This is a genomic window from Streptomyces sp. NPDC058579 (assembly GCF_042718575.1).
Taxonomy (GTDB): Bacteria; Actinomycetota; Actinomycetes; order Streptomycetales; family Streptomycetaceae; genus Streptomyces.
The window spans coordinates 1-47,415 of the sequence record NZ_JBHXPI010000049.1; the positions used below are offsets into that span (position 1 = coordinate 1).

39 protein-coding genes, 2 tRNA genes and 3 pseudogenes are annotated in these 47,415 nt (G+C 69.0%); 26 read left to right on the forward strand and 18 right to left on the reverse strand.

Going from position 1 to position 47,415, the window contains the following annotated elements; all coding sequences use genetic code 11:
* Nucleotides 1–48 precede the first annotated feature (48 nt).
* Complete coding sequence (locus ACFWRO_RS32525) at nt 49–699, reverse strand: DUF4360 domain-containing protein (RefSeq protein WP_384516789.1); 651 nt, start codon at nt 697–699, stop codon at nt 49–51.
* Between the two features lie 705 nt (nt 700–1,404).
* Here ACFWRO_RS32525 and ACFWRO_RS32530 point away from each other — a divergent pair.
* The 4 genes from ACFWRO_RS32530 to ACFWRO_RS32545 all read left to right on the forward strand — a co-directional run bounded on the left by ACFWRO_RS32530 (nt 1,405) and on the right by ACFWRO_RS32545 (nt 3,201).
* A complete protein-coding gene (locus tag ACFWRO_RS32530) occupies nt 1,405–2,064 on the forward strand; it encodes a DUF4232 domain-containing protein (RefSeq protein WP_384516791.1) in 660 nt (219 codons plus the stop codon).
* Nucleotides 2,065–2,261: 197 nt separating this feature from the next.
* Nucleotides 2,262–2,582, forward strand: a complete 321-nt coding sequence (locus ACFWRO_RS32535; protein WP_384516794.1) for a hypothetical protein — start codon at nt 2,262–2,264, stop codon at nt 2,580–2,582.
* Nucleotides 2,583–2,868: 286 nt separating this feature from the next.
* Nucleotides 2,869–3,069, forward strand: coding sequence for a cold-shock protein (locus ACFWRO_RS32540; protein ID WP_384516796.1), 201 nt, complete (start codon nt 2,869–2,871; stop codon nt 3,067–3,069).
* A gap of 58 nt (nt 3,070–3,127) precedes the next feature.
* Nucleotides 3,128–3,201: transfer RNA gene (locus ACFWRO_RS32545), tRNA-Met, on the forward strand.
* An 87-nt stretch (nt 3,202–3,288) separates the two neighbouring features.
* On the opposite strand, the gene ACFWRO_RS32550 is transcribed toward ACFWRO_RS32545, so the two are convergent.
* Both ACFWRO_RS32550 and ACFWRO_RS32555 read right to left on the reverse strand, forming a co-directional pair.
* Nucleotides 3,289–3,816: a transglycosylase SLT domain-containing protein gene (locus ACFWRO_RS32550; protein ID WP_384516798.1), complete on the reverse strand. Its 528-nt coding sequence runs from the start codon at nt 3,814–3,816 to the stop codon at nt 3,289–3,291.
* A gap of 926 nt (nt 3,817–4,742) precedes the next feature.
* The gene (locus ACFWRO_RS32555; protein ID WP_384516801.1) at nt 4,743–5,897 is read right to left on the reverse strand and encodes a hypothetical protein; all 1,155 of its coding nucleotides are present in this window, start codon (nt 5,895–5,897) and stop codon (nt 4,743–4,745) included.
* Between the two features lie 473 nt (nt 5,898–6,370).
* Here ACFWRO_RS32555 and ACFWRO_RS32560 point away from each other — a divergent pair, with 473 nt between their 5' ends.
* The 3 genes from ACFWRO_RS32560 (at nt 6,371) to ACFWRO_RS32570 (ending at nt 8,511) form a co-directional block, all read left to right on the forward strand.
* Entirely contained in the window at nt 6,371–7,099 is a 729-nt protein-coding gene (locus ACFWRO_RS32560) for a hypothetical protein (protein WP_384516804.1), read from the forward strand.
* A gap of 209 nt (nt 7,100–7,308) precedes the next feature.
* Entirely contained in the window at nt 7,309–7,449 is a 141-nt protein-coding gene (locus ACFWRO_RS32565) for a hypothetical protein (RefSeq protein WP_384516807.1), read from the forward strand.
* Nucleotides 7,450–7,527: 78 nt separating this feature from the next.
* Nucleotides 7,528–8,511 carry a competence protein CoiA family protein gene (locus ACFWRO_RS32570; protein ID WP_384516810.1) on the forward strand — a complete coding sequence of 328 codons (984 nt, stop codon included), beginning with the start codon at nt 7,528–7,530 and terminating at the stop codon, nt 8,509–8,511.
* A gap of 258 nt (nt 8,512–8,769) precedes the next feature.
* On the opposite strand, the gene ACFWRO_RS32575 is transcribed toward ACFWRO_RS32570, so the two are convergent.
* The 3 genes from ACFWRO_RS32575 to ACFWRO_RS32585 form a co-directional block, all read right to left on the reverse strand.
* Nucleotides 8,770–8,887: transfer RNA gene (locus ACFWRO_RS32575), tRNA-OTHER, on the reverse strand.
* A gap of 959 nt (nt 8,888–9,846) precedes the next feature.
* Nucleotides 9,847–11,142 carry an MDR family MFS transporter gene (locus tag ACFWRO_RS32580; RefSeq protein ID WP_384516813.1) on the reverse strand — a complete coding sequence of 432 codons (1,296 nt, stop codon included), beginning with the start codon at nt 11,140–11,142 and terminating at the stop codon, nt 9,847–9,849.
* Complete coding sequence (locus tag ACFWRO_RS32585; protein ID WP_384516816.1) at nt 11,142–12,284, reverse strand: PLP-dependent cysteine synthase family protein; 1,143 nt, start codon at nt 12,282–12,284, stop codon at nt 11,142–11,144. The genes ACFWRO_RS32580 and ACFWRO_RS32585 overlap by 1 nt, the downstream gene beginning before the upstream one ends.
* Before the next feature lie 285 nt (nt 12,285–12,569).
* Here ACFWRO_RS32585 and ACFWRO_RS32590 point away from each other — a divergent pair, with 285 nt between their 5' ends.
* A complete protein-coding gene (locus tag ACFWRO_RS32590) occupies nt 12,570–12,719 on the forward strand; it encodes a hypothetical protein (RefSeq protein WP_384516819.1) in 150 nt (49 codons plus the stop codon).
* An 869-nt stretch (nt 12,720–13,588) separates the two neighbouring features.
* Here the strand turns inward: ACFWRO_RS32590 and ACFWRO_RS32595 are convergent.
* Nucleotides 13,589–14,152, reverse strand: a complete 564-nt coding sequence (locus ACFWRO_RS32595; RefSeq protein WP_384516821.1) for a hypothetical protein — start codon at nt 14,150–14,152, stop codon at nt 13,589–13,591.
* A gap of 859 nt (nt 14,153–15,011) precedes the next feature.
* Here ACFWRO_RS32595 and ACFWRO_RS32600 point away from each other — a divergent pair.
* The 3 genes and pseudogenes from ACFWRO_RS32600 to ACFWRO_RS32610 all read left to right on the forward strand — a co-directional run bounded on the left by ACFWRO_RS32600 (nt 15,012) and on the right by ACFWRO_RS32610 (nt 17,355).
* Nucleotides 15,012–15,296, forward strand: coding sequence for a hypothetical protein (locus ACFWRO_RS32600; protein ID WP_384516824.1), 285 nt, complete (start codon nt 15,012–15,014; stop codon nt 15,294–15,296).
* 87 nt (nt 15,297–15,383) lie between these two features.
* A pseudogene (locus ACFWRO_RS32605) lies at nt 15,384–15,464 on the forward strand (AAA family ATPase); the annotation flags it as partial.
* Nucleotides 15,465–16,662: 1,198 nt separating this feature from the next.
* On the forward strand, nt 16,663–17,355 hold the full coding sequence (locus ACFWRO_RS32610; protein ID WP_384516827.1) for a hypothetical protein: 693 nt from the start codon (nt 16,663–16,665) through the stop codon (nt 17,353–17,355).
* 56 nt (nt 17,356–17,411) lie between these two features.
* Here ACFWRO_RS32610 and ACFWRO_RS32615 read toward each other — a convergent pair whose 3' ends face one another.
* Both ACFWRO_RS32615 and ACFWRO_RS32620 read right to left on the reverse strand, forming a co-directional pair.
* Entirely contained in the window at nt 17,412–18,206 is a 795-nt protein-coding gene (locus tag ACFWRO_RS32615) for a DUF4253 domain-containing protein (protein ID WP_384516830.1), read from the reverse strand.
* 428 nt (nt 18,207–18,634) lie between these two features.
* The gene (locus ACFWRO_RS32620; protein WP_384516833.1) at nt 18,635–19,294 is read right to left on the reverse strand and encodes an MSMEG_1061 family FMN-dependent PPOX-type flavoprotein; all 660 of its coding nucleotides are present in this window, start codon (nt 19,292–19,294) and stop codon (nt 18,635–18,637) included.
* A 292-nt stretch (nt 19,295–19,586) separates the two neighbouring features.
* Here ACFWRO_RS32620 and ACFWRO_RS32625 point away from each other — a divergent pair, with 292 nt between their 5' ends.
* Nucleotides 19,587–20,024 carry a transposase family protein gene (locus ACFWRO_RS32625; RefSeq protein ID WP_384516836.1) on the forward strand — a complete coding sequence of 146 codons (438 nt, stop codon included), beginning with the start codon at nt 19,587–19,589 and terminating at the stop codon, nt 20,022–20,024.
* Nucleotides 20,025–20,522: 498 nt separating this feature from the next.
* A complete protein-coding gene (locus ACFWRO_RS32630; protein WP_384516839.1) occupies nt 20,523–21,620 on the forward strand; it encodes a barstar family protein in 1,098 nt (365 codons plus the stop codon).
* A gap of 898 nt (nt 21,621–22,518) precedes the next feature.
* Here ACFWRO_RS32630 and ACFWRO_RS32635 read toward each other — a convergent pair.
* On the reverse strand, nt 22,519–23,667 hold the full coding sequence (locus tag ACFWRO_RS32635; protein WP_384516842.1) for an ROK family protein: 1,149 nt from the start codon (nt 23,665–23,667) through the stop codon (nt 22,519–22,521).
* Nucleotides 23,668–24,309: 642 nt separating this feature from the next.
* Here ACFWRO_RS32635 and ACFWRO_RS32640 point away from each other — a divergent pair.
* The 4 genes from ACFWRO_RS32640 to ACFWRO_RS32655 all read left to right on the forward strand — a co-directional run bounded on the left by ACFWRO_RS32640 (nt 24,310) and on the right by ACFWRO_RS32655 (nt 29,239).
* Nucleotides 24,310–25,338: an ABC transporter permease gene (locus ACFWRO_RS32640; protein ID WP_384516845.1), complete on the forward strand. Its 1,029-nt coding sequence runs from the start codon at nt 24,310–24,312 to the stop codon at nt 25,336–25,338.
* Between the two features lie 2 nt (nt 25,339–25,340).
* Entirely contained in the window at nt 25,341–26,273 is a 933-nt protein-coding gene (locus tag ACFWRO_RS32645) for a carbohydrate ABC transporter permease (RefSeq protein ID WP_384516895.1), read from the forward strand.
* Between the two features lie 108 nt (nt 26,274–26,381).
* The gene (locus ACFWRO_RS32650) at nt 26,382–28,040 is read left to right on the forward strand and encodes a hypothetical protein (RefSeq protein WP_384516848.1); all 1,659 of its coding nucleotides are present in this window, start codon (nt 26,382–26,384) and stop codon (nt 28,038–28,040) included.
* On the forward strand, nt 28,037–29,239 hold the full coding sequence (locus ACFWRO_RS32655; protein WP_384516851.1) for a Gfo/Idh/MocA family protein: 1,203 nt from the start codon (nt 28,037–28,039) through the stop codon (nt 29,237–29,239). The genes ACFWRO_RS32650 and ACFWRO_RS32655 overlap by 4 nt, the downstream gene beginning before the upstream one ends.
* A gap of 195 nt (nt 29,240–29,434) precedes the next feature.
* Here ACFWRO_RS32655 and ACFWRO_RS32660 read toward each other — a convergent pair whose 3' ends face one another.
* The 3 genes from ACFWRO_RS32660 to ACFWRO_RS32670 form a co-directional block, all read right to left on the reverse strand.
* Nucleotides 29,435–30,952 carry a SpoIIE family protein phosphatase gene (locus ACFWRO_RS32660; RefSeq protein WP_384516853.1) on the reverse strand — a complete coding sequence of 506 codons (1,518 nt, stop codon included), beginning with the start codon at nt 30,950–30,952 and terminating at the stop codon, nt 29,435–29,437.
* 568 nt (nt 30,953–31,520) lie between these two features.
* Entirely contained in the window at nt 31,521–31,814 is a 294-nt protein-coding gene (locus ACFWRO_RS32665) for a YkvA family protein (protein ID WP_384516856.1), read from the reverse strand.
* Nucleotides 31,815–32,313: 499 nt separating this feature from the next.
* Nucleotides 32,314–33,087 (reverse strand): restriction endonuclease, encoded by a 774-nt coding sequence (locus ACFWRO_RS32670; RefSeq protein ID WP_384516858.1) that lies wholly within the window; start codon nt 33,085–33,087, stop codon nt 32,314–32,316.
* A gap of 130 nt (nt 33,088–33,217) precedes the next feature.
* Here ACFWRO_RS32670 and ACFWRO_RS32675 point away from each other — a divergent pair, with 130 nt between their 5' ends.
* Nucleotides 33,218–33,613: a hypothetical protein gene (locus ACFWRO_RS32675; RefSeq protein ID WP_384516861.1), complete on the forward strand. Its 396-nt coding sequence runs from the start codon at nt 33,218–33,220 to the stop codon at nt 33,611–33,613.
* A gap of 189 nt (nt 33,614–33,802) precedes the next feature.
* On the opposite strand, the pseudogene ACFWRO_RS32680 reads toward ACFWRO_RS32675, so the two are convergent.
* Together ACFWRO_RS32680 and ACFWRO_RS32685 are read right to left on the reverse strand one after the other, a co-directional pair.
* Nucleotides 33,803–34,264, reverse strand: a pseudogene (locus ACFWRO_RS32680) (pentapeptide repeat-containing protein); the annotation flags it as partial.
* Between the two features lie 346 nt (nt 34,265–34,610).
* Complete coding sequence (locus ACFWRO_RS32685; RefSeq protein WP_384516863.1) at nt 34,611–35,462, reverse strand: LysR substrate-binding domain-containing protein; 852 nt, start codon at nt 35,460–35,462, stop codon at nt 34,611–34,613.
* 81 nt (nt 35,463–35,543) lie between these two features.
* On the opposite strand from ACFWRO_RS32685, the gene ACFWRO_RS32690 reads away from it, so the two are divergent.
* Complete coding sequence (locus ACFWRO_RS32690) at nt 35,544–36,038, forward strand: cupin domain-containing protein (protein ID WP_384516866.1); 495 nt, start codon at nt 35,544–35,546, stop codon at nt 36,036–36,038.
* Nucleotides 36,039–36,133: 95 nt separating this feature from the next.
* On the forward strand, nt 36,134–36,493 hold the full coding sequence (locus ACFWRO_RS32695) for a DoxX family protein (protein WP_384516868.1): 360 nt from the start codon (nt 36,134–36,136) through the stop codon (nt 36,491–36,493).
* Nucleotides 36,494–36,598: 105 nt separating this feature from the next.
* Here the strand turns inward: ACFWRO_RS32695 and ACFWRO_RS32700 are convergent, their stop codons facing one another.
* Entirely contained in the window at nt 36,599–36,880 is a 282-nt protein-coding gene (locus ACFWRO_RS32700) for a hypothetical protein (RefSeq protein WP_384516871.1), read from the reverse strand.
* 1,058 nt (nt 36,881–37,938) lie between these two features.
* Here ACFWRO_RS32700 and ACFWRO_RS32705 point away from each other — a divergent pair.
* Complete coding sequence (locus ACFWRO_RS32705; protein WP_384516874.1) at nt 37,939–38,346, forward strand: transglycosylase SLT domain-containing protein; 408 nt, start codon at nt 37,939–37,941, stop codon at nt 38,344–38,346.
* 447 nt (nt 38,347–38,793) lie between these two features.
* Here the strand turns inward: ACFWRO_RS32705 and ACFWRO_RS32710 are convergent, their stop codons facing one another.
* Complete coding sequence (locus ACFWRO_RS32710) at nt 38,794–40,194, reverse strand: MFS transporter (protein ID WP_384516877.1); 1,401 nt, start codon at nt 40,192–40,194, stop codon at nt 38,794–38,796.
* Between the two features lie 141 nt (nt 40,195–40,335).
* Here ACFWRO_RS32710 and ACFWRO_RS32715 point away from each other — a divergent pair, with 141 nt between their 5' ends.
* Entirely contained in the window at nt 40,336–41,307 is a 972-nt protein-coding gene (locus ACFWRO_RS32715; RefSeq protein ID WP_384516880.1) for a helix-turn-helix transcriptional regulator, read from the forward strand.
* Nucleotides 41,308–42,165: 858 nt separating this feature from the next.
* Here the strand turns inward: ACFWRO_RS32715 and ACFWRO_RS32720 are convergent.
* Complete coding sequence (locus ACFWRO_RS32720) at nt 42,166–43,644, reverse strand: glutamate--cysteine ligase (RefSeq protein WP_384516883.1); 1,479 nt, start codon at nt 43,642–43,644, stop codon at nt 42,166–42,168.
* Between the two features lie 730 nt (nt 43,645–44,374).
* Between ACFWRO_RS32720 and ACFWRO_RS32725 the strand changes: the two genes are divergently transcribed.
* From ACFWRO_RS32725 to ACFWRO_RS32740, 4 genes and pseudogenes are all read left to right on the forward strand, one after another.
* Nucleotides 44,375–44,653, forward strand: a complete 279-nt coding sequence (locus ACFWRO_RS32725) for a hypothetical protein (RefSeq protein WP_384516886.1) — start codon at nt 44,375–44,377, stop codon at nt 44,651–44,653.
* Between the two features lie 283 nt (nt 44,654–44,936).
* Nucleotides 44,937–45,074, forward strand: a pseudogene (locus ACFWRO_RS32730) (Tn3 family transposase); the annotation flags it as partial.
* A gap of 366 nt (nt 45,075–45,440) precedes the next feature.
* Complete coding sequence (locus tag ACFWRO_RS32735; RefSeq protein ID WP_384516889.1) at nt 45,441–46,547, forward strand: hypothetical protein; 1,107 nt, start codon at nt 45,441–45,443, stop codon at nt 46,545–46,547.
* A gap of 430 nt (nt 46,548–46,977) precedes the next feature.
* Nucleotides 46,978–47,229: a DUF6422 family protein gene (locus ACFWRO_RS32740; RefSeq protein ID WP_384516892.1), complete on the forward strand. Its 252-nt coding sequence runs from the start codon at nt 46,978–46,980 to the stop codon at nt 47,227–47,229.
* Nucleotides 47,230–47,415: the final 186 nt, after the last annotated feature.

Here is a 47,415-nt window from a genome sequence, read left to right on the forward strand (position 1 = left end):
TGCCCGCCCGGGGCCCACGGTGTGAGCTCAGCTATCGGCGTGCTGCTGCTACTTCCTGGGGCATTCCTTCCATGCGAGGTGGTAGACGGTGTTGATGTCGCCGTCGGTGGAGTCCATGGTCATGTAGCTGGTGGTGGCCGGGTTGGAGGTGCCGGCGTTCACCCGGAGCTCGGTGTTGATGTTGAAGTTCCGCTGCACACCGCAGGGCGCCCACACCAGTTGTGCCCAGTCGGTGGTGTCGGTGGCCTGCCAGTTGTCCTCGTACGGACCTCGGAAGGTGTGTGTCCGCGAGGCGGTGTTCGGCGAGCCCTGGAAGTAGTACGAGGCCTTCTCGGTGCTGCTCGCGCCGGGTTGGAGCGAGGCGTAGCCGCGGTAGTCGGCGCTGGCGATGGCGTAGGTGAAGCCCTGGGGAACGTGCACCAGGAGGTTGAGCTGGCAGTTTCTGCGGGCGGCGGTGGGGGAGGAGTTGCCGCCCGCCTGCGCGAGGTAGTCGCTGTAGGTCACGGTGAAGGCGGTGTTGTCCTCGGACACGGCGATGGCGGCGGTGCCCAGGGGGCAGCCGGAGCCGTTGACCGTCGCGATGTCGATGACGATCCTGTCCGGGGGCGGGTCGGTGATCGACGACGGGCCTGCCTGCGCGGGCAGGGCGGAGGCGAACAGAGCGGTGATCGCTCCGCTCACCAGCAGCGGGACTCGCATGGTTCTCCCATCCAGTGCTTCTTGGTGCCGGGCGAGCGCGGGCGCAGGGGTGCGCCCGGTCGCGGGGCTGGGGGGTGCGGCGCGCGCCGCAGGGGCGGGCGGCCGTCACGGACCTGGTGCGGTGGCTCCGGGGCGCTGGCAGTTCGGGCAGGGGTGGTGCGATCGGCAACAGTTGAAGCATCATGTACATGCCAGACGTGTTCCCTGGGCGCCCCACCGGTGCGGGCGGGGGTGCTCGAATGCTAGAAGCCCGCGCACGAAAGGGCAGGGCGGACCCCAGCCAACAAACACCCCCAGAACACCCTCACTTTTGGCGCGGAAAGGCGGGTCCCACCGCTGACACCCGCCTCTTTCGGGTGAGCGGGAGGTCGTAGACAGCCATGAGGGCGGCGTCCTGCTGTGCCAGGTGATGTACCACCCTGGTCGCCGAGGCGCGCTGCCGCGCACGGCGCGCCGGTGTACCAGCGGCCGCTCGCATGGGCCGACCGAGGGCCGCCGGCCAGTGGGGACGACGGCACGGCACGGCTTGGGGGCAGGGCAGGGCAGGGCAGGGCGCCGGGTGCTGACTTTGCGGGAGTCGTCAGGAACCCATGGGACGAACCGTGGTGGATTCGGCAAGGCACTGTCACCGAACCGTGAAGCGCCCGCGCGAACCTGGTGTCCACCACAGCACAGTTCGAGCGCCACCATCGGGGGAGTACCGCCATGAGTACCGTTCGCAGAGCCGCCGCCGCCCTCCTCGCCGTGTCCGCACTGACCCTGACCGCCTGCGGCCCCTCCGAGGACGGCGCCGCGGGCGGGACCGACGTGCCGACGACGGCGACTCCCGCCTCCCCGCCGCAGCCCGCCAAACCGTCTGCGCCCGCCAAGCCGTCGGGACCCGCGAACCCGTCTGCGCCCGCCAAGCCGACCACACCCTCCAAGCCGGTCCCGCCGACGGTCGATCCGGACTACGACGTCTTTCCCTGCAGCACCTACGACGTGACGTTCACCGCGAGCCGCGCTGAGCCCACGACCAGCAGCTACCTGTTGAAGATCACCAACAAGTCCGGCAAGCCGTGCCGGGTGCTCGGCCACCCCGTCGTGACCTTCGGTGACCTGGATGGGCAGGCGACGGAGCGCGGCCCGGCCCCCGGTATCGAGGAGGCCATCCGGCTCGCACCGGGTCAGTCCGCCTACGCCGGTCTCATGGGCGGCCTGAAGGACGCCGAGAGCGAGACGGTCTCCTCGATCGCGATGACCATGAACACCGAGTCCGACCTGGAGCAGCTGCCGCTCAAGGCTTCCACGCCCGGGCTGAACGTGTCCGACGACAACTCAGTCACCGCGTGGATGGACAACGCCGAGGACGCACTCAGCCTGTAGTTAGGTGCCCACCCAGGCGCCTCCGCCATGCGGTGGAGGCGAGCGCGGGTGGGTTCCTTGCCGGTTGCTTGCGCGGCGACGGTGTGGGCCGCTCTCGCGGGGCGGGTTCGTCGGCCGCCGTGGACTTCCGGCAACCTACGTCGTTGCCTCGGCGTCCCATTCCATGACGGACGGTTGCCGATCATCAGGGAGAGCGCATGGCGAACAAGGCGCAGACGACGGACGCGGCGAGCGAGAAGGACCGCGAGAAGTGGATGGCGCGTTTCCAGGTACGGCTGGCCATGCAGCCGGGCGTCGACCGGGCAGTCGTGCTCCAGGCGGTCAAGGAGGTAACGGCGCACTGTGCGGAGACGGGAGAACACCCGCGGACCGCCTTCGGCGACCCGGACGCCCACGCCGTGCAGGTCGCCGCGCGGCTGGTGCCGGCGGACCGGGCGGCGCGCGAGAGCCGGCGCAACACGGGGGTGGACACGCTCGACTCCGTGCTGAAGAGGGCCAGGGACATCGCCGGTCTGTGACCGGTCGAAGCGTCTGGCAGGTGCCGTACAGCGTGCTCAGGCACGGAACACACCTGCTCGTCGTTCCCCACCCTGGAAATACCCGGATCGCCACGCTCGGGTGGGTTCCACGGTGCCGGTGTCGACACCGCCCACGGTGCGCCCGCGGAACCTCACGTGCATCGGGACGGTGATCGAATAAGGGGGACGCGGGCGGGGTAGAACGGACGCCGGGTGGCTTCCCACAGGGGAACGTCCCCCGCCTTACTCCGGCCGGCGCCCCCGGCACGTTCGAAGGACACACAGCATGGCCAGTGGCATCGTGAAGTGGTTCAACGCCGAGAAGGGCTTCGGGTTCATCGCCCAGGAAGGCGGCCCGGACGTGTTCGCCCACTACTCCAACATCACGGGCGACGGGTACCGGGAGCTGGTCGAGGGTGAGACGGTCACCTTCGACGTGACGCAGGGCCAGAAGGGCCCCCAGGCCGAGAACATCGTCCGCGGCTGACCTGACGGGGAACCGTGTGCGACCCCGCGCGATCCACTGTGTAGAGTGGACTTACCGACGCGGGGTGGAGCAGCTCGGTAGCTCGCTGGGCTCATAACCCAGAGGTCGCAGGTTCAAATCCTGTCCCCGCTACGAATGCAAGGGGCCCGGCATAGCCGGGCCCCTTGTCGCGTTCCGCGACACGGCTGCCAGAGCCAGGAGCTGCCTGGGAACGGGCGATCAGTAGGCGGAGTCGACCTTGTCGATGGAGCCGTACTTGTCGGCCGCGTAGTTGGCGGCCGCCGTGATGTTCGCGACCGGGTCGGTCAGGTCATGCGGGGTGCCGGCGACGTGGTAGGCGTCGAAGGTCGGCTGGATGACCTGGAGCAGGCCCTTCGACGGCGTGCCGTTCTGCGCGTTCACGTCCCAGTTGTTCTGGGCGTTCGGGTTGCCGGAGGACTCACGCATGATGTTGCGGTGCAGGCCCTCGTAGCTGCCGGGGATCTGCTCGGACTTCATGATGTCCAACGCTTCCTTGATCCAGCCGTCGAGGTTGTCGGCGTACTGCTTCTTCGCCTTCTTGGCCGCCGGAGCATCCGCCGCTGACACCTGGGACGCCGAGACGTTCGCCGACACCGGGGCTGCCTGAGCGGGCGACGGGATCAGCGTGAGCGCCGCCGCTGCGGCACCCGCGGTGGCCATGCCTGCGACGGACAGCTTGCGGAATCGGGCGAGGCGGCTGGTGGTGTTCTGCGTGGGGGCGGTCATACGCGAGTAACTCTCCATCTGACGACGACGTGGGGATGCCGACCGAATGCGGTGGCGGCGGAAGCGCAGCAGCGCTCCGCGAGGTGGCTGGGGCCGTCGAGCGAACGTGCTCTGCTGTCCGACCCCGCACCGGGATCCCCGGAACGACAGCCATGGTTAGGGGCGCTCGGCGCCAAGCGCAAGGATGTGACGTACTACCCCACTGCATAGCAAATGCCTGAAATGGCCTGTCGCGATCCACCTGGGCACGGGATCGCGGGACGCCCGCGTACTACCTCCCTTAGGACGTGACGTGGCTCCTGTGCGGGGCATCACAGCCACGGCTCCTGCCCGGACGACTACGTCACTCACCGGTCGATCCGACTCACGCTCCGTACGCGACCGGGGCGCCGCCCTCGCGCGCCTTGACGGACCGCTCGATGTTCCTCGTAGCCGCCCGGACCTTCGAGCCCGCACACGCCGACTTCGCCGAGGCTGTGGCCCTCCTCTATCGGGACCCCTGCTGAAGAACCGCTGCTCGTAGCGCGTGGCGCCAGTGCCGATTCTCTTGAGGCGGTTGATCCCGCACTCGACCGCATGGCGCTCGCGGTAGTCGGCCGCACGGCACACCGTGGAGTCGATGCTCAGGTCCCACGTGATTGCACCTGCTCCGTCGACCAGGCCTGGAGCCGGCTAAGGATCCGGTGCCAGGTGCCGTCCCGCTGTCATCGGCGGAACAGGTCGCAAACCCGGCCCCACGGCCCGCACCGCGGGCACGTCCCGCCACGGCACAGCGGTCCGGACTCGACACCGTATGCCGTCGATCAGCTGCTGCCGAGGCCGGGCCGGCGGCCGCCCAGCTTTCGTGCCCTACGGCAACAACGGCTCCAGCACCGCCCTAAAACCAAAGGCCATCCATCGCTCAAGATCCACTCTCGATGCACGGCCTAGCGGTCAGGCTTGCGGAAGAGGGCGAGCGACTTCGTGAGGGTTTTCAGCGGTGAGGTGCCCTGCTCGGCCCTAGCCGGTGCGGGTGTCCTGGGTGTGTTGTTGCCGCTGGCGGCTTCGGCGAGCGCGGCGTGTGCCGACTCGGCCGCCTCACGGTAGAGGTCGCAGGATGCCGTCATGGCCTTGAGTGCTTCGGCGTACCAGGTGACCATGGCCCGTGCGTGGACGAGTTCCTCGTCGGGGTTGAGCAGGTGCCAGCCTTGGCGTAGTCGTGTCAGAACCTGTTCGGCGCCGGTCGGCAGCGGTCGTGGCAGCGAGGCGAACTCCACGATCTTTTCCAGGAGTCCGGACGGCTCGGTACCGTCGAGGAAGACGTTGCCTACCGTGAAGCGTTCCGCGTCGTAGCCCAGGGTCTGCGGTGCGGGGGGCAGGACGACGGCCCCGCCGCGCGGTAGCCCCACACCCAGCTCACGCTTCATCGCGAAGTCGGCGATCAGCGCCTGCTCCGGCGTGGCCCGGTGCTCGATCACTTGGTGCTTGAGGCTCGGTGGCAAAAATGCCGTGACCGGCCGCCGCCCCAGCGCGTCCGGCGTCATCGCCTCGTGCACCACGACATGGATGAACCAGCTCTGCCGGGCGCAGTCCCGCAGCAGGCGCCGCAACTCGCCATCGTCCTTGGGCAGGTAGTTCGTCGTTCGCAGACGCCCGCCCGGCACCCTGTCGTGATCCCAGGCGACCTGGTCGCTGTCGGGCCAGAACACGGTAGCGGGTGAAGGCCAGCTCGCCTCCCACGCCCGCTCCGCCTCGGCGACCAGCACCCAGGCGACCTCGCTCTCGCTGTCGCTGCGGCGGGACTCAGGCTCATAGGTCGTCAGCTGAGCGCGCACCGTGACATCGCCCTTGACGCGCCAACGTGCCTCGAACAGGCGGCGGGCCGAGGGGCCAGGGTCGGCGGACTCGTCCCGGGGGAACAGATCGGTCGAGCGGGCCGCCTCGACGGGGTCGAGGTCGAGGAAGTCGTCGATCACTCTGGCCGCCTTGAGAGCGAGCAGATTGCGTCGGACGTCACGCTCGGCCTCGGGACCGAGGTGACGCCCACGTCCGAGCCATGTGGTACCGGGGACAGTGGTCGATGAAGAGCTGCTCTTGGCCATGGAACCGTCCAGTGGGTGATCGGGGCTCGACCAGTATGGTCCGCGGCCCGAGCGGCAGAGTCCACCACCCCGGACCGGCCCGGCGGGACACGCTTCCTGGTGTGAGCTCCCATTGATGTCGGCCAGAGCCCGTCACATGCCGTGTCTTGGGACCCCATAGCGAGACCCAACCCCCTACGCGTGCTGCGAGGGAACCGGCACGCTGCCCGGACGTCGTCGACGAGGACGGCGAGCACCTGATACTCGGGCATATCGAAGATCGCGCAGTTGACCGCCCAGCCCTGCGCCTGTCCGACCGGGCAGGTTGCGACGTGCGGCACCGGGTCGCCAAGCGCCCCGAGTAAATCCGTTGGCACCGGCAGCCGTCAGACGACAAGACTGCACTGGTGAACCCCCCGCCGCCGTTGCCCGGCCCGCTCCCTCTGCCAGTACAGGACCCGCGTGCCCGCGACGTCGCTCTCGACTTTGCGGGCATGCACACCTTGGTTGCCGACCTGGTTCTGCCCAGCGACGCGTCGATGTACGTCATGAGCGCGCTGGAAACGGCCCGCGAGCTCATCCGACACTCCTACTACCGGTACGAGTTCGCCACCGTCGCCGTCACGCATTCCCTGTTCGCCCTGGAGCACCTCCTTGCCGAGCGTCTGGCCGTCAACGAACCACTCCAGAAACTCATCGAGCGGGCCACCGATGCAGGGCTCATCGCGGCCGAACTCGCCACGGAACTCGACCGCAGCCGACTACTGCGCGACAAACTCACGCAGGGCACCGTCACAAGTGCCTCCCTCGGCCCGGCCGGGGCCATCGACATGGTGCGTGCCGTCTTCGATGCCGTTTCCCTACTCCTTCGCCCAGCAACTGAGGTAGAAGCGGCAGTGGTCGACAGGAGCGGAGGCCAGCCTGAAGACCTACTCGCCCGGCTGTGGGAGGAACACCGGCGCGCGCTGTACCCCGAGAGCTTCCGCGGCGTCGACATTGAGGGCGTGGAGCTGATCCTCCTGGACGCCGACGTCGCCGGCCTCGTCCTGAGAGAGCTGAACGGCGGGCTCGACGACAGTGGCATCGCCATCCTCTGGGCGTGCATCGCCGACCTCGACAAGATCGCGCCCCTGATCAACTCGGAGTACTGCGCTTCCTACTTCGCGAAACTTCGGACCATGGCCCAACTCGTAGCAGCACGCTACATTCCCACCGCGACCTGACCGGCGGAGTCGTGCGCAACGCTGCGCGCAAGCCGATCTGACCGCGTCGGGCTCGTGACATGGCAGCGAGCGGCCGCTGTTGGGTAGGAGCAGCTCACCGGCGTTCGGCGGTGGCGGCAGCTTGTCAGCACACGCTGCGCTCTCAGTCCGCGCTGAGCGGTCTGAAGATCCCTTCCGCTCGCCGGCCATGCTGTCGTATCGTCCAAGACATGGACTCGGCCGTCATCTTCGAGCACCTGGCGCTCGGCGCTGGGTGCTCCGCGCACATGACCCTGGAGGCGCCCGCCTGCGGCCATCAGCGCGGTCTCGTCTCGGCGGTATCGACGACAGCCTGGACGCGGCATCCATGAAGTAGCGGCTCGACACGGGGACCAGGGCCGCCCCGGCTGCGGCGGCCTGGGCGGCCTCGCCATGCGGGGGAGGGCACGGTGCAGGACGACTTACTTGTGGTCGGCTTCGACCTGGAGACTCGGCGAGAGGTGCACATCGCCGAGGGGCCGCCTGAGCTGTGGAAGCGGCTCGGGTACGGCGGCACGGGCCGGCTGGTGTGCTTCTACTGCTTCCACGGGTTCGAGGCCCCGATGGGGACCCGGGTGCCGCTGGTGACGCGCGGGCGGTTGGGCGGGAAGGTCCGTCGGCACTTCGCGCACCCGCCCGGCCAGGCTCCGGACGGCGGCCACGGCCCCGAGACGGTCTGGCACATCACGACCAAGCACACGCTGGCGGCGTGGGCACGGTCGAGGCCTGGGGTTGCCAGGGTACGGCTGGAGCAGTGGACGCCGGACCGTGACCGGCGGGCCGACGTCGAGGTGTTGCTGGAGGACGGTACGAAGATCGCGCTGGAGGCGCAGCGCAAGCTGATGACCGATGACGGCTGGAGGCAGCGTCACCGCGACTACGTCCGCCAAGGCGTGGTCGACGTCTGGTTCTGGCGGCCGCGGGTGCATTTCCCGCACATCGTGCTCGACGAGGGCCTACCGGTGTGGTTCTACTCCGTCTCTCAGCGGCAGGCGGCGACATCGCTGGGCCGCCCGCACCGGCAGGTGGGCGAGTGGTGGAAGGTGCCTGACCTGTCGATGTACGGGCTCCACCATCCACCGTGCGCGCTGGACGAGCTGGAAAGGGTGACGATGCCCCTCGACTCGCTGGGCCTGGCGTCGCACGGTGCGGTGCTGCCGGAGGACGTGCACAAGCGGATGCTCGACTCTCAGAAGAAGGCGCGGGAGGCACAGCAGCGCCGGGACGCAGTGGCCCGGCACGCTCAGGCCGTCCGCGCGGCCCATGAGCGGGCGTCCCGGGCGCCTGCCCCCGCGCCCCCGCCCCGGGTCTCTGCGGACACCCTGGTGTGCGAGGCGTGCCGCCGGCCGCTCGACCCTCTCCTGACGAAGGCTCGCCGCCACATCCTGTGCTGACACACCATTAGGCGAGCGGGCCGAGCACCTGGTCGTCGCGGGGGACGGAGTGCGCGTACGTCTCGGTTCACTCGTGCTGCCACCCCAGGCGCCCAGCATCCCGTCCGGCGTAGGCCATGGCGTCCGGCGGTCACCCGCACCCTGGCGGATCGAGTGCCGTGCGGGCCGGTCCGCGATTCTTCGCAGGTATGTGGACCGGCCATCGAAAGGCGCGATGCAGAGCATGAATACGTGCGGCCGGCATGTTGCGTTCGGCTGCGGCGCCGGCGGGATTCGAACCCGCGGACGAGGAGGGGCATGCCCGCCCGATCCCCATCAGTCGACGTGAGGGGGCATCGCTCACGCCGATCGCATTGGGCCGCTCTGCCACGGCTCCGCAACCTGCGGGGACTGCGCAGTCCCGCTCCGCTCAGAGTAGAGAGAGCCTGCCCGGCAGGACGAGTCCTTTTACTGATGCCCCGGGCCCCGGGCCCCGGGCCCCGGACCCCGGACCCCGGGCCGGCGGTGGCCGGCCCGCTAGCCACGTACCGTCGTCGTCGCGACCGGCCCCTGTTCGGACGCGCCGGCGGGCCAGGCGCCGGCGGACGCTCGACGTTGTGGCGGTCACTTCGGCAAGCACCTTGGCGCTCTCGTAGCCGATCCCGGCGACGGCGTTGGCGCCGGTGGGCCCCAGGGTCGGCTGCACCGTGGCTGAGTGCGGCGCGGTCCGGCACGGGGCCGCCGTAGGGGGCCGTCGGTGCGACCGGTGCGACCGGGGTTGCTGGGGGAGCGGGCCTCGGGCCGCAGCGCGCCCACATGAGCTGTGCCCAGTAGGGGTGTCGGTGGCATGCCACTTGTCCCGCGAGCCGGTTCCAGAACGCGTCGTGGGGCGAGCGCAGCCAGTCCGTCCAGAACGGCGCGATCCGGCCCCGCGATCAGCACGGCCGGTCCCCTCGCGCTGAGTTGGCCCACCGGCCCTGGTCTGATGGCCGCGCGCGAACCACTGCCGCGAGTCGGAACGTTCGCTCCTGCGGCGTACAGCATCGGCAGCGCGCCATCGCCGTCGCCGTCGTTCTGCGTGAGAAGCCTTCTGCGCAGGGTTGGAACGTGCTCAAGAGAACGCACGTAGCGCCCACAGCACACGTCATGCACTGTGGCCTCTGGCCTGTCTCGGGGCGGCGCAGGATTCCATGGTGCAGCCAGCATTCGAGCTGACCAGTGGCGTACTGGAAGAAGTCGCACGGTGGCCCGTGCCTTCCGCCCAGGGACGGTCGTCGAGGTTCATTCCCGAATGTGTGCACGGCGGTACGGGGGCGGGCGCTTCGTGGGCGCCCGCCCCCTGCCGCGGGTGTCAGGTCAGACGGTCAGAGGCTCCGGGCGGGCATCTGACGGGGGTTCGGCCAGTCGGCCGGTGCGGTGCAGCACGTACAAGGCGGCGGTGCACACCAGGCCGAGCGCGGTGAGCGCCAGCCAGGGGAGCGCGGACAGACCGGCTTTCCGTGCGGCGTCGAGAGCCGCTCCGATCAGCAGGTTGCCCAAGGTGATGCCGACTCCGCAGACGGTGTTGTAGAGGCCGTAGTGCGTGGCCACGAGGCGGTCCCCCGAGAGTCGGACGATCGTGTCCATCTCGAAGGGGTACGCGATCATCGTGCCCATGGCGAGGAGCAGTGCCGCGAGCGTCGGCGCCACGGAGGCCAGCAGCCACAGGCTGATGCCTCCGCCCGGTACGGGAACCGCGGAGGCGACGAGCAGGGGCACGAACCCGATGCCCATCGTGAGCAGACCCCAGGTGAGAGCCCGCCCCGGCTCCATGCGGGACTTGCACCAGGCGGTCACCTTCGTCTGGAGGAGGATTGTGCTCAGCCCGGACACGGCGAAGAGGACGGCGACCGCCGCCGTGCCGAACGTGCCCTCACCGCCGAGACGTCGGACCTCCAGGGGAAGCGCCAGGTAGACCTGGAAGGACATGACGTACGAGCCGATCATGGCCATGGAGAAGAGGAGGAACGGGCGGTTGGCGAGAATGCCGCGCCACTCGGCCAGCACGGTCTGTCCCTCCCTCCCCTTCGTCTCCTTGGCCCGGCGCGCCGGAAGGGCGCGGATCTGCACCACGCTCAGCACGGCGAAGATGCCCGCCGCGACCAGGCACGTGACGCGGAAGTCGACCCCGGTCAGCACCATGCCTACCAGGGGCCCGAGCAGGATGCCGGCTTGGTAGAAGACGTTGAACAGGGCGAACGCCTCCACTCTGCGCTCACCCGAATCCGCGGCGAGGTAGGCGCGGGTGGCCGGGTTGAACAGCGCGCCGGCCAGACCGGTCGCCGCTGAGGCGGCGATCAGCGCGGGCACGGACTCCACCAGTCCCAGGGTCGCGAAGCCGGCGGTGCGCAGGGCGAGACCGGCGATGATCATCGGCTTGTAGCCGAGCCGGTCCGCGAGCGTGCCGCCGACCAGGAACATGCCCTGCTGGCTGAAGTTGCGTACACCGAGGATGAGTCCGACCAGCCAGCCGGCGAGCCCGAGGGGGCCTGCGAGGTGGGCAGCGAGATAGGGCATCAGCATGTAGAAGCCGAGGTTGATGGTGAACTGATTCACCATCAGCAGGCGCACGCTGCGTTCGTACGAACGGAAATCGGAGAGAGTGCCCTTCATCAGGCCCGCTCCTCCGCGGCGTCCGTGACCTCGGAGTCGGCGACGTCGTCGGCTGCCGGGTCCTCATCGGTGAGGGTGAGGGGGTCGACGACGGTGGTGCACCGCGTCCAGCGGGTGACCTCCTTCTCGTCCAGGCTGCCGATGACGTCGGGCTCGTGCGCGGGCGGGCCGTCGAGGAGGCCGTGGGCGGCGCAGTAGTCGTCGTCGTACACGGTGCTGAGGTAGCGCTGCGGTCCGTCGGGGAAGATCGCGGCGATCCGGGTCTCCTTGGGCAGAGCGCGGGAGAGCCAGCCCGCGACCAGGGCTACGGCGCCGACGCTCCAACCGCCGGTCGCGTAGTGGGAGGTCGCGAGCTGACGGCAGCTCCACACCGCCTCACTCGGGGCCACCCAGTGCACCTCGCTGAACTGGTCGTACGCGACGTTGCGCGGGTAGATGCTCGAACCGAGGCCGCGCATCAGCCGGGTGCGGGCGGGCTGGCCGAAGATCGTGGAGCCGATGGTGTCGACGCCGACCAGGGTCAGGTCCGGGTAGAGCTGGCGCAGGACACGGGAGACTCCGGCCGAGTGCCCGCCGGTCCCCACGCTGCACACCAGGACGTCGATGTGGCCGAGTTCGGTGGCGAGTTCGAGGGCGAGCGGTGTGTACGCGGTGGTGTTGTCCGGGTTGTTGTACTGGTCCGGGCACCAGGAGCTGGGGTGCTGTGCGAGGAGCTGGGTGACCCGGTCCCGGCGGGCCTGCTGCCAGCCGCCGGTGGGGTGCGGCTCGGAGACCACGTTGACCTGGGCTCCGTACGCGGTCAGCAGTCGCGTCATGGACATCTCGAGGCCCGGGTCGGTGACCAGGGTGACGGGGTGTCCGAAGACCATGCCGGCGAGGGCGAGGCCGAGCCCGAGCGTTCCGCTGGTGGACTCGATGATCCGGGCGCCGGGGCGCAGGTCGCCACGGGCGCGGGCCCGCTCGACCATGTGGAGGCCAGGGCGGTCCTTGATGCCGCCGGGGTTGAAGCCCTCCAGCTTGGCCCAGAAGCCGCGGCCCGCCGGGGCGAGCGGCTCCGAGACGTGGAGGAGAGGAGTGTTGCCGACCAGCCCGGACAGGGCGGAGCGGGTCGGAGGTGTGACGTCGGTGGTCGAGGAGTGCATGTTCCGCTCTCATGTCAGTGGTGCGCGTCGAGTACTCGTTCGGGAGACGGCCGCGTCGTGCGCGGCCGGGAGCCGAACGGTCTAGATGCGCCACCGACAGATGCGGATCTGCGTCGAGCGGCCTGGTCGGGCCGTCGCCGCTCGGTCGCCGGGCGGGTTCCGGACCTGGGCTGCCGGCGCGATCGGGGTGTCGCCGAAGGGCGCGGGGAGCGCGATGACATCGGGCACGTGCCGCGTCCCGAGGTGGGTCAGGGATGAGAAGCCCGGCGAAGAACAGTCGGCGCCGTGGTTGTGGTGCCGGTGCTGCGGGGGCCGGTCTTCCGCGCGCTCGGCATCGAGGCTGAGCGCCGCGGTGGCGACGGCACCACTGTCTACGGAGTGGTGGTGCCCGGCTTCCCCGAGAGGCGCGAAGCAGAGGAACGCCGACAGCAGTAGAGCGCCGATCACAGTGGCGAACAACGGCGTGTTGGGATGGCGAGGCACAGTTCCTCCGGGTGGGGCCGTACCGTCTCGGCCCCATGTCGGTGGAGGGAGCGGTACCCGCGAGAGTCAGGGCATGGGGCAGAACGCGCCGCTCGGCTCGCCGCCCGGGGGCGCGGTCGCGCGGGGCAGCGGGGAGTGGGCGGCGGGGCGTTCTACACCTGAAGGATTGTCGAGGCTCTCGGGGCGGTCGACGGCGTTGCGCGCGCCTCGACCGCATGGGTGTTGGTCCGGATGGAAGGCACTGCAAAGCAAGGCGCATCGGGCTGTCGCGAGGAGCACGGCGTATTGGGTGCCAGTTTTCCCTCCGACGGCCTTGGCGTGCATTCGTGTGCCGGGTGCGCCGGACCGTGGTCGCCGGAGATTCGCTCAATGCTGTGGGAAGCGCTGGTCGTCGCGGGTGACGCAACAACCGCGGCCCTGTCCACGTCCACTCCGTGCCCGGCCATCAGGCCGAACAGGAGCGCGGCCAGGCCGAGTAGACGTCGCAACCCCGCTGAAGAGCGGTGGTGCGGCGCACGCGAGCGCGACCGGGCTGTAATCACGCCGTGATCTTAACCATCTCTTCGGGGTGGTTCGGAATTCCATCCGGAACATGGCGTGAACAAGTCGTGTAGACGCTCGTTCGATTGTCTGATGTGGAGGGGTCGGACAAGTTCTTCACTAAGCAACTAAGAACAAGATCTACGCCTGAACAATGACCCTGTGGCGAGTTCCTCCGGCCTTCATCGCGCCCTCCGCGGCTGGACTGGACGCTCTGTGGAACAAGCTCGACGCAACCCGGCTCGACACTGGCGGGTGCCGGGCGTCGGGTCGGTGCGACGTCAGGAACGGAAGGGGTTGCGCAGGTAGGTCAGGTCCAGCTCGCCGGTGTTGTCGAAGTATGTGGAGACCAGCAGTGCGGGATCGGTGACGATCACCCCCGCCTGGAGCGCGCTGCCGTCGTTTCCGTCGTCCCAGGCCCATGGTGCGTGTGCCGCGTTGTCCGTGCCGCCGGCGAGGGCGAGGCCGAGTCCGAGCGTACCGCTGGTGGACTCGGCGCAGGTCAGGTCGACGAGTCCGTAGGTCGCGGCGCGGTCGTTGCCGCCGGCGGGTACGGAGCCCTCTCCGCGGCTCGGACGGTAGACGATGCCGTCGCCGCCGGGGAACTCCGCCCCGTCCCAGGCGCAGGCGCCGTGGCCGCGGGCCTCCTGGAAGCTCGTCGGGTGATCGTCGCTGTCGAAGCCCTGCATCACCACGGAGGCGTCGATGTTCTCCTGGCCGTCGGTGAAGGGGCTGCCGGGCGGCGTGTACGAGTAGAAGTTATCGTGGGCGAGCGTGACAACGGCCTCCAGCCTGCCGTACGCGCTGTCATCCTTGCGTACCCTCCACCTGCCCCTCCATGTCATTCTCGTGCGAGAACAAGTTGAGCGGGGAGTCCTTCCAGTCCCGGGGGTGGAAGAAGGCGTACGTCAGGTACCAGTGGGTGCTGGTCTCGGCGACCGAGTAGTAGACCGTTCCCTTCAACGCGCCGCATGGGCCCCGAGGTTGTCCCAGTTCGAGCGTGTTCCAGTTGCCGTCGAAGTCGACGGGAGCGAGGTAGTCCGCCCGGTAGTTCGACGACGAGCTGTCCTGGTAGTGGATGGGGGCCCAGCGGTAGGCGAGTTCGTGATCGCGAGGCGCGGCTGGGCGGGTGCCGGTGCGAGGAACAGAGCGGCGAGGGCGGCAGCGGACACAGTCGTGAGAACGGTTCTCCAGCGTGGCATGGACCCCTCCAGGATTCGGGAACGTCCGTATCCCGAATGCCGGTTCGCCGCAGTGACAGACAGTCCGGCGACTGTTCACCCACGCCCCACCAGCCACGGCGCTACTCACCGTCGGCCGTTCACTTGGTAGCACCCCAGCGACCTCCGCGCCTACGTGAGCTTGGCCTGTGGATTCCCGGTTGACGCCGCGGTCAAGGCCCGCACGGGCGCCTCCGTACAGCGCGCCCCGGTTCACCATCTACGCCGAAGGGGGGACGCTGAGCCCCGCACGATCGGCCGGCTCGGCGAACTCATCCAGGGCGCCTGTGCCGCCCTCCAGGGCCTCTGACTGTCCGAGGCCGCACCATACAAGGTGAGGTGGAAGTCGGTGAAGCGAACGAATCCAGATGGGCTTTTCCGTTGTGCGGAGCGCCGGGGTGTCTGCCGGTGGGCCGCAAGAGTTCGTCGGGACGGGTCGCTACGATGACCTGGTGACAGGCGTGACGGTGGCAGGGGCCGGGTCATGAGTTTCTTCAGTGGAGTCGAGGACCTCGAACTCTTCCTTTCGCGCAGCCGTGTGTTGACGGTTGCGTCGGTACCGGTCTGTGTCGGCGCGATGGTCTTCTTCCTCAGAGAGGAAGGCTGGCGCTTCAGCCTGCTTCTGTGCGGTGTGCTTCCGTTGATCGCGGCCTACCTTGGGATTCGTGGTAAGCGCGAGATCCGCGGAGGGCTGGCCGCAGCGGGGGTCGCTCTCGCCGCGGTCACACTTCCGTTGGCCCTCGTCCTGGCACGACTCGAAGGGGCGTAGGAGGGTTTTCCGGCCCCCGCGGCTGAAGTTGGGGGCGCTTCTCGAAGGACCGCAGCGGCTGGTTGTCCGCGTCCGCGCTTCGATCTGCTGCTCTGCATCGACGAACTCGGCTGCAGGGAACTCGACCGCCGGGGCGCCGAACTCCTCTTCCAGGTCCTGCGCGAACGCTGAGGACGCTCCGTGAAATTGGCTCTGACCGCGCTTGCATGAGCGGTTGATCTTGTCGGTCGTGGGTGGCTGGTGGGGCATCCTGGTGCGACGGATGATGTCGAGGCGACATGGCAGTCGTGGCTGTCCGGACTCGCTCCGTCGAAGCGGGCCGCGGCGGAGTCGCTTCGGACGCAATTCGAGGCTCTCGGTGCGGCTGACGCTCCGGATTGGGCCAGGTCGGAGATCGATGAGAACCAGCCGCAACTGGCACGCTTCGTGCTGCCGTTCCCTGTGGCGTGGTGCGATCGACGGCTGGGCAGGCCCCGGAGCCATGGAATAAGTGGCGGCGGCTCGGCGCCTGCTGGAGGCACGGGCGGACAACGACGACCTGGTGCTCCTGGCTTGGGCCGTTGCGTACGAAGCCGTCTTCGCTGCGGTCGACGAGCTCGATTGCGGCGGGGACGTGAACGTGTCCGGTACTGATGTCGGCTGGCTGGTCATGGGGGGGGGAGGAGACCTCGGTCAGGACTGCGATGTCGGCGTCCTCGTGGCTGGCGATCCACTGGGCCTGGCGGGGCGAGCGTTCCTGGGAGGCGTGCTGGGCGTTGAACAAAGCAGCCGCGCGGCGTCGGTGGCCGGCTGGTGCGCGGGTTTGTCGGAGGCGAGCAGGGACAGCTGCTCCGCGGCGGGGGTCATCGGTCGGATCCGTTCTCGTCGAGGAAGACCTCGTTGTGCATGTCCAGGTTCTGCCCCGCGCCAGTGGCAGCAGGCCCACGCCGAGCCTGCTGGTATCACGCGCAGAATCTGCGCAACCCGGCAGAGGTCACACGGTGACCCCGCCGACGGGTGGTGCACTCCGCTTGATGGCCTGCGTGTAACTGCGCTGTCCGCTTCAGCGGCATATGCTGCGTGGCCTTCAGCCGGTCCTGGAACAACCGGCCGACCGCACGGTACGCGAGCGAATGCGACGTACTGCACCGCACGTTCGTCCCGAACCGGGCCTTAGACGTCGTCTCATTTGGTGAGTCTGATCCAGCGGTGCCGGCCCAGTCGTTGTGAGAACTCGACGCCTTTGCGAGCGATGCGGTGGGTGATGCCGCGTCTACCGTGCCCATGAAGATGGCACTCGGAAGGCCGGACCGGCCGTTGCTTCGGCGCTATCGTCTGCCGGACAAGATCTGTACGCCCGGGGGGTGTCTTGAGACAGCGGTTTCTCATGAGCGCCGCAGCCACGCTGCTGGTGGCGCTGGCTGGTTGTACTTCGGGGGCGGAACAGCCGCGGGAGGCCTCGAAACACGCGGCCGTGAAGCCCTCGGTCGCTCCACGACCGACAGTCAAGCAACGGCCATACGACAAGATGCCGGCGCGGCCGCTGGGCAAGGCGGCGGCTGGCGGCGGTGACCGTGCTTTCCTGCGCGCGGCATTCGCGATCCAGACACCGGCAGGACACGAGGTTCCACCAGCCGAGGAGGTGGTCGTGATCCATCGCCTGGACGCCAAGAACGGGGAGTTGGCCTGGATGCGTGACGGGCGCACCTTCTGCTACGGCAAGATCCGGGAAGGCTACAGCTCGTACACGTGCGGCCAGCTCCCTGAGACGGCACCGGCGCCCGGACTGCTTCTCACGCTCCCGGGCGAGCATGACCGGGTGACCAGCGAGGACAATCTCGACGAGGTCCGCAACGTGAGCTTCGTGATCGCCGAGGGTGGCCCGGAGCGTTTCGACCACGTCAAGCGCAGTAAGGGGATGGGGCCGGTGCATCAGGCGGTCGCGAAGTTCCCCTCCGGCCGGATGGTCACCTTCCTCACATTCGACTACCCCGGGCACGGATTTGAGTTGGACCCGGAGGCCGAGATCTGCAGGAGCGACCAGAAGGTCTGCTTCCCCTCCGAGCCCGTGCCGTACTGACAGGACGGTGTGTGCGGCAGTTGGCCGCACACCGCCCTATGGGGCTCCAGTCTGTTTCAGTCCCACCAGAGTGACCACATCGTCGAGCGGGCCATCGTGTCGCCGGTCTCCACCGGATCGTGCACGGTGTCAATGCAGTAGGCGTGCAGTTCCGCGGCAGCCTGCGCGGCGCCCCGCGGGTCCAGGGGCGGCCGGTCGACGACCAGCTCCAGGTAGGGGCCCATGGCGAAGAAGAGCTCGGCGCCCCACTGCTCGTGCCAGCGACGCAGGAGCGCGGAGGCGTCGAGGGGTGTCAGGCCACGGTTGCCGTATCCGGACCAGTTCCACGTCGTGTAGACGAATGGCAGAAGCACCGGAACCTCGTAGCCGCCGCGCGCGCCCACGAGGTGCACCCACCGCAGGTCCTTCTCGAAGAAGTCCCGGGTGCCGGTCGCCCACTGCGACACCCCTCGCAGCGGCCGTTCCACCGGCGGTGCGAGCAGTGGTGCCAGCCGGTCGGGGTCGTAGTCGGACCGCCAGAGGTCCGGGTCGTCGTCCACGTTGGCGACCTCCTCCACCGCCCACCGGCAGGCCGACACCAGTATGGACGCCGCCCTCGCGTCGTGGTCCTGGCAGACGGCTTCGCCGACCCACTGCTCCAGCACACCGGCGTCGCGCCCCGACTCTCGGCGCCCCTCGGCCATACCGGTCGGCGAGCTCAGTGTGATGTACGGCCACCAGCCGGTCTCGCTATGCCGGCCGCGCCACTCCTCCCACACCTCCCGTGCCCGCTCGCGCGGCACGCGCACTCCGAGGACCTCGACACCCGCCGCCGTCACAGCCCGTTCGACCTCAGCTGTGGGAAAGCGCATCCGCAAAAGACGAAGGAGATCATCGGAGGAAAGAAGCGGCCGGTGAAGGAACGATGTCATGAGATCAGGACCCTAAACGCCACCGGCACGACTCGCACCCCAGCACCTCCACCTCGTCGCGGCAGTGGTCCGGCCGAACCGAGACTCCCTCCGGACCGGTAGCTCTCTAACGAAGGCAGCCGTCGTCACCGCTGACGCAAACCACCTCACCCTGAGCCTGGCGACCCTCCATCGCTGCCTGAACGAGTCCAGGACGCGTGTGCCCCTCCCGCACGAGGCGAAGGTTCGAGCGCCACTGTCTGTACCGCCGGGCTTCGCGCTCCTCACCAAATGAGAGGGGGTCTTACGGGCTGACCCGCGATTGATCTTGGGGCGTGCTGGTCCGGGGGTTCGGCGGGCTGGTGGTGTGGCAATGGCTGGTCGGCCTGTTACTCGTACCGGTACTTCAGCGAGTCCGCCTCCGCCTGCTCGATGTCGGCGATCGTCAGCTCCGGCATTTGCAGCTGGGCCAGCGTGACCTCGGCCGAGGTTGGCTGGGCGTCCGCCGGCAGCCACTGCTCCGGCTTCCAGGCTCCGCTGCGCAGGAGCGACTTGGGGCAGTGCGGGTAGACCTCCTCGATCCCCAGCACCAGCGCACTGGCTGGTGGCTTGCCCACGGCGGTCAGCTGCGACAGCAGTTCCGGGCGGGTGGAGACGCAGGCCCGGCCGTTCACCCTGAGCGTCGTGGTGCGCCCCGGGATGACGAACAGCAGTCCGGCCCGTCCGGTGGCGATGACGTTCTGCAGGGTGTCCAGACGCTTGTTGCCGGTCGCGTCCGGTATCGCCACCGTCCGTGTGTCCAGGACGGCGACGAACCCGGCGGGGCCGCCGCGCGGGGAGACATCGCAGTTGCCCTCGGCGTCGGCGCTGGCGACCAGGACCAGTGAGGAGCATCCGATCAACCGCCGGGTCTGCTCGGTGAGTTCGGTCATCTGCTTCCGCATGGCCGTGTCCTTGGGCAGTTCGTAGACCCGGCGCAGCGCCTCCTGATCCGGCACGGCGTCGAGGCGGAGCGAGTCAAAGGCACTGCCGGCAAAGAGCGTTGTCATGCCCCCGACCCTAATGGGCCGACCTGCGATTGATCTTGGTGGGTGAGTACGCGGACAGAGGGAATCCCGCGCGAGTTGTCTGGTGCGTGAAGATCAGACAGGCCCGCGCGGCCATGTCCCGTCCTGCCTTCTGCGGGCTGTCGCGCCAGCATCTGGGCGAGTTGGTCGCGGAACTCGCCCCGCGTCGGGTGGCACGCTGTGAGTCCGGGCGCCATGAGCGATGTGAGGGCGACCGTCGGCGGGAGGCGGGGGCCGAGTCTAAGTACGAGCTGGTTTTCACGACCGGCTCCTGGTGACACTGGTCCATCTGCGGACTGGGCTCACCCAGGAGGCGTTGGGCGTGCTCTACGACGTGGGGTCCTCCACGATCGGCCGGGCGATCGGGGAGGTCCGCCCGCTGCTGGCGGACCGTGGGTTCGCTGTTCTCGACCGCCCCGGAATCCGGCTGCGCACTCTGGCGGAGGTGTTTGCCGACCCCGCGGCCGAGGGCGTCACCTTGCGGATCGACGGGATGGAGACCCAGGTGCGCCGCCCACACGCAGGCCGTGGCGGCCGAGGGGCCTTCATCTCCGGCAAGCGCAGGCAGAACACCGTCAAGACCACCACGATCAGCGACGGTCAGGGCCGCGCCCTGTGGTCCGGAGCCCAGCGCCCAGGCCGGATGCACGACCAGCCCGCCGTGCGCACCGAGGGCATCGCCGAGCAGTTCCACCGGCATCCTGACATGTGAAGGTCAAGGTCGACGACGGCTACCGCGGCTTGGCCAACGAGTTCCCCGACCAAGTCAGCGCCCCGCCCAAGAAACCGAAGGGCATAAAGGCCCCGAACGAGGGGCCCGTTACTGAGCGGTGCGGCTGGCGCGAGATGAAACGCCGCCAGTCCTCCCGCCGGATCTGTGTCGAGCACGCTAACGCCGAAGTCCGGCAGTGGCGCCCGCTCCAGTGGTACACCGGCCGCCGACGAGACCTATGGTGAGACTCACCTCGCCGTCGCCGCTTTGGTCTCCGACCGCGCCGCCAAGCGGCCCACCCAGCACAAACCCAGCACCGAGCTGGTGCACATTCGCATCGATGCCTGCTGAACCACAACCCAGGCGAACCCGCAGGCCAACACACCCCAAGATTCGAGAGAGATGACATCGAGTCGTTCCGACTGACACCGACACGTGCGCCGCCAGTCAGGAACGGCCCTTACGGCCCTGGCCTCGTCGTCCGAACGTGGTCGCGGCATGATTTCCGCTGTGCATGAAGACGAGAAGGCGCGCGGGAGCGCGCCCTACGCGCTGACCGAGACGGAGCATGGCCATGTCTGGGGCGTCTGTGCCGAGGTGGAGGGGCTGTTCGGAGATTCCCAGCGCGGGACGTACGAGCTGTTCGGCTGGGTTCCGGAGGGATCCGGCGTGCCTGCTTGGGCCGGCAGCAGGGTGTGGCTGGTGCCGGAGGACGAGGCGTTCGATGCCTGGCTGCTGGAGGACGCGGAGAGTTTGGGGCAGCCTCCCGGGATGGACAGTCTGGTGCTCACCGGCCTGGACGACTACGAAGGTCCGCCCGAGGGGTACAGGGGTCGCGTTCGCGTGCACGACGGGCATCGCTGGCTGGGCTCCTGCCGGGAATTTACCCGCATCCTGTCGCCCGACCAGATGCCTGCACCGATTGTCCTGCGAGGGCTTGCCCAGAGTGATCAGCTCAGGGCGGCATTGACGAAGGGCACCCGGCGGGCGCTGGATCTGGAGGAGGCCGCGCTGGAAATACGGGACGGCCGAGGCGAGCTGCTCACCGATCGGCTGCTGTGGGCCACGATCAGCGCCTGGCGCCCATCCTCCTGCGGAGCGGACCTGATCGACCTTGAGCTCGACGGAGGCCGTTTCACACCGGTCCCCGAATACGCTCGGCCGATCTGGGAGCGGTGGCTCGCTAGACCACCGGCCGCCGTGAACACCTGGGCCGGTCTCGACACCCGCCGCCGCGGGGCCTGGCATGGCCTTGTGCGCGAGCGGGCCTGTCGACGATCCCACCGTGACCGGCCAGCCGGCCACGCCTACGAACTCGACGGCCGGTACATCACCGACGAACCAGGTCTCTATCTGGCGCTCGGCGAGGCGGTCAACGGCCCCGGCGGCTACTTCGGCGGCTGTCTCGCCGCCCTCGACGATTGTCTGCGCGGCACCTTCGGCTACACCGCCCCCGCCGCCTTGCTCTGGCGAGACGCCGCGACCGCGCGCGAGCACCTGTCCCACGCCCTCACACCGGACGGCCAGCCCTACGACCTGTTCACCGCGGTCCTTGAAACCCTGGCCGAGGGTGGCATGGACGTCACCTTGGCATGAGCCGCTGTCAGATCGGTGCCTTCGACCCTACCCGTCGCCCTCCTCCCTCTGGCGATCGTTCCGAGCAAGCTGCCGGCTTCGGCATTCGCAATTCCTTTGGTTTCCGGCCCCTGGCCGAAGGGCGCGGGTTCCCGCATGACGCCTCGGATGGGCTGCGCAGGGACTTCTTGGCCCACGGCGACCCGGGCGACGTGCACGGAACCACCTGGCTGACCTGGCCTGAGGTCGAGGCCACCGACTGGCAGGAGACAGACGCCTCCGGCACTCGAAGCCGCGCCGCAGCCGCGGGGACCCACACCAACTGGGGTCGGTCTGGCGCGTGATGTCCTTCCTCAGCAAGGTCCACGGCCCGGACACCGTACGCCTCGTCGTCTGGTTCCGCTGACACCCGACTGAGCGCTCCAGTTGGCGAACGGTGCCAGCTGGAGCGCTCAGTTACACCCGAAATGGCTTGTCCCAAGGTCGGACGTCGACCAGGATCGCCTCATGATCATCAGAAAGGGCCATGCCTTCTAGGCGCCCCGCTCTGCTCTCCACCGCTCGCCATGCTGTCGGCTGTTTCCACAGCCACCGCCACAGCCAAAGTCACAGCCACCGCGGCCTGCGGCCGGCACCCGGTCCAACAGGCGACAGCGGCCGGGCACATGATGGTCGTGACTACGCGACCAAGCTGGCCCCGCCTCCCCGCCCACGGGGCAACCCTGGCCCTGGGAATGCTGCGTCTGCGCCGAGGCGCTGCGGTCGTAAGGGCAGCTCCGTCCACCAGCCCGGCTTATCGACCCGGCAGTCCGCCGGTACGCGACCCGGTAGGTGAGGGCCTGCACTTTATGCAATCTGTCAGAGTTAATACCTCGGGCGGGGCCGCGCTGCGACGGCTGCCTTGTGCCGGACGCGGCCGCTATGCGGTAGTGACGTCCGGTCTGTTGGCCAAGGCAATGTCGGATTCCGAGTGCTCGAGCGCCAGTCTCGCCGCGCCGATGGCCACCGAGTCGCTGCCCAGGCCGGACGCCACGACCTTGGGCGGGTAGAGGCAGGCGCGGTTCAGGTGTTCCTGGATCGGCTCGACCAGCGGGGCTCCACCGCTCGCCAGCGAGCCTCCGATGATGACCATCTCCGGGTCGAACGGGCCCACGACCGTCACCAGGCCCTCCGCAAGGCCGACGGCGAGCGCGGTCACGGCCTCCGCGGCCCGTGCGTCGCCCGCGGCGGCCTGTCCGAAGGCGAACTCCGCGGCCTGTGCCGGCGAGCGCAGCTCTCCCGGCTCGACCGCCATGGCGTAATCCAAGACGGAACCGAAGACCTGCCACAGACCGCTGGCGTGCTCCCCGATCTCGCCGGAAGCCGAGTGGGCCCCGCGGTACGGCTTGCCTCCGATCAGCATGCCCAGCGACATCCGGTTGCCCGCGAAGAGGTACAGCACGTCCATGCGGTCGACGGCCGCGCCGCGCCACTGCTCGGCCAGGACGGCTAGCCGGACGTCGTTCTCGACGACGACGGGCGCCGAGATCCTGCCCGACAGTTCGTCCTGCAGGGGGAGACCCGACCATCCCGGCAGGACGGAGCTCTTCACCACGCGCCCGGTGCCGTCGACCACTCCGGTGGTGCCCACCCCGACGGCCATGGGGCGGCGGCCCAGCTCCTGCGAGCACTCGGCGATGAAGCGCTCGATCGCGTCCAGGCGCTCGTCCACGGTCATGTCGGGGAAGATCGCCGCCTTGCGGGACTGGGTGACCCGCCCGCCCAGGTCGACCCCGACGGCCTGCAGCCGGTAGGCGCCCACGCTCACTCCGAGCACGCTTCCGGCCGACGCGCGGAACCGGTAGAGCTTGGCGGGACGGCCGCGTTGACCGCGCTCCTGGCCGCACTCCTCGGCCCACCCCTGCTCCAGCAGCTCGTCCATGATCGTCTCGACCGTCGGCCTCGAGACCTGTACCTGCTGGGCCAGCTCGGTCAGGGTCGCGGCCTTCATGCTGTGCCGCAGGACGCGGAGGACGGCGGCGGAGTTCAACCGTCGCAACAGGGAAGCGTCACCGCCGTGCTGGTTCATGCAGGCATCCTACTTACGAAAGTTCACAGGGAAACCGTTTGCGCTGCGGATTTCGTGATCGCCTACCCGGGCGAAGCCTGCGAGCCCCCGGAGGGAAGGCCGCGCAGGGGTTCTGTAGGCCGCGCAGGGCGCAGTCGTGACCGTCGAGGAAGAGTGCCCGGCGAGGTCCGAGGGTGACTTAGCCAAAGTGTTTGCGTATAGGTCTTGACCATGGCGCGGCCCGCCCTGTTGACTCCTGCCGCATCGGCACCGAGCCCGAACGTGTCGAGCCGACGCCGCGTTCCAGGCGGCGGCCCGCTGGTCACCGGCGAGGCGATCGGCGGCAACCCGTTCCGGATTGGCTGAGGCGGCGACACCTGTGATGAGCACGACGAATGCGTCCGCGACCCGGCACGGCCCGGGCACGATACGGACCCTCCCGACGGAGCCCCTGAGGTGTCGGCCCCGCGCAGGCCGGGCGGTGGTGACGCGCGACCCGGTCGGCCCGCGCGTCCCGCCGGGATCCCGAGGACCGACGCAAGCACCGTCGGGATCCCGAGGACCGACGCAAACACCGTCGGCCCCGGGCGTCTCTCTCCTCACCCACGCCACAACACCCCGGCCGCCCGCCGGAGTTCTCCCCGCTCCCACTCGCCGCAGGAGGTGAACGTGTCGGCCACCCCATCGGCTTCGCCCCGTACGGACACGCCACACCCCGCTCCACCGCCCGACCGACATTCACGTTCACGCGACGAGGCCCGAGAGGCGGACGGTCGGCCCGCAGCCCGACGGCGCCTCCGCGACCGCCTGAAGCGCGACCGTATGCTCCTGCTTCTGTGCGTGCCCGGCATCCTCTACTTCGCGGCGTTCTTCTACCTGCCGCTGGCGGGCAACGTCATCGCCTTCCAGGACTACCAGACCTACCTGGGCTACCGGCAGAGCCCCTTCGTCGGCTGGGCCAACTTCACCGCGCTCCTGGAACAGCCCGAGTTCTGGTCCGCCGTGTGGAACACCCTGGAGATCAGCTTCGTCCAGCTGTTCCTCTACTTCCCGGCGCCGATCGCCCTCGCGCTCTTCCTCAACTCCCTGATCAGCAGCAGGACCCGCCGGCTCATGCAGACCGTGGTCTACCTGCCGCACTTCCTGTCCTGGGTCGTGGTCGTGGGAATGTTCCAGCAGGTCTTCGGCGGCGCGGGCACGGTGACCAGCCTGCTCAACGACAACGGCATCCCCGTCGGCAACATCATGAACAACCCCGACACGTTCATCCTGCTGCTCACCTCCCAGGCCGTCTGGAAGGACGCAGGGTGGGGCGCCATCATCTTCCTCGCGGCGATGGCCTCCATCGACAACTCGCTCTACGAGTCGGCCGCCATGGACGGCGCCGGCCGACTGCGCCGGATGTGGCACATCACGCTGCCCGGCATCCGCCCCGTGATGATCATGCTGCTGATCCTGCGCCTCGGCGACATCCTCTCCGTCGGCTTCGAGCAGATGCTCCTCCAGCGTGACGCGGTCGGCGCCGAGGCGGCGGAGGTGCTCGACACCTACGTCTACTTCCACGGCGTCGTGGACGGCGACTGGGGCATGTCCACCGCCGCAGGCCTGATGAAGGGCGTCATCGGATTCATCCTGATCGTCCTCGCGAACAAGCTCGCCCACCGCCTCGGTGAGCAGGGGGTCTACCGATGAGCATGCTGTCAATCTCGACGATCCTCGACAGGAGCCGACGCGGCCGCCGCCCCGCCGAGCGCCCCGTGTGGATGGAACGGCCCACCCCGTGGGGCCAGGGGCTCAAGCTGCTGGTCAGCGTCGCGATGATCGTCGCCGTCGGCTATCCGTTCCTCCTCGCCATCGGCACCAGCCTGGCCACCAAGGCCGAACTGGCGGCGAACGGCGGCTACGTGCTGCTGCCCACGGATCCGACCCTCGAGGCGTACCGGGTGGTGCTCTCCGGCGGCGTGGTCACGCGCGCGGCGCTGGTCAGCATCGGCATCACCGTCGTCGGCACCGCACTGAGCCTGGTGTGCACGACCTGCCTCGCCTACGGTCTCTCGCGCCCCGGGACCCTGGCCGGCAAGCCGCTGCTCCTCATCGTGGTGGGAACCTTCCTCTTCACCCCGGGCATCATCCCCAACTACCTGGTGGCGCAGGCCCTCGGACTGCTCGACACGTACGGCGCGATGGTCGTCCCCATCATGCTCAACGCCTTCAATGTCATCGTCGTGCGGGCCTTCTTCCAGGGCATCCCGGAGGAACTGCACGAGGCCGCCCGCCTCGACGGGGCAAGCGACCTGAAGGTGCTGCTGAAGATCGTGCTCCCCTTGTCCAAAGCGGTGATCGCCGTGGTCGGCATGTTCTACGCGGTCACCTACTGGAACAGCTTCTTCAACGCGATGCTCTACATCAACGACCCCGAGAAGCTGCCGCTCCAAGTCGTCCTGCGCTCGTACGTCCTCCAGGGCGACACGTTCAACGCCAAGGCGATGGGCGTCAGCGTGCTCCCGGCCAGCACCTCGCTGTCGATGGCGGTACTCATCCTCGCCGTTCTGCCGATCGTCGCGGTCTACCCGTTCCTGCAGAAGTACTTCACCAAGGGCGTCCTCACCGGCGCGATCAAGGCCTGAACCTCCGCCCGCCCTCCGGCCACGGCCGTCCCCCTGGCCCGTCGCCCCCTCCCACCCTCCCACCCCTCTCCCGTCCCCTCGGCTGCCGATCTTCGCTCAAGGAGAGCCATGTCTTCCAGAAACCTCAACCGTCGTGGATTCCTCGGCGCGGCCGGTGTCGCCGGCCTCACCGTCGCGGGAGGCGGCGGCCTTGCCGCCTGCACCAGTGGAACGGCCACCTCCGGCGGCGGGGCGGCAGCTTCGGCCAGGCTGAAGCTGCCGGCCTACGTGCCGGCGAAGGTCGCCGCGCCCGACCTGGCCGGCAACGGCCAGGGCCTGGACCCGGCGTACCTGCGCTACCCCGCCGACCCGGCCCGCAGCGTCTCCGCGATCCCCGGGGACGGACGGCCGGTCACCGTCCTGACGGAGACGTTCACCACCGCGGCCCCGGCGATGAACCGCAACGCCTACTGGCAGGAGCTCAACAAGCGGCTCGGGTCGGAGCTGCACATGACGATCGTCAACGGTCTCGGAGCCGAGGACGTCTACCGTGCGAAGTTCAACGCGACCGTCGCGGGCGGCGACCTGCACGACCTGATGTGGTTCCCGCCGAACCAGGGCCTGAAGAACGTCCCCGCCCTCCTCGCCGCGAAGTTCCACGACCTGACGCCATACCTCGGCGGCGACGCCGTCAAGAAGTACCCGAACCTGGCGAACATCCCCGACTTCGCGTGGCGGACCGCCGTCTTCAACGGCAGGATCTGGGGCGTCGCCGTTCCGTACGGCCGCATGGGCCAGGTCTACGTCGTCAACGAGGACTTCTGGAAGCCGGTCGGAGGCGCGCGCTTCGACAGTGCGCAGGACTTCCTCGACAAGTCCAAGGAACTCCTCGACACCAAGCGGAAGAAATACGTCCTGGAGCCCGCCTACGTCAACCACCTCAACCAGTTCGCCCTGTGGTACGGCGCCCCCAACGGCTGGCGGCTGGACGGCGACAAGCTCACCCACGCGTTCGAGACGGACGAGTTCTTCGCCGGACTCGAATTCGCCCTCAAGTGCCGGCAGGCGCAGCTCTTCTGGCCGGACCCCAACCTCGCCACGACCCTGGAGAAGCTGGAGGGCGGCTTCCTCGGCGCCCACGTCCAGTCCTTCCCCGGCTTCCTCAACGACAGCGCGATGTACGACTGGCCGGCCAAGGTCATCGTCCCCTTCGCCGCGGAACCGGGCGTCGAGCCGAGCTTCAACTTCGGCTACGGATCGGTCGGATTCTCCGCCATCAACAACAAGGTCCCCAAGGACCGCATCGAGACGCTGCTCCAGATCATGAACTACCTCTGCGCGCCCTTCGGCAGCGAGGAGCGCCTCTTCCTCGACTACGGCCTGGAAGGCACCCACCACACCCGCGCGAAGGACGGAGACGTCAGGCTCAACACGAAGGGCAACGCCGAGGTACTGACCACCCGGCAGGCGATCACCTTCTTCGGCAACGCTCCGCAGGCGCTGTACCTGCCAGGAAAACCGCAGGTCACCAGCGGCATCCACCAGACAGAGGTCGAGCTGATGAAGCTCGCCCGCGTCAACCCGACCACGGGTCTCTTCTCCGACACGAACTCGAACAAGGGCGCCTCCGCGTCCGGCGACTTCTACAGCGCCATCACGGACCTCGTGGCCGGCCGCAAGCCGCTGTCCTCCTTCAAGAAGGAGATCCTCCCCGCGTGGCAGCGGGCCGCGGGCAACGCGACGCGCCGCGAGTTCGAGAAGGCCATCGCCCAGGGCGGTGCCAAGTGACCGACGACCTCCGCATCGGCGTCATCGGCCTCGGACTGCGCCGCAACCTCGCCGACTCCGCCCACCGCCCCGGTCGGGGCTCGGTCGTCGCCGCCGTCGCCGACACCGACCCCGCAGTACGGGCCCGGATCACCACGCGCTTCCCCGGAGCGACGGCGTACGGCGACCATCGCGCGCTCCTCGACGACGACACCATCGACGCCGTGATCATCGCCACCCCCGATGACACCCACGAGGCCATAGCCTGCGACGCCCTGCAGGCGGGCAAGGCCACGTACGTGGAGAAGCCGCTGGGCATCACCGTCGAGCAGTGCGACAGGATCCTGCGCACGGCCCACGAGACCGGCAGCCGGCTCTATGTCGGGCACAACATGCGGCACATGGGCGTCGTCCGGCTCATGCGCGACATCATCGCCCGCGGCGACATCGGTGAGCCCAAGACCGTGTGGGTACGCCACTTCGTCTCGTACGGCGGCGACTACTACTTCAAGGACTGGCACGCCGACCGTCGCCGCACCACCGGACTGCTGCTGCAGAAGGCCGCGCACGACATCGACGTGATCCACTGGCTGGCCGGCGGGTACACCGAGCGCGTCAACGCGCTCGGGGACCTGATGGTCTACGGCGACCTACCGCGCCGTGAGCCCGGCACCCCGCGGCCGGAGGGCTGGCTGCGCGAGTTCGAGTGGCCGCCCGGCGAGCGCAGGAACCTGCACCACATCGTGGACGTCGAGGACGTGTCCGTGATGAACATGCGGCTGGACAACGGGGTGGTCGCCGCCTACCAGCAGTGCCACTTCAGCCCCGACTACTGGCGCAACTACACGGTCATCGGCACCGAGGGCCGCTTGGAGAACTTCGGCGACCGGCCGTGCGACGAGGTCCGCGTCTGGAACACCGGTCCGAGCGACTACCGCCCCGGCGCCGACGCGGTCCACCAGGTGCCCGACGCGACGGGCGGCCACGGCGGCGCCGACGAGAGGATCATCGAGGAGTTCTGCCGCTTCGCCCGCGAAGGCGGAGCGACGGACACCTCACCCGTCGCCGCCCGCATGAGCGTGGCCGCAGGGTTCATGGCAACGCGCTCGCTACGCGAGGGCGGTACGGCGCACCAGGTACCACCCCTGGACCCCACCCTCATCACCTACTTCGCATCCGGCCAGCACCGACCGACCCCGGCCCGAACGCCCCACCCATGACGGCCACACGGCGCCTCCTGACGGCCGCACGGTGCCTCCTGACGGCGCCTCCGGCCCGGCATCCCCGCCCCCGGGGGCTGCCGGGCCCGACCGGAGCACGGCCCCCGTCGCAGTCGGGCGGCACGGCCGGGCCACGCATTCCCGAAGGTGATCCTGGCAGGTGAGAAACCCCGTTTCACGGTTCTGCGACGCGCTTCAGCGCTCGTCGATCGCGCTGCTCGTGGGTTCGTGATTCGCCCGGACGATGAGGAGAGCCACGTCATCGTGGTCGCCTTCGCTACGCAGAGAACGCAGAAGAAGGTCGCATGTGGCGTCAAGCGATCGGTCCGGGTCGTCGAGGACGTCGAGAAGAGCGTTCAGGCGTACATCGATCGCCTGGTGTCGGGATTCGACGAGGCCGTCGGTGTACAGGATGAGCTGGTCGCCCGGTCCGACCTCGATGGCGGTGGTGGTGAAGGGAATGCCGCAGCCGCCCAGCGGTGCGCCCGTGGGCAGGTCGAGCAGCTCGCGCGTACCGTCCGGGTGGAGCAGTACGGGCGGCAGATGCCCGGCCAGGGAGATGTGGCATCGCGCCGCGCCGGGGTCGAAGACGGCGTAGACACAGGTAGCGATGGTGCCGAGGCCGTCCGTGATGTGGTCGAGGTGGTGCAGGACCTGGGCGGGGGGCAGATCCAGGTCGGCCAGGGTCCTCGTGGCGGTGCGCAGCTGTCCCATGGACGCCGCCGCTGTGACGCCGCTCCCCATGACATCGCCGACGACGAGGGCCGTCTTGTCGCTGTTCAGGGGAATGACATCGAACCAGTCGCCTCCGATCTCGATCGTGGCCTGTGCGGGGCGATAGCGGAAGGCGATGGTGAGCCCCGGTCGCTGGGGAGGGGGGCGGGGCAGCAGGCTGCGCTGGAGGGTGAGTGCGGTGTGGCGCTGTTCTTCCACGGCGCGGTGGCGATCGGTGACATCGACACTGGAGGTCGCCACGCCCAGCACTTTCCCGTTGGGGGCCTCGAGCCGGTAGAACGAGATCGACCAGGCGTGGTCATTGTCCGGGTCGGCCGCTGTGCGGCCGACGATGGTGTGGTCCAGGAGCGGGATCCCGGTGGCCAGGACCTCCCGCATGGCTCCCGTGAAGGATTCGTCGAGGAACGGCAGCACCTCGTGGACGTGCCGGCCGACATGCTCGGCGGCCGGCACACCGTTCATCCGTTCCTCCGCGGGGTTCACAGAGATGTAGCGGAGGTCGGTACCCAGCATGGCGAGACCGATCGGCGACTGCGACACCAGCTGGGCGGACAGCGCCAGGTTCCGTTCCACCCGCCGCACCGTCGCCTGGTCCGTGGCCAGCCCCAGGGCCCAGTATTCGCTCTGGTCGTCCTGCAGCCGCATGTTGCGGAACTCCACCAGCCGCGTGCTGCCGTCCTTGTGTCGGACGGGGAAGACGCCCGCCCAGCTCTCACCGTCCCGCATGACCTGCTCGAACAGCGCCAGCACCGCATCGCGGTGCTCCTCGTCGATCAGCAGCTGACCCGCGTACTGGCCCTGCGCCTCCTCGGTGCTGTAGCCGAAAAGGATCTCCGCCTGAGGGCTCCAAAGATCGATCCTGCCCTGGGAATCGAGAAGGACAGCAGCCACATTCAGCACGTCCAGCAAGCCACCCGGCGTTGACGGCACCACACCGGACGCGCCGGGATCGCCCTGGAAGGGTTCGGAGGCTCCCATTCCTCAGGCTCCTTTCGGCCGCCGATGCGGAGTGCTGTCTGCCGGAGCGGACGACGGCCAGCGCCGCGTCTGCCATCCCATCGTCCCGCGACTCCGCCCGTCCGTGCACTGCAACGATCCCGGAGGTACCCCGCTGGGGTAGGCGCCCGCCCCAGCGCTTGCCCGGGCGACCTGTCGAGCCGCCCCGCGGCGGCCCGCGGACCCCGCCGCCGAGCTCGACGGACGGCGTCCCAGCGATCAGCACCTCTGACGTGGGGACCCAACCTGGCTGATCGTCGGCGCCGCCGACACGCGCGTACTCCCGGCGGCGGATCTTGCGCTCGTACGGATAGATCTCCTGCCAGGTCAGGAGCGGGGCCCCGGCCGAGTCCTGTAGGACCGGCTGCTCGGGCCGTCGGTCGTCCACGCGCAGCCCCGCCAGCAGATCGTCGGCCCCGGCCCCCGCAGCCCCGGACGTCTCACTCCCGTACCGCCGAGGCCCTGACCGCCCGGGCCCGGACCGCTCACCCTCGTGCTCATCCATGACGAATCCCTACCCGCGGAACCAGGTCGCGATCATCGGAGAGACTCAGCCGAGCTGCCCTTTGCCGTCGGCCCCGCTGCGGGCCGCCGCCGCGTGCAGCGCCTTCAGGGCCACCAGGAGGATCCCGATGTCGTCCAGGTAGACCGGGTCGGGGATCAGGTCGATCGGCGAGACCGTGTAGAGGACCGCCGCCCAGAAGAGAGCCTTGGACTGCAGCGGGACACCGGCGTCCAGCAGCAGCCTGCGGGCCTTGAAGACGCGGACCAGTAGAACGGCCGCGCACACCGCCACCGCGACGAGGAGAACCACGGCCACGATCAGCCAAAGGGAGCTGTCCATGTCCGCTCTCCTACCCCGTTCCGCGCCGTGCGCGCCTCGATTCTTCCTCCTCACCGGAACGGCCCTTCGGGGGCACTCCTGGTTTGACCGGACGAAAAGCGGCAAGCCGAACCGCCAAGCCGGTCGGCGCCGAGCAGGGGAGCCGGGCCGCGCCGAGGCGCCCGACCATGTCACCAGCAGGAAGGACCGCTGGTGGAGGTGGGCACCGCATGAGCGCTCAGGAGGACACCGATCGGACGGGGAAGCCGCATCCCCGCGATCCGCAGGACCAGCAGGCTGCAGGACGGGGGACGACCCCTCTGTGGCGCCGCAGCCGGGCTGGCCCGACGCCGAGATGCCCAGGACCGACGTGGCGGGCACCGGCCGTAGGGGCCAAGGCGACGGGGACGAGGACTCCGCAGTGGACGGACCGGTGGACTACGCCCGACGCCTGCTTGCCAATGCCCCGATGTCCGAGGCCGTTCGCAGACCGCGGGGCGTGCACCGCCACAGGCGCGGCTCACTCCGGTGTGACCGGCGGGACTGTAGCGGTGGGCTCAGCGGAGGGCGCCTCCCAAGGGGGCGGGGTGATCTGGTCGGTCCCGGCGACCAGCCCGTCCCCGTCGCCGCAGACGAGCCCGCAGGCGGCGGCGTACTCGACAGCGGCCTCGGTGAAGGAGCTGTTGGTCACGAGGACGGCCACGTCCGCTTCGTGGATGGTGAAGCACGTGCCTCCGATCCGCTGCAGGTCCTGTGACCCGACGCGGTTGTCCTCCGCGTAGTGCTTGCACCGGAGGACGACACGCCGACCGTCCACGGTCACGGCGATCACATAGGCGCCCAGGTCGCCCGCCCCGCCGACCACTTCGACCGGGGTGCAGCCGTCCCGCGCGCAGAGTGCGGCGACGGTGTGCTCGAAGCTGTCTGCGTCGACCGCGGCGTGATCCAGGGCCTCGGTCCCGACATCGGGCAGCTCCAGCGTGGGGGCCACGTCGTCCGGCACGTCGAGCGGTTGGAAGGTGTCATGGTCCTGAGCGGGTGTCCTTCGCCTCCTGACCATCGCCGGCCCGACGGCGAGCACCCCGAGGAGGGCCAGCCCGACGAGGACGGCGACCGGCACCCCTGATCCGCGATTCCCCGCCACCTGGGCCGTCTTGACGAAGAGAGCCAGACCGCACCCGAGTATCCCCGCCAGCCCGATCGCCAGCACCAGGTCGCGCCCGATCCTCGTCGACCCACGCCCGAGCCTGACCCTGCCCACCCCGGTCCTCCCACCCTCCCCGTTCGTCTTCATCCGGGCCCCTCGCTGAAGTTGATCTTCCTGACAGAACGCCACATGTCCGTGAACGCGCGCTCGAAACGTGCGGGGGAGCGGGGCGGATAATGGGCTCTCCCCCCCCCGAACGACCGGAGACGAAGAATCCATGACGCTCACAGAAGGCCGGCGTGTAACGCTGGCGAAGGACCTGCGACTGACCGGACACGTCACCCGAGCCGACGGAGCCCAGCAGGACGCGGACTCGGCGGCAGGGTTCCTCGCACTGGGCGCGGGCATGACGGGCACCGTCGAGCAGGTGAGCGAGCACCGGCGAGTGAAGAGCCATGAGGTCCGCGAGTACGAACGGCTCACGTCGCTCTTCGACGACTTCGGCCACCAGATGCCCCCGGGCAGCAGGAAACAGCTGGAGGAGCAGATCGCCTCCCTAGAACCCGCGTGGAACGCCTACCGGGAAGCGTCGCATCGGGTGACGGTCCGGGTCCGTCTCGACAACGGCTTCGTCCTGGACGAGGCACCCGGGGATGCCTTCACCATCCTCTGATCGCCCCGGTCACCCCTTCACCCCCGGCCGGGCTCGGGGTGGCGGCGCGTCGGAGCAGGCGGGTCGAGGTGGCGGATGCCCGGGGTGGCCGCGGCGCTGGGCAGGAGGACGGCGAGCAGGACGGTGAAGGCGCCGACGGCCCGGGGCTGCTCCGCGAGCGAGTCGATCGGCCGGGATCTACGGGAGATGTCGCAGGTGGTCGCGGATGAGCCGGATCACGGTGTGCCGGACCTGTCGGAGGGACAGATAGCCGTGCCGTGCCTCGGCCTCGCCGACCGGAAGGTCGGCTTCGGCTGTGTAGGGCAGGCGAAGGTAGGCGCACAGGACGTCGACGCAGGTCTGGCGCAATTCGAGTGTGGGGGCGTCGTCGGCCAGGCCGGCGAGGGCGTGGACGCCGCCGAGGCGGACGGCGGCGGAGTCGTCGCCGAGTTGGGAGACGGCGGTGGTGAAGCGTTCAGTGTGCAGGCGGGTGGCGTCACGCAAGGCTCCGTCCTCATCGACGCGCTGACGCCTGCAGGCCACGACCAGAGCAACGAGGGCGCCTGCGCCGGCGACGACGCCGAAGGACACCTTCACCAGCTCGAACAGCGTCTTGGAGCCGATCTCCGGCTTCTTCGCCAGCTCCCGGGCACCGAGCAGGTCCCACCCGGTGTAAACACCAAGCCCGCTACCAGACGCGCCTGCTCACCCCGACAGGACAGACCAAGCGCAGGCACGGTTGCAAGGGGCCGGTGGATGCGCGACCGGGCGCGCATCGGCCGAAGGCCGAGCACGACGAGGTGGACGTACCGACGTACCTCTACTCAGGTACGGGCGACGGGAACGCCCGTACAAACCAGCTGAATCGAGCAGTCGCGTGGTGCAACCGCACTGGGGCCTCACGGGAGTTGTGCCAGAACCCTGGAGGGGACATCGCCTGTTGTCCACTTGCCCGGGGGGCTCCGGGGGCCGCTCTGTTCGAAAGTTGACGAGCAGTGGCGGCACCGTTTGCGGGTGTTCAGTGATGGTAGGCGGCTGTCGCGATGTCGATGAAGGATCGGATCAGCGGGTTGGTGTCGCCTTCGTTGCACGCCGCCACCACTCGGCTTGGCGCCATGTCGATCAGCGGCACCAGGGCCAGCTCTGCGGGCAGGTCATGTCCGAGGGGAGCCAGACCGACTGTGCCGTTCCAGAGCACGGCCTGCAGGCATTCCTGGACGGCGCGGACCACGGGGCCCTCGCGCGGCGTGCCGCCGTTCCAGTACGACTGCCAGACGGGGTCGGTGTCCTGCGGGAACTGGAACCAGCGGCGGTCGCTCAGCTCGGCCAGTCGTAGCCGGTCGCGGCGGGCGAGGGGGTCGTCGGCGCGCAGGACCACGCCGACGGGATCGGTTCGCAGCGTACGCACCGTCAGGGCGGTCTCGTCGAACGGCGCCCGGGTCAGGGCGACGTCGACCAGTCCGGTGCGCAGCCCGCAGGTCGGGTCGGTCAGATCGGTGTCGCGGATGCGGATGTCGATGCCGGGGTGGGTTCGGCGGTAGGCGGCGGCCAGTCTGGACACTCCCGGGTCGGTACCGTCGCCCAGGATGCCGACGGTGATGGTCGCGGCGCCGGCTGCTGCACTCACGCGTATGCGGACGCGGTCGGCATGGTCGAGCAGGGCCCGCGCCTCGTCGAGCAGCACTGCGCCTGCCGGAGTGAGCGTGATGCCGGTGGGTGAGCGGGCGAACAGCAGGGCCCCGACATCGGCCTCCAGTTGCTTGATCGCCCGGCTCAGCGGCGGCTGGCTCATGTGCAGTCGGGTGGCTGCCCGGCCGAAGTGGAGTTCCTCGGCGACGGCCACGAAGTAGCGCAAGGTCCGTAGCTCCACGCTGCAACGATACCCACGGGGTATCGGCACCGCGGGATGGGTCTTGGACACTGGCAGGGCCCCGGCGGTGCACTGGTGAGCATGACCGAATCAGAATGCTCCGACGCGCCGCAGGCAGACCCGGCCGTATCGGTGGTGGGTCCCGGCGACGGCGAGATGATCGTTCTTGGCACCACGCGCATGCGCGTCCTCGAGGACGGTAGCCACACCGGTCACCGCCTCGCGATCGCCGAGTCGGTCCTCGCCCCGCACACCCAGGGCCCGCCGCAGCATCGCCACGCCCGGCACGACGAGGGCTTCTACATCCTCTCCGGGACCGTGCGGTTCACCGTCGGAGAGGAGGACCACGACGCCACCACGGGCACGCTCGTGATCGTTCCGCCCGGTACCCCGCACACCTTCGCCAACAGGACCGACCAGCCCGCCGTCATGCTCAGCACGTTCACCCCCGACAGTTACGTGCAGTACTTCCGGGACCTCCAGGAGGCACTCGCCGACGGCCGGCCGCCCACGCCGCAGGCCCATGTCGACGCGATGAGCCACTACGCGACCGAGCCCGCCACCGACTTCGACTGAAACGGCCGACGGGTCTGCGTGACCCCGACGACCCACGCCCCCTCACCCACGACGTACGACCTGTGACCTATGACCTACGCCCCTGAAGGGGAACGATGAACATCGCCTACTGGATCGTCGCGGGCCTGCTCGCGCTCTTCTATCTCTACGCGGGCACGTTGAAAATGATCCGCAGTCGTGATCAGCTCCGGCCGATGATGGCCTGGGTCGACCGCATGCCCTTGCCCGCCGTCAGGGCGCTGGGGGCGGTCGAGATACTCGGCGCGGCCGGCCTGATCCTGCCGCCGCTGACAGGCATCGCGCTTCCGCTGGCAATGGCCGCGGCCGGCGGCTTCGTACTCCTGCAGGCAGGTGCGATCGCCGTCCACCTGACCGGCGAAGACCGCCGGATCGCACTCAACGCAGGGCTTACCGCCACTGCGGCCGTGACCATCTGGCTGGCCACGAGCCTGTGACGGAACACAACTCACCACGAAGGTCACCTGGCAGCGAGCGGGGGAGCGCCGGAGGGCGTGTGGCGTCTGATGTCGTCAAGATCAGGCCCCGGCAGGCATGGTTGCTCAGCGGAACGCGGTCGGGATCCCGGAGACTCCGTCGTGGAACCGTATGGCCCCGGGCATGTGGCCCGGGTCGTTCGCTCTCGCCGCCTGGTCCGCGTAGGGGTACTGGAAGCTGTGCGGCGAAGTGATGCCGATGCGGAGGGTCGCGGGCGCGACGAGGTCGGGACGGTGCCGGCCGACGAGGGCCACGGCGGCGGCGCGTTCGGTCTGGTCGGGCCAGTATGTGACGATCTCGGGCGTTCTCCGGAGCTGGCCGACGAGTCTGTGGGAGAGGCCGCACATACCGCTGTGCTCTGTGTCGTCGGCTGTGTCGGGCGGTCGGGCGAACCGTACCCGGACGGGGGCGTGGGCCGGGACGGTATCGGGGCGGGAGAAGGCGCGCAGGCTCTACGGCCAGTGCGCGCTGACTCTGTGGTTCGTCGCCCGTACCGCTGCGCCCGTCTTGAGGTCGACGAGGAGGAACACCTCGACGTCGTCGTCGTAGCAGGGCATTCCGTATTCGGTCAGGGCGATCCGGCGTCCGGCGGGCAGTACTCCGGGGGACTGGGTTCCTGGAACACCGTGTCTTCCTCGACGGGCCGCACGGGTTGTTCGCGGTGCCATGTGATGGCCGCCCGGAGGAGTTCTCTGCCAACGGGAGCCATGTGATCGCGGTCCATCACCGCCATGACTTGACGATGCCAGCAACTCCCTTGCGCTGTCAGCTTCTTGGCGCGCCGGGAGGGGTGAAGCGGAAGCGGCGGTGGTGCGGGAGTTCCCGGACGGGAGCCACCTCGATGGCTGGGGGGTACACCGTCCACCCTGGTGACGGGATCCCTTACTTCTTCGAACCGCTGATGCGTCCCTACGCGTCTCTCCGTCTGGGCGACGAGGTCGCTGACGCCGTCGGCCGGGCATGGCGCCGGCACACGCCCCCAGCTCCTGGCGCCGGCACCTCCGTCCGCCAGGGCCGGGCCCCACACAGGGGCAGCCTCATTTCGGCCCTCCCAAGGGCCCTCAGTATGACCTGCATCACAAGTGCGAAGGTCCTCTGCGATCCCCGATAGTAGACGGCGGGGTGAGGCGTTGGTCGCCATTCTGTCTGCCGTGACCTGTGTAAACGCCCAGGCTCCGGGTTTCGGGACGTTGTTCCGGAGGTGCGACTGCCACTAGTTCAACAGGCTGTTGCAACCCCTCGACGGGCCTGGTTGTGTGGGTGATGTCGCCAGGCAGCAGCACCCCACCACAGCTCGCCGGCCAAGCCGAATCCCTCGCAGGTTTCCCGGTCTCACCCGGGGCTGTGGTTCCGGCTTGCCGAAATCGCCCGGCGCATCCCCTGCCCCCAGACTTGAGGACATCTCGTGTTCCGCTCGCTCTCCACCCGGATCACCACCCGCAAGAAGACCCTCGCCACCGCCGCGGCCGTCCTGCTCGGCGCCTCGGCAGCGGTCCTCGGTACGACGGGCGCGGCGTCGGCGGACAGCGCCGGCCCGCAGGAGATCGCCCGCCAGATCGTCCCCGCCGGCCAGTACGCCTCCTTCAGCCAGATCGTCTCCCACGAGTCCGGCTGGAACTCCCACGCCACCAACACCGCCAGCGGCGCCTACGGCCTGCTCCAGGCCCTGCCCGGCTCGAAGATGGCCTCGGCCGGCCCGGACTGGAAGACCAACCCGGCCACGCAGATCAAGTGGGGCCTCAACTACATGGACGCCCGCTACGGCTCCCCGAACGCCGCCTGGGCCTTCTGGCAGACCCACCACTGGTACTGAGACTCACCGCGCAGCAACCACGCACGGGTAAGGCCCCGCCGCCGGCGGGGCCTTACCCGTGCCCGCGGACAACCACAGCCCGGTGTCGCCTCTCCTTCGTCGAGCTGTTGCGGCTCGGTTGAAGGTGAGCAGGGCAGGGTTCTCTGAGCAGGGCATGGCTCACTTCGGTGAGCGCATCGTCTTGTGGGGTTTGTTGTGGATGGCTTCAGCCGGCCGTAGATCGGATCGGTGATGGCGTCGCCGGCCCGCGTTGCTCACCCTGTTCGTTGGCGAGGGTTTTGTTGCTCACATGGAGCGGATGCTGCGCAGCCTCACCGAGCCGCCGGTGTAGGTGGTCGAATGCCTGAGGTTCGAGGGAGTGGGACGACGCGGGGCCCGCGAGCGGGAGTTGAGCGGTTTCCAGGCCGAGTTCACCGGACAGGCGGTGTGCCTTCCTCCCGCATGGGTTCACTGGTCGGCGTGCTCGGCCGCGGCCTTCGGGAGCGCGAGCATCACGAGTCCCGCCACGAGGTAGAGCACCGCGGTGACGACGAGGACGATGCTGAGCGCGTGACCGTAGTCGGCCGGTCGTGGCGCATCAGTCGTCGATCCGGTGACGGCGGCGAAGAAGGTCGTTCCGAGAACGGCGATGCCGATGGATCCGCCGATCTGGTTGACGGTGGAAAGGACGCCGCCCGCCGCGCCCGCATTGCGTCCGGGGATACCGGCGAGCACGACGTTGACGAGAATGGGTGCGGCGAGGCCGAGTCCGAGGCCGCCGATGAACAGGCTGAGCGCGAGGAGCCAGAATCCGGGGTCGCTGCCGTCCCTGATGACGGCCAGGAGTACGAGCTGAGATGCCGCGATGGTGAGCGAGCCGGTGATCAGCAGGGCTCTGCCCGCCTTGGCGGCGAGAGCGACGCCGAGTCCTGAGGTGAGGATCGAGCCGAGGGCATAGGGCAGGATCACCAAGCCGGTCTCCCACGCGGTCCGGCCGGTACCGAGCTGAAGGTAGACCGACAGGGTGAGGAAGAACGAGCCGATACCGCCGAAGAAGAGCACGGATGCGCTCAGGCCGATGGCGAAGGCGCGGATTCTGAGCAGGGCCGGGTCGAAGACGGGTTCGCCCCCACGGCCGGCGAGGCTGCGCTCGTATGCGAGGAAGATCGTGAGCAGGATGATTCCGGCCGCCAGGAGGGCGTAGCTGGCCGCGGTCCATCCCCATGTCTCGGTCTGGATGATCGGCAGCAGGAGGAGCAGGATGCCCGAGGCCGCCAGTAGGGCACCCACGAGGTCCAGTCGCGCGGTGGAGGCGGAACGGGACTCCGGCAGGACCCTCGCCCCGACGACGAGGGCGAGGATCGAGATGGGGACGTTGATCCAGAAGATGGTGCGCCACCCCAGACCGAACAGGTCGGCCTCGACGAGGAGTCCGCCCAGCAGTGGGCCTGCGACCGAGGCGAGCCCCTGGACGGCCCCGTAGGCGCCGAATGCCTTGGCGCGCTCTGCCGGGGCGAACGATGCTCGGATGACGCCGAACACCTGCGGGACCATGATCCCCGCGGTCAGTCCTTGGGCGGCGCGCATGCCGATGAGCATTCCCGGAGTGACGGCGAGCGCGCAGAGCGCGGAGGTGACCATGAACCCGACCAGCCCGATCATGAACAGGCGTTTGCGGCCGAACTGGTCACCGAGCCGTCCGCCAGTGATCAGTCCCGCGCCCAGGGCGAGGGTGTAGGAGGCGATCGTCCATTGGATCAGGGCGTCCCCGGCTCCCAGGTCACGGGCGATCGCAGGGGCCGCGACGGTGACGATCGTCGCGTCGACGAGGTCCATGAAGGAGCTGAACAGCACGACCAGGAGCGCCATGTTCGCGCCTGCGCCGGAGATGGATGCCGGGGGAGCGTCGGGGGCGTGTGTGCCCTCTCGCGATGTCTGTGGAGCGGTCATGCCGGCCAGGTTCACAGCTATAGTTGCCATCGAATGACCGCTTTCCCGGGGGGCGGGATCATGGCTGTGACCTCCGCGCGGACGCTCAGGCTGCTGTCGATCCTCGGTATCGGCGCCTCCCTGACCGCCGAGGAGCTCGCCGAAAGGCTCGGAGTCTCCCTTCGGACCGTGCGACGCGACATCGACACGCTCAGATATCTCGGGTACGAGATCGAGGCCGTGCGCGGGGTGGGCGGAGGCTACCGGCTCGGCCGCGCCACTCGCTTGCCGCCGGTCGTCTTCGACGAGGACCAAGCAGTCGCCGCGGCCGTCGCGCTCCAGACCGTCCCCACCGTCCTCTCCGGCATCCGCGAGAACTCGGCACGCGCCCTCGCCACTCTGCAGCAGGCGATGCCCGCCCGCAGCCGCATCCGCACCGAGTCGTTCAGCGTCTCCGCAGCGCGCAACTACTGGGAATTCCCCGCAGCACCCATCGATGCCGAGATCACCCGCGTCATCGGCGGCGCGATCAACCGACAGCACATCGTTCGCGTGGACTACACCGGCGAGGACGAACCGGCGACGCTCACGCTGGAACCGCACGACCTCGTCGTGTGGGCGGCACGGTGGTACCTCGTCGCGTTCGAACCGGACGCGGACCGATGGCGCGCGATGCGCGTCGACCGCCTCCGACCACGCATGCCCACGGGGAGAACCTTCGACCGCCGCGACGTCCCACACGGCGATCCGGTCGCATTCGTCATGAGCACGCCCGACCGCGGCGACACCCTGGCGGAATGGCCATGTTGCGGGTCGGCACTCGTCGCACTACCCGCGCCCATTGTCGCCCGGTTCGCCCCCGGCGGGTCGACGGTCGAACACGACACCGACTCCAGCTGCCGACTCACGCTCGGTGCGTGGTCATGGGCAGGGCTGGCAGGACTGCTCCTGACCTTCGACGCTGCCGTCACAGACATCGAACCGGCAGAGCTCAGGCAGGCGCTGCGCTCCCTGCGCACCCGCATCGACGAAGGACTCAGGTGTACTGAGTGAGTTCACTGGGATGTGTCGAGGCCGGGGACGCTTACCCGTGTAGGTGACAACGCCACGGGTCGGACGACACGGTCGAAGCGCGCATCGGAAGTAGATCTCGGATGCGCGATGATCTTGCGTGTGGGCGTCGCGCCGGTCGCAATTCGACTGGAACGCTGGTGAGCCAATGGGCGGGGCGGGGACGCGCCCTGGCCCTGGATATGTGCCGGTTCCGCGCGTTTCTCATGTGCTGGTGGAATCGTGCTCGCAGTGCTGAAGGTGCCGGACAGAGCGCGGTGGAGAGGCAGGATCCGCTGGACGGGCTCGTTCTGGAGGGTGGTACGTGTGGACCGAACCGGAGGCGGAGGCTCACCCGCGGCAGACGCTGGTTCTTGGAACCGCCCCTGAACTGCCATGGTGGATTTGGCGCTTGCCACCCGACCGGGCGTCAACCTGTCCGCAGCGGGCGTGTCGTACTCGTCGTGGAGTTCGGCGAGCCGCTCGGTCAGGGGCAGCTCATGGCCGCGGTGCTGATGTGTCCGGGACGTGGACTCCCGAGGCGTGAGCTCGCCTGCGAGCGTGTGGCGTGCGAGTTGCTCGGGCGGCGGCTTCCTGGCCGGCCTCGCCGGCGACCGGCAGAAGATGAGGCCGAGTTCGTCGAGTGCTGCGGGAAGCAAGCCGTGGACGTCGTAGTCCGCTTCGTCGCGCGTGTGGGCGAGCGGTCGATGTGTCGCGCGGGGGAAGCCTGTGGCCGCCGCGGGGTTGAGATTCCGCGCCGTGTTCCTCGTCCGCCGTGCGGCTGCCGCACCGCTCTTTTGTCGTCCGGTCGTGGGGTGGTCTGTCAGTCGTCGGCCGGCGTGGTAATGAGGGGGCCGTGTGTCATTCGACGGGCCAGGTGTGTGCGGGGGCGTTGAGGTGCATGTAGGCGATGTATTGCTGTGTCATCCGACGGAGGGCCTCGTGCCGGTCGGTATGGCCGATGTCCTGGATGCGGTGGAACATCTCGGACTGCCATACCGCGCCGTTGCGGCCGGTGACGCACCGTTGTTCGATGATTCCGAGCAGTGGCTCCCGCCAGGCCGCGTCCAGGCCCAGCCGCTCCAGTCCGCGGTCGGCCAGCGGTAGCAGTCGTCGCAGCACGAGCTCGGTCGCGGGGACCTCGCCCATCCCGGGCCAGTACTGGGGTGCGTCGATGCCGTGCCGAGCGGCAGCGTGCAGGTTGTCCTCTGCTGCTGCGAACGACATCCGTGTCCAGACGGGCCGGTCCTCGTCGACGAGGGCGCGGACGAGTCCGTAGTAGAAGGCGCCGTTGGACAGTACGTCGGTCACCGTGGGACCCGCCGGCAGGACCCGGTTCTCCACGCGCAGGTGCGGTACACCGTCGACGACGGCGTAGACGGGGCGGTTCCAGCGGTAGACCGTCCCGTTGTGCAGTGTGAGCTCGGCCAGTTGGGGGATCTCGCCGTGGTCGAGTGTCTCCTGCGGGTCCTCGTCGTCGCAGAGCGGCAGGAGGGCGGGGAAGTACCGTGTGTTCTCCTCGAAGAGGTCGAAGACGGAGGTGATCCACCGCTCGCCGAACCACACCCGGGGCCGTACTCCCTGCACCTTGATCTCGTCCGGCCGGGTGTCGGTGGCCTGCTCGAACAGGGGGATACGCGTCTCGCGCCACAGCTCCTTGGCGAACAGGAACGGCGAGTTCGCCGCCAGGGCCACCTGCACCCCCGCGATGGCCTGCGAGGCGTTCCAGTAGTCGGCGAATTCGTCCGGTGAGACCTGCAGATGGAACTGGGTACTGGTGCACGCCGCCTCCGGCGCGATGGTGTCGGCGTAGGTCCGGAGGTGTTCCACGCCGTCGACAGAGATCAGCAGGTCCTCTCCTCGCGCGGAGAAGATCTGCTCGTTCAGCAGGCGGTACCGCGGATTCTCGGACAGCGACGTGAGACCGGTGTCCTTGAGCTGAAGCGTCGGCAGGATCCCGATCATGACCAGATGCGCGCCGATCGCCGCAGCCTTCTCCTCGGCGTGGTTGAGCGCGTCGCGGATCTCCTGTTCCCAGGAGTCGGGACCGCCTTCGGTCAGCCGCCGGGGGTCGATGTTGATCTCCAGGTTGAACTGTCCCAGCTCGGTCGACCAGGTGGGATCGGCGATCGTCTCCAGGACTTCGGTGCTGCGCATGGCGGGTTCGGCGGAGGCGTCCACGAGGTTCAGTTCGATCTCCAGCCCGACCTGCGGCCGCTCGAAGTCGAACCGCGACTCGCGCAGCATCCGCGCGAACACGTCGAGGCAGGTGTGCATCTTGCTCCGGAACCGACGACGGTCCTCACGCGTGAACATCAGCTCCGGGACGTCGCGTCCCATCCGGCCCTCCCGATCTCCTCGGCACGGCCCCTCACTCTTAGCGTCCCACTTGGGCCACGCTCCAACCACCGAGACCGCCGGGACCACCGAGACCGCCGGGAGCGGACCCCGCTCCTCACCTGGCGATGACGCGCGGCAAGCCCGACAGCCTCTCGGCTGCGACCCGCACCGGCAGCGCCCTGGTGGAGGCGGCATCGGGTGGGTAGCAGCCTTCAAGACGTCCGACTCCTCGACATACCGTGACCGGCGCCCGCCCGGTGGATCGGTCGGCAGGCGCACCGCATCGACCACTGTGGTCATGCCCGCATTGTTCTCGCCCACGAGGACCGTGACCTCCTGTGGCAGAGGTATTCGCACCTCCTCACACGACCGGAACCTCTCGCTTCCAGACCCGTTCCGCGCCACGGGCATGCATTGTCAGTTCTTGTTTTTACGATCACCGCATGTTTGATGCGTTCACTGTTCTGTGGACCTATGACGGATGCCGTGCGCTGTGTAAGGAGGGCCGTGTGGGTGGGCGGCCGGCGGTCGTCTGCTCCGGTGTCCACCGGTCCTTGCCCACGTGGTCGGGTGCCGTTGCCGGTGATGAGGTGTACGCGCTGCACGTCACCGGTGCGAGGTGTTCGTGGTGTCCCGTATGCGGGTGATCGGCATGGAACGCGGCGACTGCTGCGGCGTCGTTCAGGCGACGTGGCGGGATCCGCCGTTTCCTGGGTACGACGATTGGCGGATGCTCGGAGCCGGCGGCTGCGGAGCCAGTACGGTCCACGTGGACGCGACACCCGTACGCTTCGACACCCCGATACCCGGCGACCTGTTGCCGGCCCTCACCTGGCGCAATGCCCGAGGCAAGACCCGCAACCTGAAGTACGTCGTGGACGGCCGCCTGGAGCGCTCCGTCAGCCTCCAGGGCTTCTACCGGCTCACCTCCGAGTCCGCCGACGCGCTGGCCGGGCTCGTCGGCGGCGTCCGTGGAGTCCGGGAAGCCGCGCGTCTGGATGCTCACTGATCGGGGGACCTTCCCCCACGCGCTGTACGCCTGTCCCCCCAGGTGCTCGACAGCGCCGGTGCTGGTGCACCTTCAGCCGTTCCGTTCCAGCGGGCAGTACCCCAATCTCCAGTTCGAGCATGGGGCGCGGCCGTGGTGCCAGCCGGGTGCGGGCCAAGTCCTCGGCCGTGAAAGGGATCTGTAAGGTCATTGCAGCGAGGCTGCTGCAGGAGCGTTCACATCCCGTGCGCTTCGACGGGTGGCGTCGCCGCGCCTCCCAGCATCTTCAGCCCCAGCTCGGCCGCTCGGCCTGGTCCGCAACGCCATCGTGCTGTGGACCACGAAGTACATCGACGCCGCCGTCGCCCAACTTCACGCCGAGGGCCACGAGATCCGAGACGAGGACATCGCCCGCCTGTCGCCGCTCAAGCACCGCAACCTGATCGTCGCTGCCGCCTCTGTTCGCGCCAGGAGGGGGATGGCTGACCGGGACGGTATCCGGTTGATCGTGGCGGTCGGCGTGTGGTTGTCGGTCGTGGGTCTGTTGGGTTCTTCGGTGTCTGTTGTGTGGGCGGGCTTGTGTGGCCGGATCCCGGGGGGCGGGTCTTGGGGGAGGCTTGCCCGGGGTTGTGCGGGCTCGTGGTGAGGGGGCTTGCCTATCCCGTTGCCAGGCTTGCCCGTTCGGTCAGGGAAGGCTTGCCCTGGTAGGGGGCAAGCCTTCTATCTGCGGTTTTAGGGTGTTGGGCAAGCTTTTGGGCATGCCGGTGTGTGGAGTGTGTGCGGCACGAGATCCGAAAGGGGACGTGCCGTGGACGACGTTTTGCATCCCGCTGGTGGTGGGTTGTTCGATCGGCTGGATGCTGATTGGGCCGTGCTGTGCGCGGATCCCGCGGTCCTGCGAGCGGTGGCCGGCTGGGTTGCCGATGCCTGCCTGACCGACACGGTCGCGGCCGATGTCTGGGCCGGCTCCCCGTCGCCTGCCCAGTTCCTGGCCGTGTTCGGGCCGGGGGCCGATGGTGTGTCCGGTGGATTGGCCGATGCTGTGCTGCGGGTGTTGCTTCAGTGTGCTGCCGGTCGTGACTGGTCGGCTGCTCTTGCCGGTCGCATCGTTGTTCAGGTGATGCTTCCTGCCGTCGTCCGTATGGTCCGTGGTCAGGTGCGGGCGGCCGGTGGCCGGACGCGGGACGCGGTGGGCTATGTGGCGGTGGCTGCCCTTTACGAGGTGGCGCGTTGCGGCCGTGTCCATCTTCGCCCGGGCCGGCCGGCCGCGAATCTGGCGCTGGACACTTTGCGCCGGCTCCTGGCCGAGCTGGCCGCTGAGCACGGCTCGGCGGGGGTGGACCTCTCGGCCGCGGAGTGCGTCGCGGACCCGGCGCCGGGCCCGTTCGAGATCGCTCGCGCCCGCACCGTGCTTGCGGCCGCTTTGGCGGCCGGTCTCCATGTCGGCCCAGCCGGCGACACCGAAAGCCTCCCGGCCCGGGTGGAGCTGCTGGAGCTTCTCCTGGACGCGGTCCGTGACGGCGCGTTGTCCACCGTCGAGGCGCGGGTGCTGGCCTGGCACCACATCAGCGGCGCCATCCCCGACGCCGATGCCGCCGCCCGCGCCGGGGCCACGGCGGGTGCCTGGCAGCGCCGCCGCTCCCGCGCCCTGGCCCGCGTCCGGCCGGTTCTCCTCGCGGACGTCGCACTGGGCGAGCCAGCGCTTGAGCATCTGTCGGTAGGTGTCCGGGGAGAAGTGCCGGGTGCCGTCGGCGTTGCCCTTCAGCCGGGGGAAGAGGTGCGGGTTGCCGTCCGGCCAGCGCTGAAGGACGCGCTGCTGCTGGGCCCGGATCTCTGCCTCGACCTCCCCGTCGATGGGGACGGACGCCTCCCCGCTCATCTTGTTGTTGAAGTAGCGCAGGTAGGGGCCCCCTGACCGTCGTGGAGCAGGCAGTCGAACCGGATGGTGCAGGCGTCGGAGACCCGCAGGCCGCAACGGATCAGGATGAGCGTGATCAGCCGGGCTGCGGGATCGGTCCACCGGTCGATGTGGGGAGAACGCCGTCCCGCTCCGACGCCCACGAAATCACTATCTCGTCCTCGCCCAGCGTTGTGCCGCAGTCGGCTCGGACTCCTGGCATGGCCGCCGTACCGCAGAACAGATGCGAGAGGGCGACGGCCGGAAGGACGGCTGCGGTCGTCGACGGATGCTGCTTCCCGGGACACACGACCACGACCATGAGCCCGCCACTGAAGGAGGAACCTCGGTGGCCATGCGGCGGATCCTGCACGTGCCCCGCGCGAGCCAGCGGGGCGCCTCTGGTACGACAAGCAGAGCCGCCGTGAACGACAGAAGGAGCGAATGAATGGCCATCTCACCAACTCTTGACAAGCTTACCGATGACCAGAGGGGGGCTCTGGACGATGCGTCGCTTCTGGTCATCAGCGCGCGGCAGGATGCCGCGGCCCTGCTGAGGCGAGCAGGGCTGGAGTGGGATGACGACGACGACTTCTTCGGAAGCCGGTGCAGGCAGTGCCGCTGTTCGGAGTTCGACGGCAACGGTAGGGTCTGTAGGAGAAGCAGCTGCCGGCACTCGGCGGCGCAGCACGCGAGCTGAGACGCCGACGCCTCGCGGCGTCGGCTTCCATGAACACCCGTCGCCCCGCCGCACGCAGCGGCGGGGCGACGGGTCAGGTCAGCCCCCCGGGGCCGACCGCGAGGTCCCGTCCGCGGGTGGTGGTTTCGCCTCCGTCCGTCAAGTCCCCCCAGGATAGGAAGGCACACTCCTGAGTGCCGGGGCCGA

Bases quoted from the DNA above. Each gene is read 5' to 3' on its own strand.
- ACFWRO_RS32600 (WP_384516824.1), top strand. From the start codon at position 15,012: ATGAGTTTCTTCAGTGGAGTCGAGGACCTCGAACTCTTCCTTTCGCGC.
- ACFWRO_RS32540 (WP_384516796.1), top strand. From the start codon at position 2,869: ATGGCCAGTGGCATCGTGAAGTGGTTCAACGCCGAGAAGGGCTTCGGG.
- ACFWRO_RS32650 (WP_384516848.1), top strand. From the start codon at position 26,382: ATGTCTTCCAGAAACCTCAACCGTCGTGGATTCCTCGGCGCGGCCGGT.
- ACFWRO_RS32740 (WP_384516892.1), top strand. From the start codon at position 46,978: ATGGCCATCTCACCAACTCTTGACAAGCTTACCGATGACCAGAGGGGG.
- ACFWRO_RS32560 (WP_384516804.1), top strand. From the start codon at position 6,371: ATGCACACCTTGGTTGCCGACCTGGTTCTGCCCAGCGACGCGTCGATG.
- ACFWRO_RS32610 (WP_384516827.1), top strand. From the start codon at position 16,663: ATGAGCGCCGCAGCCACGCTGCTGGTGGCGCTGGCTGGTTGTACTTCG.
- ACFWRO_RS32630 (WP_384516839.1), top strand. From the start codon at position 20,523: ATGATTTCCGCTGTGCATGAAGACGAGAAGGCGCGCGGGAGCGCGCCC.
- ACFWRO_RS32530 (WP_384516791.1), top strand. From the start codon at position 1,405: ATGAGTACCGTTCGCAGAGCCGCCGCCGCCCTCCTCGCCGTGTCCGCA.
- ACFWRO_RS32635 (WP_384516842.1), bottom strand. From the start codon at position 23,667: ATGAACCAGCACGGCGGTGACGCTTCCCTGTTGCGACGGTTGAACTCC.
- ACFWRO_RS32595 (WP_384516821.1), bottom strand. From the start codon at position 14,152: ATGACATGGAGGGGCAGGTGGAGGGTACGCAAGGATGACAGCGCGTAC.
- ACFWRO_RS32550 (WP_384516798.1), bottom strand. From the start codon at position 3,816: ATGACCGCCCCCACGCAGAACACCACCAGCCGCCTCGCCCGATTCCGC.
- ACFWRO_RS32645 (WP_384516895.1), top strand. From the start codon at position 25,341: ATGCTGTCAATCTCGACGATCCTCGACAGGAGCCGACGCGGCCGCCGC.
- ACFWRO_RS32695 (WP_384516868.1), top strand. From the start codon at position 36,134: ATGAACATCGCCTACTGGATCGTCGCGGGCCTGCTCGCGCTCTTCTAT.
- ACFWRO_RS32675 (WP_384516861.1), top strand. From the start codon at position 33,218: ATGACGCTCACAGAAGGCCGGCGTGTAACGCTGGCGAAGGACCTGCGA.
- ACFWRO_RS32535 (WP_384516794.1), top strand. From the start codon at position 2,262: ATGGCGAACAAGGCGCAGACGACGGACGCGGCGAGCGAGAAGGACCGC.
- ACFWRO_RS32665 (WP_384516856.1), bottom strand. From the start codon at position 31,814: ATGGACAGCTCCCTTTGGCTGATCGTGGCCGTGGTTCTCCTCGTCGCG.
- ACFWRO_RS32585 (WP_384516816.1), bottom strand. From the start codon at position 12,284: ATGCACTCCTCGACCACCGACGTCACACCTCCGACCCGCTCCGCCCTG.
- ACFWRO_RS32580 (WP_384516813.1), bottom strand. From the start codon at position 11,142: ATGAAGGGCACTCTCTCCGATTTCCGTTCGTACGAACGCAGCGTGCGC.
- ACFWRO_RS32710 (WP_384516877.1), bottom strand. From the start codon at position 40,194: ATGGCGCTCCTGGTCGTGCTGTTCAGCTCCTTCATGGACCTCGTCGAC.
- ACFWRO_RS32525 (WP_384516789.1), bottom strand. From the start codon at position 699: ATGCGAGTCCCGCTGCTGGTGAGCGGAGCGATCACCGCTCTGTTCGCC.
- ACFWRO_RS32690 (WP_384516866.1), top strand. From the start codon at position 35,544: ATGACCGAATCAGAATGCTCCGACGCGCCGCAGGCAGACCCGGCCGTA.
- ACFWRO_RS32720 (WP_384516883.1), bottom strand. From the start codon at position 43,644: ATGGGACGCGACGTCCCGGAGCTGATGTTCACGCGTGAGGACCGTCGT.
- ACFWRO_RS32660 (WP_384516853.1), bottom strand. From the start codon at position 30,952: ATGGGAGCCTCCGAACCCTTCCAGGGCGATCCCGGCGCGTCCGGTGTG.
- ACFWRO_RS32620 (WP_384516833.1), bottom strand. From the start codon at position 19,294: ATGACAACGCTCTTTGCCGGCAGTGCCTTTGACTCGCTCCGCCTCGAC.
- ACFWRO_RS32725 (WP_384516886.1), top strand. From the start codon at position 44,375: ATGCTCGGAGCCGGCGGCTGCGGAGCCAGTACGGTCCACGTGGACGCG.
- ACFWRO_RS32565 (WP_384516807.1), top strand. From the start codon at position 7,309: ATGGACTCGGCCGTCATCTTCGAGCACCTGGCGCTCGGCGCTGGGTGC.
- ACFWRO_RS32615 (WP_384516830.1), bottom strand. From the start codon at position 18,206: ATGCGCTTTCCCACAGCTGAGGTCGAACGGGCTGTGACGGCGGCGGGT.
- ACFWRO_RS32715 (WP_384516880.1), top strand. From the start codon at position 40,336: ATGGCTGTGACCTCCGCGCGGACGCTCAGGCTGCTGTCGATCCTCGGT.
- ACFWRO_RS32670 (WP_384516858.1), bottom strand. From the start codon at position 33,087: ATGAAGACGAACGGGGAGGGTGGGAGGACCGGGGTGGGCAGGGTCAGG.
- ACFWRO_RS32555 (WP_384516801.1), bottom strand. From the start codon at position 5,897: ATGGCCAAGAGCAGCTCTTCATCGACCACTGTCCCCGGTACCACATGG.
- ACFWRO_RS32700 (WP_384516871.1), bottom strand. From the start codon at position 36,880: ATGTGCGGCCTCTCCCACAGACTCGTCGGCCAGCTCCGGAGAACGCCC.